The organism is Ulvibacterium sp. (assembly GCF_965248315.1).
Lineage (GTDB): Bacteria > Bacteroidota > Bacteroidia > Flavobacteriales > Flavobacteriaceae > Ulvibacterium.
Map to the genome: position 1 here is coordinate 1,271,275 of NZ_CBDFIX010000002.1, position 57,303 is coordinate 1,328,577.

59 protein-coding genes (2 of these 59 cut by a window edge) are annotated in these 57,303 nt (G+C 42.0%); 10 read left to right on the forward strand and 49 right to left on the reverse strand.

Annotation, left to right across the window (positions count from 1 at the left end; translation table 11 throughout):
- Positions 1-2,574, forward strand: partial view of a WD40/YVTN/BNR-like repeat-containing protein gene (locus tag ACP2AF_RS06885; protein WP_425235499.1) — the 3' portion only. It extends 660 nt beyond the left edge of the window; 2,574 of the gene's 3,234 nt are visible here — the last part of the coding sequence; its start codon lies beyond the left edge, outside the window; the stop codon is at positions 2,572-2,574.
- Positions 2,575-2,606: 32 nt separating this feature from the next.
- Here ACP2AF_RS06885 and ACP2AF_RS06890 read toward each other — a convergent pair whose 3' ends face one another.
- The 4 genes from ACP2AF_RS06890 to ACP2AF_RS06905 all read right to left on the reverse strand — a co-directional run bounded on the left by ACP2AF_RS06890 (position 2,607) and on the right by ACP2AF_RS06905 (position 7,055).
- The gene (locus tag ACP2AF_RS06890) at positions 2,607-3,314 is read right to left on the reverse strand and encodes a hypothetical protein (protein WP_425235500.1); all 708 of its coding nucleotides are present in this window, start codon (positions 3,312-3,314) and stop codon (positions 2,607-2,609) included.
- 157 nt (positions 3,315-3,471) lie between these two features.
- Complete coding sequence (locus ACP2AF_RS06895) at positions 3,472-3,846, reverse strand: hypothetical protein (protein WP_425235501.1); 375 nt, start codon at positions 3,844-3,846, stop codon at positions 3,472-3,474.
- A gap of 121 nt (positions 3,847-3,967) precedes the next feature.
- Positions 3,968-4,777, reverse strand: a complete 810-nt coding sequence (locus tag ACP2AF_RS06900; protein WP_425235502.1) for an SDR family oxidoreductase — start codon at positions 4,775-4,777, stop codon at positions 3,968-3,970.
- Positions 4,770-7,055 carry a M28 family peptidase gene (locus ACP2AF_RS06905; RefSeq protein WP_425235503.1) on the reverse strand — a complete coding sequence of 762 codons (2,286 nt, stop codon included), beginning with the start codon at positions 7,053-7,055 and terminating at the stop codon, positions 4,770-4,772. The genes ACP2AF_RS06900 and ACP2AF_RS06905 overlap by 8 nt, the downstream gene beginning before the upstream one ends.
- 137 nt (positions 7,056-7,192) lie before the next feature.
- Here ACP2AF_RS06905 and ACP2AF_RS06910 point away from each other — a divergent pair, with 137 nt between their 5' ends.
- On the forward strand, positions 7,193-7,657 hold the full coding sequence (locus ACP2AF_RS06910) for a CBS domain-containing protein (protein ID WP_120709623.1): 465 nt from the start codon (positions 7,193-7,195) through the stop codon (positions 7,655-7,657).
- 6 nt (positions 7,658-7,663) lie between these two features.
- Here ACP2AF_RS06910 and ACP2AF_RS06915 read toward each other — a convergent pair whose 3' ends face one another.
- The 7 genes from ACP2AF_RS06915 to ACP2AF_RS06945 all read right to left on the reverse strand — a co-directional run bounded on the left by ACP2AF_RS06915 (position 7,664) and on the right by ACP2AF_RS06945 (position 14,725).
- The gene (locus tag ACP2AF_RS06915) at positions 7,664-8,014 is read right to left on the reverse strand and encodes a hypothetical protein (RefSeq protein ID WP_425235504.1); all 351 of its coding nucleotides are present in this window, start codon (positions 8,012-8,014) and stop codon (positions 7,664-7,666) included.
- 1 nt (position 8,015) lies between these two features.
- Positions 8,016-8,507: a DUF6265 family protein gene (locus ACP2AF_RS06920; protein WP_425235505.1), complete on the reverse strand. Its 492-nt coding sequence runs from the start codon at positions 8,505-8,507 to the stop codon at positions 8,016-8,018.
- 57 nt (positions 8,508-8,564) lie between these two features.
- On the reverse strand, positions 8,565-9,134 hold the full coding sequence (locus tag ACP2AF_RS06925; protein WP_425235506.1) for a pentapeptide repeat-containing protein: 570 nt from the start codon (positions 9,132-9,134) through the stop codon (positions 8,565-8,567).
- Positions 9,135-9,197: 63 nt separating this feature from the next.
- On the reverse strand, positions 9,198-12,347 hold the full coding sequence (locus ACP2AF_RS06930; RefSeq protein ID WP_425235507.1) for a WD40/YVTN/BNR-like repeat-containing protein: 3,150 nt from the start codon (positions 12,345-12,347) through the stop codon (positions 9,198-9,200).
- Between the two features lie 32 nt (positions 12,348-12,379).
- Positions 12,380-13,924, reverse strand: a complete 1,545-nt coding sequence (locus ACP2AF_RS06935) for a serine hydrolase (RefSeq protein WP_425235508.1) — start codon at positions 13,922-13,924, stop codon at positions 12,380-12,382.
- A gap of 19 nt (positions 13,925-13,943) precedes the next feature.
- Complete coding sequence (locus ACP2AF_RS06940) at positions 13,944-14,303, reverse strand: hypothetical protein (protein ID WP_425235509.1); 360 nt, start codon at positions 14,301-14,303, stop codon at positions 13,944-13,946.
- Positions 14,300-14,725 (reverse strand): N-acetyltransferase family protein, encoded by a 426-nt coding sequence (locus tag ACP2AF_RS06945; protein ID WP_425235510.1) that lies wholly within the window; start codon positions 14,723-14,725, stop codon positions 14,300-14,302. The genes ACP2AF_RS06940 and ACP2AF_RS06945 overlap by 4 nt, the downstream gene beginning before the upstream one ends.
- Positions 14,726-14,945: 220 nt before the next feature.
- Between ACP2AF_RS06945 and ACP2AF_RS06950 the strand changes: the two genes are divergently transcribed.
- Positions 14,946-15,881, forward strand: a complete 936-nt coding sequence (locus tag ACP2AF_RS06950) for a hypothetical protein (RefSeq protein WP_425235511.1) — start codon at positions 14,946-14,948, stop codon at positions 15,879-15,881.
- A 42-nt stretch (positions 15,882-15,923) separates the two neighbouring features.
- Here the strand turns inward: ACP2AF_RS06950 and ACP2AF_RS06955 are convergent, their stop codons facing one another.
- The 5 genes from ACP2AF_RS06955 to ACP2AF_RS06975 form a co-directional block, all read right to left on the reverse strand.
- Complete coding sequence (locus tag ACP2AF_RS06955) at positions 15,924-16,667, reverse strand: ankyrin repeat domain-containing protein (protein ID WP_425235512.1); 744 nt, start codon at positions 16,665-16,667, stop codon at positions 15,924-15,926.
- Positions 16,668-16,691: 24 nt separating this feature from the next.
- The gene (locus ACP2AF_RS06960) at positions 16,692-17,639 is read right to left on the reverse strand and encodes an SMP-30/gluconolactonase/LRE family protein (RefSeq protein ID WP_425235513.1); all 948 of its coding nucleotides are present in this window, start codon (positions 17,637-17,639) and stop codon (positions 16,692-16,694) included.
- A gap of 50 nt (positions 17,640-17,689) precedes the next feature.
- Complete coding sequence (locus ACP2AF_RS06965; RefSeq protein WP_425235514.1) at positions 17,690-17,971, reverse strand: hypothetical protein; 282 nt, start codon at positions 17,969-17,971, stop codon at positions 17,690-17,692.
- A 299-nt stretch (positions 17,972-18,270) separates the two neighbouring features.
- On the reverse strand, positions 18,271-18,885 hold the full coding sequence (locus ACP2AF_RS06970; protein ID WP_425235515.1) for a hypothetical protein: 615 nt from the start codon (positions 18,883-18,885) through the stop codon (positions 18,271-18,273).
- A 9-nt stretch (positions 18,886-18,894) separates the two neighbouring features.
- On the reverse strand, positions 18,895-19,641 hold the full coding sequence (locus ACP2AF_RS06975) for a hypothetical protein (RefSeq protein ID WP_425235516.1): 747 nt from the start codon (positions 19,639-19,641) through the stop codon (positions 18,895-18,897).
- A gap of 368 nt (positions 19,642-20,009) precedes the next feature.
- Between ACP2AF_RS06975 and ACP2AF_RS06980 the strand changes: the two genes are divergently transcribed.
- Both ACP2AF_RS06980 and ACP2AF_RS06985 read left to right on the forward strand, forming a co-directional pair.
- Positions 20,010-20,342, forward strand: coding sequence for a single-stranded DNA-binding protein (locus ACP2AF_RS06980; RefSeq protein WP_425235517.1), 333 nt, complete (start codon positions 20,010-20,012; stop codon positions 20,340-20,342).
- A gap of 104 nt (positions 20,343-20,446) precedes the next feature.
- Complete coding sequence (locus ACP2AF_RS06985; RefSeq protein ID WP_425235518.1) at positions 20,447-20,746, forward strand: GIY-YIG nuclease family protein; 300 nt, start codon at positions 20,447-20,449, stop codon at positions 20,744-20,746.
- A 186-nt stretch (positions 20,747-20,932) separates the two neighbouring features.
- Here the strand turns inward: ACP2AF_RS06985 and ACP2AF_RS06990 are convergent, their stop codons facing one another.
- The 32 genes from ACP2AF_RS06990 to ACP2AF_RS07145 all read right to left on the reverse strand — a co-directional run bounded on the left by ACP2AF_RS06990 (position 20,933) and on the right by ACP2AF_RS07145 (position 51,695).
- Entirely contained in the window at positions 20,933-22,222 is a 1,290-nt protein-coding gene (locus tag ACP2AF_RS06990; protein ID WP_425235519.1) for a phenylacetate--CoA ligase family protein, read from the reverse strand.
- Complete coding sequence (locus ACP2AF_RS06995) at positions 22,219-23,898, reverse strand: C45 family autoproteolytic acyltransferase/hydolase (protein ID WP_425235520.1); 1,680 nt, start codon at positions 23,896-23,898, stop codon at positions 22,219-22,221. The genes ACP2AF_RS06990 and ACP2AF_RS06995 overlap by 4 nt, the downstream gene beginning before the upstream one ends.
- Positions 23,898-24,776 carry a cupin-like domain-containing protein gene (locus ACP2AF_RS07000; RefSeq protein ID WP_425235521.1) on the reverse strand — a complete coding sequence of 293 codons (879 nt, stop codon included), beginning with the start codon at positions 24,774-24,776 and terminating at the stop codon, positions 23,898-23,900. The genes ACP2AF_RS06995 and ACP2AF_RS07000 overlap by 1 nt, the downstream gene beginning before the upstream one ends.
- On the reverse strand, positions 24,776-26,323 hold the full coding sequence (locus ACP2AF_RS07005) for a phytoene desaturase family protein (protein ID WP_425235522.1): 1,548 nt from the start codon (positions 26,321-26,323) through the stop codon (positions 24,776-24,778). Before ACP2AF_RS07005 ends, ACP2AF_RS07000 begins: the two co-directional genes overlap by 1 nt.
- Positions 26,324-26,329: 6 nt before the next feature.
- Positions 26,330-30,004, reverse strand: coding sequence for an MMPL family transporter (locus tag ACP2AF_RS07010; protein WP_425235523.1), 3,675 nt, complete (start codon positions 30,002-30,004; stop codon positions 26,330-26,332).
- Positions 29,997-31,166 carry a DUF2062 domain-containing protein gene (locus ACP2AF_RS07015; protein WP_425235524.1) on the reverse strand — a complete coding sequence of 390 codons (1,170 nt, stop codon included), beginning with the start codon at positions 31,164-31,166 and terminating at the stop codon, positions 29,997-29,999. Before ACP2AF_RS07015 ends, ACP2AF_RS07010 begins: the two co-directional genes overlap by 8 nt.
- A gap of 92 nt (positions 31,167-31,258) precedes the next feature.
- On the reverse strand, positions 31,259-31,756 hold the full coding sequence (locus ACP2AF_RS07020; RefSeq protein WP_425235525.1) for a hypothetical protein: 498 nt from the start codon (positions 31,754-31,756) through the stop codon (positions 31,259-31,261).
- Positions 31,757-32,125 carry a 3-hydroxyacyl-ACP dehydratase gene (locus ACP2AF_RS07025; protein ID WP_425235526.1) on the reverse strand — a complete coding sequence of 123 codons (369 nt, stop codon included), beginning with the start codon at positions 32,123-32,125 and terminating at the stop codon, positions 31,757-31,759.
- A gap of 1 nt (position 32,126) precedes the next feature.
- On the reverse strand, positions 32,127-32,726 hold the full coding sequence (locus ACP2AF_RS07030; RefSeq protein ID WP_425235527.1) for a porin family protein: 600 nt from the start codon (positions 32,724-32,726) through the stop codon (positions 32,127-32,129).
- Position 32,727: 1 nt separating this feature from the next.
- Complete coding sequence (locus ACP2AF_RS07035) at positions 32,728-33,333, reverse strand: hypothetical protein (RefSeq protein WP_425235528.1); 606 nt, start codon at positions 33,331-33,333, stop codon at positions 32,728-32,730.
- Complete coding sequence (locus ACP2AF_RS07040; protein WP_425235529.1) at positions 33,314-33,931, reverse strand: LolA family protein; 618 nt, start codon at positions 33,929-33,931, stop codon at positions 33,314-33,316. Before ACP2AF_RS07040 ends, ACP2AF_RS07035 begins: the two co-directional genes overlap by 20 nt.
- Positions 33,924-34,700 (reverse strand): polysaccharide deacetylase family protein, encoded by a 777-nt coding sequence (locus ACP2AF_RS07045; RefSeq protein ID WP_425235530.1) that lies wholly within the window; start codon positions 34,698-34,700, stop codon positions 33,924-33,926. The genes ACP2AF_RS07040 and ACP2AF_RS07045 overlap by 8 nt, the downstream gene beginning before the upstream one ends.
- Positions 34,694-35,758 (reverse strand): beta-ketoacyl synthase N-terminal-like domain-containing protein, encoded by a 1,065-nt coding sequence (locus tag ACP2AF_RS07050; protein ID WP_425235531.1) that lies wholly within the window; start codon positions 35,756-35,758, stop codon positions 34,694-34,696. Before ACP2AF_RS07050 ends, ACP2AF_RS07045 begins: the two co-directional genes overlap by 7 nt.
- Positions 35,759-36,961: a beta-ketoacyl-[acyl-carrier-protein] synthase family protein gene (locus ACP2AF_RS07055; protein ID WP_425235532.1), complete on the reverse strand. Its 1,203-nt coding sequence runs from the start codon at positions 36,959-36,961 to the stop codon at positions 35,759-35,761.
- Positions 36,962-37,024: 63 nt separating this feature from the next.
- Positions 37,025-37,282 (reverse strand): phosphopantetheine-binding protein, encoded by a 258-nt coding sequence (locus tag ACP2AF_RS07060; RefSeq protein ID WP_425235533.1) that lies wholly within the window; start codon positions 37,280-37,282, stop codon positions 37,025-37,027.
- 6 nt (positions 37,283-37,288) lie between these two features.
- Positions 37,289-37,903, reverse strand: coding sequence for a 3-oxoacyl-ACP synthase (locus ACP2AF_RS07065; RefSeq protein WP_425235534.1), 615 nt, complete (start codon positions 37,901-37,903; stop codon positions 37,289-37,291).
- A complete protein-coding gene (locus ACP2AF_RS07070; RefSeq protein WP_425235535.1) occupies positions 37,900-39,048 on the reverse strand; it encodes a beta-ketoacyl-[acyl-carrier-protein] synthase family protein in 1,149 nt (382 codons plus the stop codon). Before ACP2AF_RS07070 ends, ACP2AF_RS07065 begins: the two co-directional genes overlap by 4 nt.
- The gene (locus ACP2AF_RS07075; RefSeq protein WP_425235536.1) at positions 39,041-39,490 is read right to left on the reverse strand and encodes an acyl-CoA thioesterase; all 450 of its coding nucleotides are present in this window, start codon (positions 39,488-39,490) and stop codon (positions 39,041-39,043) included. The genes ACP2AF_RS07070 and ACP2AF_RS07075 overlap by 8 nt, the downstream gene beginning before the upstream one ends.
- Complete coding sequence (locus ACP2AF_RS07080; protein ID WP_425235537.1) at positions 39,468-40,730, reverse strand: ABC transporter permease; 1,263 nt, start codon at positions 40,728-40,730, stop codon at positions 39,468-39,470. The genes ACP2AF_RS07075 and ACP2AF_RS07080 overlap by 23 nt, the downstream gene beginning before the upstream one ends.
- Positions 40,723-41,466 carry an ABC transporter ATP-binding protein gene (locus ACP2AF_RS07085; protein ID WP_425235538.1) on the reverse strand — a complete coding sequence of 248 codons (744 nt, stop codon included), beginning with the start codon at positions 41,464-41,466 and terminating at the stop codon, positions 40,723-40,725. The genes ACP2AF_RS07080 and ACP2AF_RS07085 overlap by 8 nt, the downstream gene beginning before the upstream one ends.
- A 50-nt stretch (positions 41,467-41,516) precedes the next feature.
- Positions 41,517-42,512, reverse strand: coding sequence for a BtrH N-terminal domain-containing protein (locus ACP2AF_RS07090; RefSeq protein ID WP_425235539.1), 996 nt, complete (start codon positions 42,510-42,512; stop codon positions 41,517-41,519).
- A 3-nt stretch (positions 42,513-42,515) separates the two neighbouring features.
- On the reverse strand, positions 42,516-42,917 hold the full coding sequence (locus tag ACP2AF_RS07095) for a hypothetical protein (protein WP_425235540.1): 402 nt from the start codon (positions 42,915-42,917) through the stop codon (positions 42,516-42,518).
- Positions 42,914-43,372, reverse strand: a complete 459-nt coding sequence (locus tag ACP2AF_RS07100; RefSeq protein WP_425235541.1) for an ABC transporter permease — start codon at positions 43,370-43,372, stop codon at positions 42,914-42,916. Before ACP2AF_RS07100 ends, ACP2AF_RS07095 begins: the two co-directional genes overlap by 4 nt.
- Positions 43,369-43,809 carry a hypothetical protein gene (locus ACP2AF_RS07105; RefSeq protein WP_425235542.1) on the reverse strand — a complete coding sequence of 147 codons (441 nt, stop codon included), beginning with the start codon at positions 43,807-43,809 and terminating at the stop codon, positions 43,369-43,371. Before ACP2AF_RS07105 ends, ACP2AF_RS07100 begins: the two co-directional genes overlap by 4 nt.
- Positions 43,810-44,943, reverse strand: coding sequence for a beta-ketoacyl-ACP synthase III (locus ACP2AF_RS07110; protein WP_425235543.1), 1,134 nt, complete (start codon positions 44,941-44,943; stop codon positions 43,810-43,812).
- Positions 44,940-45,869, reverse strand: a complete 930-nt coding sequence (locus ACP2AF_RS07115; RefSeq protein WP_425235544.1) for a dialkylrecorsinol condensing enzyme DarA — start codon at positions 45,867-45,869, stop codon at positions 44,940-44,942. The genes ACP2AF_RS07110 and ACP2AF_RS07115 overlap by 4 nt, the downstream gene beginning before the upstream one ends.
- A complete protein-coding gene (locus ACP2AF_RS07120) occupies positions 45,866-46,753 on the reverse strand; it encodes a lipid A biosynthesis acyltransferase (RefSeq protein ID WP_425235545.1) in 888 nt (295 codons plus the stop codon). Before ACP2AF_RS07120 ends, ACP2AF_RS07115 begins: the two co-directional genes overlap by 4 nt.
- A gap of 19 nt (positions 46,754-46,772) precedes the next feature.
- Positions 46,773-47,015, reverse strand: coding sequence for a phosphopantetheine-binding protein (locus tag ACP2AF_RS07125; RefSeq protein ID WP_120710815.1), 243 nt, complete (start codon positions 47,013-47,015; stop codon positions 46,773-46,775).
- Positions 47,016-47,017: 2 nt separating this feature from the next.
- Positions 47,018-48,238 (reverse strand): beta-ketoacyl-[acyl-carrier-protein] synthase family protein, encoded by a 1,221-nt coding sequence (locus ACP2AF_RS07130; protein ID WP_425235546.1) that lies wholly within the window; start codon positions 48,236-48,238, stop codon positions 47,018-47,020.
- Positions 48,239-48,252: 14 nt separating this feature from the next.
- Positions 48,253-48,996 (reverse strand): 3-oxoacyl-ACP reductase FabG, encoded by a 744-nt coding sequence (gene fabG, locus ACP2AF_RS07135; protein WP_425235547.1) that lies wholly within the window; start codon positions 48,994-48,996, stop codon positions 48,253-48,255.
- Positions 48,997-49,012: 16 nt separating this feature from the next.
- Positions 49,013-50,161 (reverse strand): WG repeat-containing protein, encoded by a 1,149-nt coding sequence (locus ACP2AF_RS07140; protein ID WP_425235548.1) that lies wholly within the window; start codon positions 50,159-50,161, stop codon positions 49,013-49,015.
- A gap of 4 nt (positions 50,162-50,165) precedes the next feature.
- Complete coding sequence (locus ACP2AF_RS07145; RefSeq protein WP_425235549.1) at positions 50,166-51,695, reverse strand: HAL/PAL/TAL family ammonia-lyase; 1,530 nt, start codon at positions 51,693-51,695, stop codon at positions 50,166-50,168.
- A gap of 103 nt (positions 51,696-51,798) precedes the next feature.
- Here ACP2AF_RS07145 and ACP2AF_RS07150 point away from each other — a divergent pair, with 103 nt between their 5' ends.
- Entirely contained in the window at positions 51,799-53,049 is a 1,251-nt protein-coding gene (locus tag ACP2AF_RS07150) for an NAD(P)/FAD-dependent oxidoreductase (RefSeq protein WP_425235550.1), read from the forward strand.
- Positions 53,050-53,078: 29 nt separating this feature from the next.
- Here ACP2AF_RS07150 and ACP2AF_RS07155 read toward each other — a convergent pair whose 3' ends face one another.
- The gene (locus ACP2AF_RS07155) at positions 53,079-53,684 is read right to left on the reverse strand and encodes a hypothetical protein (RefSeq protein WP_425235551.1); all 606 of its coding nucleotides are present in this window, start codon (positions 53,682-53,684) and stop codon (positions 53,079-53,081) included.
- 397 nt (positions 53,685-54,081) lie between these two features.
- On the opposite strand from ACP2AF_RS07155, the gene ACP2AF_RS07160 reads away from it, so the two are divergent.
- The 4 genes from ACP2AF_RS07160 to ACP2AF_RS07175 all read left to right on the forward strand — a co-directional run.
- Positions 54,082-55,209, forward strand: coding sequence for a hypothetical protein (locus ACP2AF_RS07160; RefSeq protein WP_425235552.1), 1,128 nt, complete (start codon positions 54,082-54,084; stop codon positions 55,207-55,209).
- A 154-nt stretch (positions 55,210-55,363) separates the two neighbouring features.
- Positions 55,364-55,756, forward strand: coding sequence for a hypothetical protein (locus ACP2AF_RS07165; protein WP_425235553.1), 393 nt, complete (start codon positions 55,364-55,366; stop codon positions 55,754-55,756).
- A gap of 18 nt (positions 55,757-55,774) precedes the next feature.
- Complete coding sequence (locus tag ACP2AF_RS07170) at positions 55,775-56,635, forward strand: DUF5777 family beta-barrel protein (protein ID WP_425235554.1); 861 nt, start codon at positions 55,775-55,777, stop codon at positions 56,633-56,635.
- A gap of 126 nt (positions 56,636-56,761) precedes the next feature.
- Positions 56,762-57,303, forward strand: the 5' portion of a protein-coding gene (locus tag ACP2AF_RS07175) for a 4Fe-4S dicluster domain-containing protein (protein WP_425235555.1). Its footprint extends 388 nt past the window's final position; only the first 542 of its 930 coding nucleotides appear in the window; it begins with the start codon at positions 56,762-56,764; its stop codon lies beyond the right edge, outside the window.

Sequence of the window (57,303 nt, forward strand, 5' to 3'; positions counted from 1 at the left end):
GCCTATTTGGGAGGTGGCCCGGGTTCAGGGATCCATAAAAGTACGGATGGGGGTAAAACCTGGTCAAAAATGACCGAAGGTATCCCAAAGTCCAATTTGGGTAAAATTGGTTTGGCAATTTCGCCATTCAATTCCGATGTCCTATATGCGGCCATTGAACTCGATCGAAAAAAGGGCAGTGTTTTTATCTCCTCCAACAAAGGACAGTCTTGGGTCAAACAGTCGGACGCCGTATCCGGAGGGACCGGACCTCACTACTATCAGGAACTTTTTGCATCGCCCCATCAGGAAGGAAAACTGTATTTGATGAGTAATTATGTACAGGTATCCGATAATCACGGAAAGACCTTCTACACGATGAACGAGAAGAATAAGCACGTGGATAGTCATGCCGTAGCGTTCAAGAAGTCCGACCCAAACTATGTGTTATTTGGTACCGATGGGGGACTCTATGAGAGTTTTGACCTTACCAAGAGTTGGCGTTTTGTTGGAAATTTGCCTCTTATCCAATACTATAAGGTAGCTGTTGACGATACAGAACCTTTTTATAACATATATGGAGGCACCCAGGACAATGGATCCCATGGAGGCCCCAGTAGAACCAGAAGTGAGGCCGGGATACTCAATGGCGATTGGTGGATAACCCTTGGGGCGGATGGGCATCAATCCGCCGTGGAACCTGGAAACCCCAAGATTACCTATGGAGAGTACCAACAAGGATGGCTATGGCGTATAGACCAAACTACTGGGGAAACTGTTTTTATACAGCCACAACCGGCCGAAGGGGAACCCTACGAACGTTTCAATTGGGATGCCCCCATTTTGGTAAGTCCGCATAAACCCACCAGATTGTATTTTGCATCTCAACGGGTATGGCGTTCCGAAAATAGGGGAGATGAATGGACTGCCATATCCAAGGACCTTACCCGTAATCAGAATAGAATAGCCTTACCTATAATGGGCGGCCAGCAAAGTTGGGACAATGCTTGGGATGTAGACGCTATGTCCAACTACAATACCATTACCTCATTGGCGGAATCCCCCAAACAGGAAGGCCTGCTCTATGCCGGGACGGATGATGGCATCATTCAGCGTACCGAAGATGGCGGGGCAACTTGGAACAAGATTGAAGTGGGCAATATAAAAGGTGTACCTGCAACTGCATTTGTAAATGATATCCGTGCGGACCTGTTCGATGCCAATGTCGTCTATGCCGCTTTGGACAATCACAAATACGGCGATTTTAAGCCATACCTTATTAAAAGTAGGGATAAGGGAAAAACATGGACTTCCATAAATGGAAATTTACCCGAAACACTACTTACCTGGCGGTTGGTCCAAGATCATGTTAAAAAAGATCTTTTATTCGTAGCAACGGAATTTGGGATTTATTTTACTTCGGATGGTGGGGGTAAATGGACGAAACTAAAGGGAGGCCTGCCTACCATTTCGTTTCGGGACATTACCATACAACGGAGGGAAGATGATTTGGTAGCCGCATCATTTGGCCGAGGTTTTTATGTTCTGGATGATTTAAGCCCAATACGAAGTTTCAATACATCCATGTTGAATGATGAAGCGACATTATTTCCTTCCAAACCTGCATATTGGTATATTCAAAAAGATGCAGTCTATGCTCAGGGAGATAACGAGTATAAAGCCAAAAATCCACCTTTTGGAGCGGTATTCACTTATTTTTTACCGGAAAAATTAAAATCCTTAAAGGAACGGCGTCAAGAAAGAGAGAAGAAAGCCACAGAAATTACATTTCCCGGATGGGATGCTTTGGAGGCCGAAAAACGTCAAGATTCACTTGCAATTATTCTTACGATAAAAGATAAGGAAGGTAAGGTTGTAAATCGGGTGAAGGGATCCAATAAACAAGGATTTAATAGGGTAAGCTGGAACTTAAGATACCCCAATAAGGCTGAAGTAAAACTGAAGCCACCCGGAGTTAAGGAGGTATCTTCCAATACGGGTGTCATGGTTACCCCGGGCACATATACGGTGACCTTATCAAAAAGAATAGATGGTAAAATTACCCAATTGGGGGAACCTCAAAGATTAGAGGTAGTTCCATTGGGCAAAGGAGCATTAGAAGGAGCTTCTTATGAAGAGATTATGGCTTTTACACAAGAATATCACGCCTTTCAAAAAGATTTGACCGCCACAAACGCAGTCCTATCAAAGAACCTTATGTTGGTAAATGCCATGCAACGTGCCGCGGATAAATCCGACAAACCTTCAACCGACCTTATAAATAGTATTCATGAGGCAAGGGAGCGTTTGTTGAATATTGAGAAAGAACTAAAAGGAGATCAAACTAAAGGTGAAATTGGAGAGCGTTCCGATCCCACACCTCAAAATGCCAATTCCGTAGCATCCACTGCATTACGGACAACCTACGGTCCTACGCCCAATCATAAGGCTTCCTTTTTACGTGGGAAAAATCAGTTGAAAGAAATTAAATCAAAATTGAAAATTGTAACGGATACCACCTTGCCAGCAATCGAGAGAGACTTAAAGGCCGCTGGCGCTCCATGGATAGAGGGGCAAGGTCTTATCGAAGATTAAATAAAAAGGCGGGCCTTGGGCCCGCCTTTTATCTATTCTTTTTTCTCCGCTGCCTCCGGTGGCGGGTTTTTCCGTGTCTCCAAGGCTTGCTTGCTCAAACTGGCCAAATTAAAATTGGGATCCATGGCCAAGGCCTCGTCGATCAAGGCTAAGGCTTCATCTATATTATTCTTATCATTATTGTATTTTGTAAGGCCCTTTAAGTGGATAAAAGCTGCCTTTAAAGGAACCTCGTAGGGTTGTTGCCTTTCATAAAAAGCATATTTCATATCGTCCTTGGCATTGGCAATGCCATATTCGATATTAACACTGGCTCCGGCGATATCACCGGTTTGTATTTTTAAATCGGCCATTTCGTAGGCCAGATAAGCATTAGGGTTTCTTTTGAATAATTCTTCAAAATGTTCTAGGGCCCGTTTAGGCTGGTTAAGCGCCTTTAGGGAAATTGCCTTTACCTGTACCGCCAAGTCGGAATCGGAATCTACCTTTTCAATTCCTATGGTATTCAGGGCCTGAAGATGTTGATTGTCATTGGCATAGATATAGGCCAAGGTGTCTTTTCTGGCCTTTGAGGGAGACAGGACGTTTAAATGTGTCATGGCATTGATTACACCATCTACATCGCCCTGTAAACGCATTTCCTTATAAAATGCTTCATAGTGTTTTTGCAATTCTGTCGTGGTTTGGGCGGTAGCCATAAACCCAAGGGCAAGTGCCGATACCCATACTATCTTCTTCATCTGTTATTAAATTTTGGTGCGCAAAACTATTAAAATTATTTGTAGAATCCTGTTAATAAATTGCTTAATTCTATGGTTTTGGGCAGGATACGATATCGTGCAAATAAAAAAGGATGCACGATAGGCATCCTTTTTATGTCTTATCCATTCAAAAAATTCAGACAGGGGTAAGCATTACTTCCTTATTGGTGAACGTGCGCAATAGTCCCGCATAAAACCCGAGGCTTTTTGAATCCTTATCAACACATGAACTTAGGAAATCCTTTAGATTTTTAAAGAGCAAATTGGCATGTAGCGTTGGGAGGGATAGATTTACCTTTTTTGGGTCATAAGAGGTATCATCCATAATAATATCCATTTTCACCCGCTTTCTGTGATAGTCTATGGAGACATCCGCAGCGTTATAATACTTTTTAAGTAAGGCAATATGGAGCTTTTCAAATTTATCTGTCGTTTTTTGGTTGGCACAGCTACGGGAAATCAGGTTTTCTACTTCCGTCAAAATCATCCTTTTTAGACTTGAGTTTTCCATGGCAATCTTGTTTTAGATGTACCTAAAGTTATGCATTTCATCGATAAGTATCTAAAAATCAGCAGTGTAATTAACAAAAAGAACCTGTTTTTGTTGTGAAAAACTGCTTTTATGTGGTGTATCAATTATAGATTGAAGTGTTAAAATGATACTTTTTAACAAGAATAAGACTACTGGACATCACTTTTTTACCCTTTTGATCCGAATCTTCAGAATAATCCGGGACTGGAATTCCTCTTTTCCTTGCTTCCATGGAATAGTATTCAGCTTTAGGGGGATGATCTGGATACACGGCATTAAAAACTTCGTTCCACCACCCCTGTGTAACAATACTTTTTAGAATAGCTATACAATCGTCCAAATGAATAAGGTTTATGGGCGCTGCACCATTTACCAATCCCGTCCTTCCGGAAAGCATGGTCACCGGATGTCGATTTGGGCCAATTAAACCACCAAACCTAACTACTGTTGTATGCAGTTGATGGTCGTTTCTGAAAATATCTTCTGTAGCCAAAAGTTGCCTTCCAGATTCCGTGCTGGGATTTGGTAGGGTATCTTCCGTGACCTCCCCATCAATGTCTCCATAGACTGAAGTACTGCTTACAAAGACAATTTTTTGGATAGATGATGCCTTAACGGCATTGTATAAGCCTCGTATTTTTTTGATATAATTTTCCCGGTTTCCTCCCCTAAGTCTGGGGGGGATGTTGATGATAATGGAATCAACATCCTGTAAAAAATGAAGGACAGGCCCTTTAGGCCCTTCTTCCGAAAGCGAAATTAAAAAGGGCTGGACGCCTTCTTTTTCCAATATAGGCAACTTTTCTTCCGAGGTGGTACTACCATGAACCGTGTATCCTTCATCCACAAGGGACTTTGCCAAGGGCAGGCCTAGCCACCCGCAGCCCATAATGGCGATAGACTTACTCAAACCGGATTTTTTTTATAACCAAGATAGCGTCGTTTAATATAAAAGGCATGGGAATGTTGTCCTCCGGTCTTGTGGGAACCGTGAATTGTTCATTTTCTAATAGATCGTTTGAAGCTTCATATAAGGTTAGCTCCAACATGGTATCCTTGGGAAAGGAAAGTGTCAATTCCGTGGCATCGTTATTGGTGATATGATGGGTTGCCAGTCTGCTCCGTTTTCGATTTTTAAGATAGTGATTGGACAGGGCAATACCATTGACCGTAGCCTCGGAAATAGGAATATTATTTGTAAACACCTCCAAACGATGTACATTCCGCTGCGGTGTAATCCGGATGTCCAATACGTGTTTTTCCTCGATAATGGTGTCCCTTAGCGTTTCAATTAGTGGAGGTGAAATGTCCTTCGCTGGTGCACCGGATACATAGGTAAAACCAGAACTGTATTTGCTGTTAATCGTCTGTTGCGCCTTTTTGTCGGTAATCTCTTTATCTGCTCCCAGATACTGGGCCGTCCAATCGGACAGTTGGTTTTCATAGGTTGCCCATTGCGCGGTTCCTTTATCGGCATCCATGACGTACAAAAGGCTGGTAGGTTTCGGGCTATCCTTATCGAACCCTGAATTGAAATGCGCCGTTGTCATAAATCCAAGCGATACTACCAAACTCAGGAAAGCCAGTTGTTTTTTCTTGGGATGTGCTCCAAATAAAGGAAGCAGTAGAAAAAAGGTCAAGGTGGTCAAAATGGTAGCGCTGACCATCATTTTAAGACCTAATCCTACGGGAAACCCTTTTATAAAGGGGGAGTATATCCAAATACCCGGCAGAGCCAATAAAAAGAGTACATAGGAATTGGATTTTTTCCGGTCCAAAGTCACCAGAAGGGATGCCAATACGGCAAATACGGGAACTATAAAGAAAGCCGCTCCCTGGAGATAACGGGATACCCCCCAACAAATGATCAGCCATAGTACGATTGGGGCGATCAGCAGATTGGCCGTGTCCATTTTTTTGAACTTATGATAGACCCAGAAACAGCAGCCGATGGAAAAAAAGACAAACACCGCAATATAAGTATATCCATTATAGGTAAAACCTTGAAGGATATCCTGATAATGCGGATACATCCATTTTAAGGTGGACCAACTATAAAACCCAACGAGACCGTTTATGGCCAGAGTAAGCAGCAGGGGCAAAAAGCCCTTAACAATTTCCACTCCGTTCAGCATCTTTTTTCGAAAACCATAAATCAATAGGATTACAAAAAATAGTACGGCCAGGCCGAACATGAGCCATATCCAATCGAAGGGATAGGACACCAATCCAAAAAGAGGTATATTGAAGTAAACACAATCGTTCAGGCTCTTTAGATCGGTCAGGTCTGCATTTCCGAAATGTTTTAGCAAAGGCATAAGATAACTACCTTGATGTGCCAGGGTATTCCGATTCAGGCGTTCATAACTGTCCCTTGCCGTATGATAATCAAAGTGGTCCCCAATAAAGGCAAAGTTGAAACCTTCAATGTCACCCTTTTCACGGAAAACGGTCAGGTCCGTATCATTGGGCAACATTTTATAGATGCTATAGTACAAGGAATTGGCCATGGGAAACTTAGGATTGGCCTTTATAAATTCTTCTATCAACCTTTGGTTTCCGCGGTTGGTCTCAATAAAGACATAGCTAGGACCGCCACTGCCCCGAGCTTCAAAATTTAGGACCAAACCTACGTCTTTGGCCCATGGATGCTTGTCTACAAAGAGTTCAGCTCCGCTAAGGTCTACTTCTTCACCATCCGAAATTAAAATGATAATATCGTTTTTGGGGTTTTTATTTTCGGATAAAAAAGCCCTTACACCTTCCAGTATGGTAGCCACACCGCTTCCGGCATCGCTCGCGCCCAATGCGGAATGTAGGTCACTGTCATAGTGGGAAAGTAATAGGAGTGATTTACCGGAATTAGTACCCTTTATCCTGGCCAGGATGTTTTTGGCCTTGGAAAGGTTGTTGGCCTTTCCTATGGTATAACCCTCCTGTGTGGATGTTTCCAATCCCATTTTGCGCAATTCGGAAATCAGATATTGTCGTACCTGCTCGTGTCCTGGAAAGCCGACACCATGTGGTATTTTTGAAATCTCCTTAACGTGGGCAAGAGCCCTATCCGTTGAAAAGCTGGTTTCTGGGATATACGCGTCCTTGGTATATGAGGGTATGGATGAGGTGAAGCCCCAATAAATGGCCAAAACCAATAGGAGTAAGGTTATGGTAGAAGCGTATTTTTTCATTGAAAAAACTAAAACTTAAAAGTATAAAATTTTAAGAGGTTGCTGCATTTTGGCGGATTTTTTTAGGTAATTCGCAAAATTTAACTATATTTAAGATTAACCTGGATTGATTCAGAGCAGGTAAAAATCAGATAATTATGGGAATAAAGAGTTTTCAAGGAATACGTAGGTCTTCTAAAAAAGAGTTTGATGCCCCTATCCTAGTAACCGATTATATGTCCAAAAAATTGGTGAACTTCGCTCCGGATCAGTCTATCTTGGAGGTCATGGAGGCGTTTGCCAAACACAAAATCTCCGGGGGACCGGTGTTGGACGATAATGGATTCTTGGTCGGAATCATTTCCGAGGCCGATTGTATGAAACAGATTTCCGAAAGTCGTTATTTTAACCAACCCATATTGGATAAAAGTGTCGAAAAATATATGACCAAAGAGGTAGAGACTATTCCCCATGATATGAGCATCTTTGATGCCGCCGGGGTATTCGACAAACATAACCGCCGTAGGTTACCGGTAATGAAAGACGGAATACTCGTTGGGCAAATTAGCCGAAAGGATATTGTAATTGCCGCACTGAAACTAAGCGGGCAAAATTGGAAGTAGGGCACCCTATTCCCTTTTTACGATCATGTATTGATCATTGTCCAAAGGTAAATAGCCTAAATCATAGACAAAATAATAGGTAGTACCCTTTTTGGTGGTATATAGATTGGTAATAAAGTCAAAATCAAAACCTTTATCCAACAGTCGCGTTCTTGTAGTTCTTGTTTTGCCTTCCCTTAACGGAAAGCTGTCCAAAATCCGATAATTTTTTCGTAGACGATTGTTGATGTTTCGAACGAGGTTCTTACTATCCTTGTTGACTTTGTTATTATAGGCATTACGGCAGTAGTCCGAGCAGTATTTTTTGTCTACCCGTCCCATGATTTCCGCCCCGCATTCCAAACACTTCTTTTTCAAACTACATTCTTTTGTAATTGAATTTTATCTCTTTTTCATTTTTACCATCTTCGGAAATGACCACATAGAGATTGACTTCATCATCACTGATTTTCTCAAAGGTAAAACCGTCAAAAAATACGCGGTTCTCTTCCACCTTTACCAATCTAAAATCCACGGTCTCGTCCTTTTCCTCCCACCCTTTTAGATTACCATGAAAATGTTTAAGTTGAAGAAGTAAGGTCTCCCCGATCTGCTGTATATGGCCTACCTCATAAAAATTGACCTTTCCGTCCGACACCAGTTTAAAGACAAACATCATGGAACCACCCAAAGGAGGACTCCATATTTCCTCTGTTATACCCCCGAAGGCTTCTCCCTTCCAATAGCCTTCCATCCAAGAAACATTTTGTAAGCTGGCTTTGGGAGAAGTACCATTTTCAGGAAATGATAAGGTGTTTTGTCCAGTGCAGAACAACGTAGAAAAAAGAAGGATAATTATATAGTCTCTCATTGGAAAATGATTTAGGATTAAGGTACAAATTATCCGTTTACAAATGGAGATTATATTCTATTCCACGATTATCTCATGTTTTCGGAGTAATCCAACGACTCCTTCTTTGGAGAACTTGGCCTTCTTAAGACGATTTCTTTCGGGGTCGATGCTAAAATTACGTGCAGTTCTAAAATCAGCATTTTCCAAAACGGTAGTAGTGAAGATAGCCCCTTTTAGATCGCATTCAGCGAATTGGGCCTGGGCGAGATCTGCTTCAGTGAAATCAACTCCCTCTAATTTGCAATCCATAAACTTTTGGCTTTTAAGCTTCAATCCATAGAAAGAACTGAAATTTAAAATGCAATCTTGAAAGCTAAAGTCCATCAAAAAATCATTGCAATCCTCAAATTTGAGTCCCATCAACTTGCAATGGGAAAAGATGACCTCTTTAAAAATGGTATGGGCTATGTTGGCATTGCTTAGGTTACAATCCAAGAATTCACACTCCATGAAATTTTGGTTGTCCAAATAGCCGTTGGAAAAATCACAGCCTTCAAAAATACAGTTTTCATAATCGGCTTTAGGTAGGCGGTTTTGAGTATAATCTTTTCCCTTAAAGGTTTGGTCCGCAATAAAATCGTTCATTATAGTCTTTGCGAGGAGCAGTCCTCATTTTTTATCTTTTAATTGAGCATCTTATCGGGGCCGTCATTGTTTGGACAATATAAGGGCGGGCAACCCCAACTCAGCATAGGTTTTGTTATAATCCTCCATTTCGTCCCTGACGATGGCATCCCGCTCATTTTCGAAAATGCTCCACTCCGCCATCAAATCTTTTAAACGCTCTTGGGCACCTTGGGTAACCTTGGGCTCCGCTGTATCTACGTAGCTCTTTAAGTGCATTAATTGGGCACTGAGTTTGTTGTTAAAGTTGATGACATCCTGAAAGGTTTTTTGTTTGGGCTGGATGAGGTTCTCTTCCCAAGTATCAATGCGCTTAATAAGTGAATCCCCTTTTGTTATCAGTATATTGGCCTCTTCCCGGCCTTTCAGTAATTCGTCATACCCCTTTAATTGTAATCTTGCCGATCGCATTTGGTTAACGGATTCGTGGATGTTTTTTATGGTACTTTCAATTTGATTCAAGACGCTTTGCTGCTCTGTAAAATCCGCCAGGGTAGCTTCTACTTTTGGATTGGCAAGGATGGTCGCCACGGTCTCGGACGTCAGTGCGTCCAAGGTCAACTTTAAGGTGTATTTTCCTGGGCCTACCCTAGATCCCCCATAATTTCCATAGACAAAAACCTTGTCTATGGAAGGAAGGTTGTCTTTTCTAAAATCCCACGTAAACCGATTATATCCCTTTTTTGAAGGAAGTACCCGGGGTTTCGATGGGCCTCCGGGCCAGGATTTAAAATCTTTTGTTTTTTTGTTGGTGATAGTACGTATGATTTTTCCATTATATGATACCTCCAATTTCAAATCCAGGCTATCCGCTTCCTTATCCAAATAATAGTCGAAAGTCACGCCACTCTTTGGATTGTCTCCAAGGCCAGGAACAGACTTTTCACTGCTTTCACCGAACAGTAAATAGGTGTCCTTGGGTGTAAAGATTTTGATGGGTTGTTTTGGTCCAGTGGCGTTCTGGATAGCAGCCAGATCATCCAATATCCAGAAGGAACGCCCCGCTGTGGCGGCCACGAGATCATTATTCTGAATAATGAGATCATTAATAGGAACTACGGGAAGATTCAGTTGAAAGGATTGCCAATTCTCACCATCGTCCCAAGAGACAAAGAGTCCGGTTTCGGTGCCTGCATATAGGAGTCCCTTATGTTTGGGATCCTCACGCACCACCCGTACAAAGGTATGCTCGCCAACAATCCCATGGGTAATCTTGGTCCAGTTTTTTCCGTAGTCGGAAGTTTTAAAAATATAAGGTGCCAGATCCATCCACTTGTAACGCATTACAGTGATGTACGCCGTCGCCGGGTCATGTGGAGAAACTTCAATACTATTGATGATTCCCTCTCCCAAATCAGGTGGTGTTACATTGGCCCAGTTTAGACCTCCATCTTGGGTCAAATGCACCAGCCCATCATCACTTCCGGCCCAAAGCAATCCTTTCTCATGGGGCGATTCTACCAAGTAGGAAAGGGTATTGTAATTTTCACCACCGGCGGCCTCATTGGTGTAGGGACCACCACCGGGACCTTGCTTACCCTTATCATTTCGGGTGAGATCCGGACTTACAACTTCCCAGCTATTTCCCTGATCAATGGTCTTAAAAACTACATTTCCGGCGTGATAAATGGTATTTCTGTCGTGAGGCGAACTTATAATAGGCGCGTTCCAATTGTATCGATACCTGAAGTCCTTTGGCGCAATACTTAGCCCAAGCTCAGGATATTCCTTTATGGATTTTCCCTCACGCGACGTACGGATCCATTTCTCTATAATACCTTGATAGCACCCTCCAAAAACATGCTCCGGATTGTCCGGATCAAAAGCTAGGAAGGCACTTTCACATCCGGCTACGGAATACCAATCCTTCCAATCGATTCCTTCGTCATTGGTACGGCTGGCAATTGCGATTGCCGAGTTATCTTGCTGGCCCCCATAAACATTATAGGGAACAAGATTATCCGTAATCACGCGATAAAACTGGGCTGTAGGTTGGTTTTGTTGTGTGCTCCAGCTTTTGCCCCCATTATTGGAGACATTGGCTCCTCCGTCATTGGAATTGATCATACGCTGATTGTTATGTGGATCTATCCATAAATGATGGTTGTCGCCATGTGGGGTCGGGAGGGATGTAAAGGTCTTTCCCCCATCAATGGATTTGGTCACAGGAGCATTGAGCACGTATACCACATTTTCATTTTGTGGATCGGCCAGGATTTCCATGTAATACCATGATCGGGCAATATTGATTCGGTCCTTATTGACCTGCTTCCATTTTTTTCCGGCATCGTCGGAGCGATAGACACCACCTTTCTCATCCTCGGCCTCGATGACAGCAAAAACAAGTTCGTTATTGGCCCGTGAAACTGAGATACCCGCTTTTCCAAATGCTTCCGGGAGACCCTCATTTAGTTGTTCCCAAGTACTGCCCCCATCGGTTGATTTATAGAGTCCCGAACGCTCCCCACCGGATTCCATCGTCCAGGGAAATCTTCTGTGTTCCCACATTGCAGCGTAAAGGATCAAAGGATTAGTCATATCCATTGATAAGGAAGAAGCTCCGGTTTTGGTGCTCACAAAAAGCACTTTCTCCCAGGATAACCCTCCATCCGTAGTACGATAAATGCCACGTTCGGGAGTTTCACCGTATTGGGCACCTTGGGCCGCCACGAAAATAATATCGGCATCGGTGGGGTGAATAATAACGTCGGAAATATGCCGTGTCCCCTCCAAACCGATATGTTTCCAGGTTTTGCCGGCATCCGTGGATTTGTAGACCCCATCGCCCATGGAGGTCATGACCCCGCGAGCCGCATGTTCGCCCATACCGGCAACGACAATATTGGGATTGCTTTCGGAAACGGCCAAGGCACCCACCGTTCCTGTTTTAAGAAAGCCGTCGGAAATGTTTTTCCAAGTAATGCCATCATCCACCGTTTTCCATATACCGCCCCCGGTACCGCCCATATAGTAGGTCATAGGTTGGCCTACCACCCCGGAGCAGGCGACGCTACGGCCACCTCGAAAGGGACCTATATTGCGCCATTTAAGTCCATGGAAAAGGGAATCCTGAACAACAACTTTGGGAGGTACGGTTTTTTTGCCCCGTCTTTGTGCCTCAACCGCGGATGGTAATATAAATAGGGAAATCAATAAAAAAGAAATAATCCTCATAGTGTTTTTTAAGTTGAGATTGAAAAAGCCTTCTATTCAGAAAGGTTCTTAATTTTATAAGGTTTCAGTTCCTCAAAGAAAATGTCATCGTTCGGCACTTCAAAATCCAGTCCTTTTACATTCAGGTTATTATCGGTCTTGAACCGCACCGTACCAAAATTGAACCAAGCATGCTTTTTGTCCCACTTAATTTCCCAAACATCATAATGCCAATGATTCAGAGTGGCCGAAAGGTCCGGGGTGTATTCAAATTGCATCCGTAGTTTTCCGTTTACCTGATCGATTTTGATTTCCCCATAAATATCGGATTTGTAAATCCCTTCGTAGTTTTTTATAGGTACTGTAGGTTTGGTATTTAAAATTCGTTTCGCCTTGATATTGGCCACACGCGAATCCTCCTTTTGGTTTTTGTCAACCCTTTCCAGATATTCGGCGGACCAGTCTTTTCCTTCGATTCCTAAAAATAGGTTCAGGGCATGGTAGGTAGCGGCGTGGATGGGACTTTTCATCCCGTTGGTCAGCACCACGACACCCAAGTTTTCATCCGGAATCAAGGTTACAGCGGTAATCATCCCATCATAGCCACCAGTATGGGCAACGCGCAATCGGCCATGGTAATCGCTCAATCCCCACCCCAATCCGTAGGCACTAAAATGCCGTTCCATCTCATTTTTTTTGGTATGGTCCACGATGAAGTTATTGTGGGGCGTCCAGACCATATTCCGGGTTTGGCGCGTAAGCAGGGTATCGTTGCCAAGGATGCCGTGGTTCAAATTGAAAATCATCCATTTGGAAATGTCCTTTACACTGGAGATTATACCCCCGGTGGCCCCAATCTCCTCCCAATCCTCCCAGGCAATGGGAATATTGATATCATTTTCACGGCCATGTGGGGTGACATAGTTGCCTTTTGCCTCTAATGCCTTAGGGGAGGTAATGGTCCTATCCATTCCTAGGGGTTGGAAAATCCGTTCCTTTACATTTTGACTCCAACTTTTTCCAGTTATTTTTTTGATAAGTTCCCCGGCGGTGATGTACATAAGATTGGAATAGCCAAAACCGGCCCTAAAATCAAAAGCCTTGGGCAAATATTTGAACCTTCTAATAATTTCTTCTGAAGTGAGGGCGGATTTATACCAGATAACATCCCCGCTAAAGGTACCTAACCCGACCCTGTGACATAATAAATCTCGTACCGTAACCTCATTACTGACCCAAGGGTCGTACACCTCAAAGTAAGGCAGGTATTTTTTTACCTTATCGTTCCAATCCAATTTACCTTCCTGAACCAACATACCCAAGATGGCGGAGGTAAATGCCTTGGAGTTAGAGGCAATGGCGTACAAGGTGTTTTCATCCGGTTTTTGGGTCTTGCCCACTTCCAGAACGCCATAGTTTCCTGTAAAGACCAATTCCCCATCCTTAACGATTCCTATAGTTGCACTTGGGATCTCCCAATCCTGTACCATTTTCTGGTAATACGTATCCAGTGCCTTAACATCTATTTGCGGTGTCTGGCCCAAAGTCTGTAATAGGGCACAGAATAGGATGGGAATCCATAGAACTACTTTTTTCATTGGGATGGCTTTTGTGGATTTATTTTTTCTTGGAAGTACCGGGTTCCAAAGACATTACATAATCGTAACTTTCGTTGAGATAGTCAGCTACTTTAATTGGGTCTTTGAGGATTACTTCCGGAATCAAGATATAGCCTCGCATGACGGCGCCATAGGACTTATAGATAGTAGTGTTCAACTCGGCCATGTACTTTTCCTGGACATCTTTTGAAAAGCGGATACCGATTTCCCCGGCCTTGTTCAATAACGAAAACATATGGCCATTGGCCGAAGTATAGGGCATGGTCTTACCCTTTCGTTCAAAACGTGGACATTGGGCTATGAAGGCATCGTACAAATCCAGTCGTTGCTGCCAGGTTTCCTTGGAGATCTTGCTCATAATTTTAACGTATAGATTTGACTTTCCTTTTTCTGAAATCCCAAGTTTTGGTAAAGTTGGTGGGCCGGTTTTCTATGATATGCCGTAAAGAGCAGGATTTCTGAAATTCCTTTTTGCCTACCCTCGTTCATGAGGAATTCCATCAGTTTACGTCCTATACCCTTGCCCCGATGCACCTCATCTACCACCACATCCTCGATCCAACCCTTACGACCTGAAATTACGGAATATTCCGCCATAACCGCAACCCCCACAATTTGATTTTCCAAGGTGCAGCAGGCTATGATTACTGGATTCTTTGGGTCTAAAATGGTCTTGGGCGAAAGCGGTACCCTAACCGCATTCAACTGTTTAAAAAGCGCATGGATCCGATTTTCGGTTTCTGGATCGATATCAGCTAGTGTGAGTAGGGATAGTTCCATTGCGGTAATTTATTAAGTGGGTTATAGCTTATATAAAATTATGCATTTCTAAATAGATTCCATATATCTTTCCCAAGTCTACTTCAATGTGATGTGAAACAGGTTTTTGAAAGAGGAGCATGTCCCAAACCTTGTAGTTCATCGAATACTTTCTATAAGTATTTGAAATTTTGAAGTATATTCCTACATTTGCTTTTTAACCTACAAAACCCCCGACAAAATGAAAACGTCCCAAATCTTTCTTTTTGCCCTGATGAGCTGTACCTCATTCGTTTTTTCACAATCCTACTCAGGCGTACTAACACATACAAATAGTTACTTTACTATGGAGCCTTTCAACGGTTCATACGATGATGGCTCCGCCGCTAGAATATTCTATGATGGCAATAACAAAAGAATCCGATTTTGGAATACCGATTCCGGAACCAGTTTTACCCATATCGACGTCGGCAATGTATATGCAACAGGAAACATAATCGCCACTGGAAATTTGGGAATAGGCACTACCACCCCAGGAGCTAAATTACATGTTAACAATGGAGATAACTCATACGGGACCATTTTGGCCAATGCTGATGAAAGCAGTTTTTCACTTTATGCCAAAACCTTGACGACTTCGCCCAATTTTGTTGAGTCCTTTCGATTGGGACTTAAATATGCTAGCCATGAAGATAATGGATATATCTCGTTTTATCGTGGAGGTGGAACAGGCGGCGGTTTTCTGGGACTATCCACCAGTGGATTAGAAAGGATAAGGATAGCATCCAACGGTGATGTGGGTATAGGCACCAGTGCTCCGGACGACAAGCTTACTGTAAAGGGCCGTATCCATGCCGAGGAGGTAAAGGTAGATCTTTCCGTTCCCGGACCGGACTATGTCTTTAAGGAGGGCTATGACTTGAAGTCCTTAAAAGAAGTACAGGAACACATCCGTGAAAATGGACATCTGCCCAACATTCCTTCCGCAGCGGAAATGGAGGAAAACGGAGTGGAATTGGGTATTATGAACATGAAGCTCTTGGAGAAGATAGAGGAACTCACCCTATACACCATTGCCCAGGAGAAAAGGATTCAACATCTTGAAAAAGAAAACGAAACCCTAAAGTCGATTACCAAAAGAATGGAAAAAATCGAGGAGTTGTTAAAAACCAAATAGTCCAGGGTCAAGACTAGCTTCTATTATTCTACCCTATCGATTTTAGGCCTGCAGATACTTATTCGGAATGTTTTGAGAGGTATAGTCAATGCCAAAGGCATGCCGTAGCAATTTGGATACGGTCCCCGAAATAACAGCTTCGCTCCGGTGCATTTGGGGCAACAGTCCCATCATCGCGTAGCTGATTGGATTGACGGCGGGAATCAAGGTTTCCCAATCATAATCCTGGCCCCAAATAAGCCCTTTGACGGTTATTCTTAAGTCGGCAGATTGGGACAGTAGAAAGTCCAACATCTCGGCAGACTGGTTAAGGTTCTGGTTTACCGTATGAAAAATTGGCGTTTGCCCTCCGAAACCATTGGTGTCAATTCCAGCTTGCGCGTTGACATCCGCCCCATTTTTTACCAAGATTTCCGCACAGGCCACATGATTGAATTCGGCGCAGATGTGCAACAAAGTCACTTCAAATAACGGGGTGTAAGCACACTTTAGGGTATGTCTTTTATGTACGATTTTGGGATGGTCCGTAATAAGTGCCTGAAGTGTATCCGGGTCGTCTAAAAGAATGGACAACAAAGCTTTATCCTCAAATTCGAGTCCGAATTCCACGAATACCCGTACACATTCCTTAAATTTTGGACCGCGCAGATATTCACTGGTCAATTCATTAATCAAGAGCTCTCCTTTGTAGGTATCGTTGGGGCTTATTCCATTAAGGAAACAATTCCGTATTCCATCAACGGAATGAAGCTCTATTTGATACACGATTTCCTGTAAATAGTCCATTGGATTAAAAATACAAAAAGCTAGTTATTCAATAGGATACACCAATAATTTTGTATTTGGAATCGTATCCGATTCAACAAAATGGAACGTTTCCTGATTTAAATATTGAAGATTGGAATTTGCAATGACCACCGCATCATTTCCCACAAGGCAAAACGTGAGGGGCACATCCAATTTTGGTGTATGGGCATCCAAGACTTCAACATCTACAACTTTTTCCCGAGTTTGATCAAGAATTAATTTTCTAAAGTTAAAGGTGTTGGCCCTAACCCCATTTTGGATGGCATAGAGGTGACCTTTGTAAAATTCCAAGCCGTCTATTCCTTGGGACATACCCAAGGTGTCCGGTTCGTTCAATATTCTTTTTGTGGCAATATCGAGTGTCCTGACACCCTTTGAAAACGACGCGATATACAATTTAGTATTGTCCTCCGAAACGGTAATTCCATTGGGAAATTCAATTTCGGATGATCGGTAAAAGAGTTCTAAAGAATCGCTTTCATGTTTTAGTAGATAAATGGATGAATCCTTGGAGTCCGTGAGGTATAGATTTCCTTTGGCATCTTGGATGAGGTCATTCAGGAAATGTTCTCCCTTATCGGTTATATCATATCTTTTCAAAAGTTTCTTGGTATGGATATCGAAGGTAAACAAGGATGAAAGGGAATCCTTGTACCTATAGTATCCTCCAATGGCGTGTAGCAGATTTCGTCTGTCATCCACATAAATCCCGACTCCCGGGGTATACCCAAATTCATGTTCCCCAATAAAGTCCTTTTGTTTTCCGGATTTTCTATCTACTTCCACTATTTTGGATTTGGCCACGCTCGTGAGGTAAAAGGCATCCTTCTTTTTTGAATAATCGATTCCCTCGGGCACCAAATCCTTTTCATTTAGGACATATTCCGTCAGTGTTCTTGAGTTGCACCCTAGAATTAGGAGTATGAGTATTATGACTATTCTATATTTCATTTTTTAGATCAATGGAAGTCAACGTTTAAGGAAATTAAAACGGCAAAAGTCTATACCACATAAAGAACAATAGCGACAACGATTAGGATAACCAAGGCAAGGAAAAGGAATTCTTTCCGTCTCTTGGATTTGGCCTCTCTTCTAATGGTATCGACTACCTCCCTTACTTGTGATTCTGGAAATTCTTGAAACGAAGCTTTATTCTCTTCAGGGATTTCAGTGTAAATCGAATCCCTGTTATCTCCCTTGAATTTTTGACGGTTGGATGGCCGCAAAGACCTATTCTGCCGTATTCGCTTTATCATGTCCAATACGTGGCCTGCGGAACTCATATGTCAAATGTTTGCTTATGGAAATGTTTTATCAATAATCTTGATATTGAATACTACTAAGATAGTGGATTCTTGGGTTTTACAAGACGGACACCTATAAACCATATGGGACAAGAGGAGTTAGAAAACCGAAGCAAATCCCCATATCAAAGAAAATAGCCCGTCGAAACTTGGAACTACATAGTTTACGTAAGTAGGGAAATACGTTGTTTTCAAAAATCTTTCACATAGCTGTGCTTTAACAGCTAGCCCTAAAAAGCTGGATAATGTACTAACAGGACCAAGTTGTATTAGCGAAATTATTGTGGATAAAAATAAAAAAATTCAAGGTTGCTGAACAAGATTTCATAATCTTCTCCCCTGAATTTAGCTTCTAGGAATTCATTTTGCGAGTACGGTCCAACATGTAGATAACTATATTCATATGTCAGCCCAGAAACGTCCATATCTGGATACCCGTTCAATATTTCCTCCGGAATGTCCCCTATAACAGAGGACGACGTAAATGATGAAAACACTTTCCATTCAATCCTTCTGTTATTACCGAAGCTACGAGGTTCAAGGTTGCTCCAACGGATTTCTTTTCTCTTATAATCCAAATCTGTAGATATCTCAAATCCCTTGATTTCCGGATTATCTACATTAAAAAGAGGTCGCTGGGGGACGATCAGATTATCGGGCAGTTCAGTTCCGAAATAATTGAATGTGTAGCCAAAGTCCTGTTGTCTATTTGAGAATAACATCCTATAAGCTTCAAATTCATTTCCGGGATGGCCCAATTCAAAGGAACGACTGATATCTTCGCCTGTTTCGCCATAAAATATATAGAGTTCATAGCCAGGTACTGGAATGGCCGGTGTTGTGGAATAACCATTTAGAACTAACGATATTTCAGACGAGCCTAGCAGCTCCACATTGATATGTTATCCGAATTCGGAGAATTCATCATAGCCCAGATCATATTCCTGTGATTGTTGGGCACCTTCAAGGTAATAATATCTGGTATCGCCAAGACCGTTCACTAAAGTGATGTAATAATCATTGTCCTCAAATAACTCGGCCCGTTTTTCGTAGCGCCAGCCCTCCCCGGGAGTTATGGAAGGAAAGTACGCTCCGTTCCCGTTGCCATTTGCTGATTCGTTGGAGACATGAAACATTGATAGAGCTTGCGGTATTCCTGAAACCGAAATTCTAAAATTTCCCGTTGATTCTGGTCTAGGACCACCTTGGTTGGGGGAGGATGGTGGCGCAAAGATCCAACTACTCCCTTTGACCACCTCGGTATGGGAATTAATGAAGTATGGAGAGCTGGAGGTCAATGTGGAAAATCGGATATCCGTAACCGTGAATTCATCCAAATCACTTGTCCTGGGTATCTCAAAACGTATGGTGTCGTTTTTCTCGAAAGATATGTAGTCCAGGATTTTTCCTTCCTTATCATGGGTCAATAGCCAATTGTCCGCATTATCCGTGGGGTAAAAATCGCTTATCACGGCCTCAAAATAAACCTCCATCTCAGGCTCCTGTGTTTCATCGGGATCAGGAGTTTCATCAGGATTAGGATTCCCTGTTTCTTGGGCATCGGATTCCGGAGTCGGATTTTCGTCTTTTGAACAATTGAAGAGAAACAGGCATAGTAGAAGGGCAATGCCCAATTGGGGAACTTTCATGGGAGAATAGTTAGTCATTAATCGAAAACAAAGGTAATATTAAAGAGCATTTGCATATCTGAATATTGGTCAAAATCCCTTAAAACCGGGATAAAAAGAAGAGTTAGGCTCTGAAATAACTTCCGACTTATTGATTGAACTAGATTCAGGAACTGGCACCTATATACATTGTCTTCAAAAAACATTTTTAATAATTAATGTAAATCCATGATTTAAAGCAATATAAAAGTTTGCAAACGACTACAAACGTTTACAAACGAAAGTAATTATTTCCCAACCGAATCTTTTTTCAATACGGTTCTAAGTTTGCTTTGTCGAATCAGGGAGGTTCGATGGCATTAACTGTTTCATCTTAAAAATTAGTAATTATGAACGCATTGAAAAACAAAGTACAGTTGATTGGAAACTTGGGACAAGATCCCGAAATCGTAAACTTGGAAAATGGGAGCAAACTGGCCAAATTTTCCATTGCCACCAGCGAAAACTATAAAAACGCACAGGGCGAAAAAGTAGAGGACACCCAATGGCATAATATTGTGGCCTGGGGCAAGACCGCCGAGATTGTGGGGAACTACCTTACCAAAGGAAAGCAAGTGGCCGTGGAGGGAAAATTGGTACATCGCTCATATGAGACCAAGGAAGGGGAGAAGCGGTACATCACCGAAGTGCGGTGCAACGAGTTGTTAATGTTGGGGAAATAGCGCTCACAAAAACGTATTCGCGAGGAGCATGGCGACGAAGCGATCTGTCAATTTTTAACATGGATTAGGTGGATTGCTTCGCTTTGCTCGCAATAAGGTCCAGCATGAAAATATCACACATTTATATTACATCCAATAAAAACCGAACGGTGCTTTATGTAGGGGTTACCACTAATTTGGTACGAAGGATATATCAACATAAAACAAAATATTATAAAGGATTTACCGCACGATATAATTGTGACAAATTAGTCTATTTTGAAGAGTTCACAGATATTAAAAAGGCGATGGCGAGAGAAAAACAGTTAAAATCAGGAAATAGACAACGAAAGGAAAACTTGATTAATTCGATGAATCCTGAATGGAACGATTTGTCCGATGGATGGTTGTTCTATTTTGATTAGTTTTTACGAGAAACGAGTAGCTAAAGCGATTTGGAAACTCTGGACTTAGGTTGACAGTTTGCTTCGCTCTGCTCGAAAAAACGTATTCGCGAGGAGCGCAGTGACGAAGCGATTTGTCTGTTTAGAACACATGTTGGACGAATTGCTTCTACCGGTAACTATCGGCAGAAGCAATTGCGCTACGCATTACCCCCTTTTGTCAATAACCGAAACAGGCTTCCTTTGTAGTTTGGAGTGCCGCAGTTTTTGGATTTCCTGGGCCTCGCAAAACTCGATTTTGGGAGAAACGCGCAACTTGGACCTAAAATGGTCTTTTATGTCATGCAACAACACATCCGAAGCGTTCCGGGAAGCAATCTTAATTCCTATTTCATCGGTACCAATACTGTTGTGGTAAATCTCAATAACGTAGCTTTCTACCTCCTGGAAATCGTTCAGTAGATTATCCATAGCTGGAGGATACAATGTGGTGCCCTTGTATTTGATCATTTGTTTTTTTCGCCCTACCACAGGCCCCAAACGCAAGGTGTTTCTTCCGCAATCACAAGGTGAATCATGGGCCACCATAATGTCCCCGGTCTTAAACCGTACCAAAGGCATGGCCTCTACACCAAGTGTGGTGATCGTCAGTTCCCCCTCGATTCCGGGAGGTAACGGCCGATTGTTCTCGTCAAGAATTTCCACGATGATCAGTTCCGGATGATGATGCCCGCCCCGTTGTTCGCTACATTCCGTAAATGCCGTACTCATTTCCGTGGAGGCATAGGTAGAATAGAGTTCGATATCCCAAGCCGATTTTATCTTATTGGCCAGGACATTCAATGAAAAATCCTGATTCCGTAGCGATTCCCCGATGCAGATGGCCCCTTTGATTCCGGAGGCATTCACATCAATATCATGCTGATCCGCATATTGGATGAGTTTCAACAAAAATGAGGGTACCACGATCAAATATGTGGGCCTGAATTTTAGTATGGTATCCCATTGCAATTCCGGAATACCGGCACCCACGCGAATAATACCGGCACCTAATTTACGTGCTCCCAAAAAATAGGCCATCCCGGCCATAAAACGACGATCTATAGTCGTGGTCAATTGTAGAATATCATCTTCGGTAACACCCGCACAGGCAAAAGAAATGGCCTCATTGTAGGCCAAACGATCCAAATCGGCATCCGTGAGGCCTATGGTCACCGGTTCACCCAAAGTACCGGAAGTGGTCACAAAATCTACAATCTTGTTTTTAGGGACGCAGATAAAATCATCATTGTGGTTCTGAAGTTGTTCCTTGGTGGTGACGGGAATTTTGGTTAAGTCTTCGAGCGTTCGTATAGATTTGATGTCAATGGAATGCTCCTTGAACAATCGTTGGTAGTAGGGGGATTTTTCCTGAACATAGCTCAGAACTTCTTTCATTTTTTCTTCTTGAAACACCTTAATTTCCTCAAGGGAAGCCTTTTCTATTTCTGCAATCATAAATGCAATCTACGTTTTATTTTTTTTATGTACCGTATTACATTTTCTTTATCCGGAACTGTGGTAATCTCTTTGGTCAAGGCCTGTTCAAAGGCTTTTAGGGCCGCAGTATAATAACCCCGACCATACTGATATCTTCCCACCAAATAATGAGCCTCCCAATACTCAGGGTTATGGTATTGCAATTCTTTGAGCAGGCTTTGTTCCAAATGCCCGTCACTGGTAATAGCCATTACCACCTTATTTTTTAACCTACGATATTCCTGGTAGTTTTGATATGCCCGGGAATATTGAAAAGGATCTTCGGGAATGGTAAGGTTTTTTTCTGCCAAGGTTACTTTTTGGGGATCGTTTACAATAGTTTTAAATACGGTATTTAAATCATAGGCAACAAATTCGCCCAACTGGTAGGGATTGCTACTCACCCAAACCAAAAGTTCTTCCGGTTTAAATACAATACCATGGTGGGCCAATAATTGGTTAAGTGCCTTTTCATTGCCGTACCCGATTTCCTTTCCGTTCAATCCCTGTTTGTCCCTAAGGATATCCACTGCGGACTGAACCGTGGTTTTATCGGTTTGCACCAATAGTTCCTCCATACGGTCATACCGATATTGGGAATGGCTCTCCAGAATGTGCCTTTGGTTTTTCTTATCTGCTGTATAAGCAGCACTCTGAAAATGGTTGGAACAAATAAGCTGATCGGTATTCTGGACCTCGTACACGCCAAAATTTTTAGGCGATACTTCAATGACTGCTGCTTTTTTGTCCTTTGCGCTGCCCACAAAAATAGATTCCGAAACAAAGACTTCGCGTTTCCGGGCTATGGCCACCGCTTCTTCTATGGTAGCAGCATATTGGAGGATTTCCCGGGTTACCAGGGAAATAGGGGTTTTAGCCACTAGAGGAAACTTCGATTTTCCAGCATTGATGGTTACGGTCAGTCCTTGGTCGTTCATTCCGGAGACTACCCCGATCATACCGCCCCAGGTAACGGACATGAATTTATGACCCTCGTCCGGGTTAACAAAGGCAATGATTTTTTCCTCGGCAAAATCATCCCCTGCATAAAAATCGAAATTCCGTCCAATAATAAGCTGACCATCCTCTGTTTGGTCTCCCCATACGGCAAAGGAGGAACAACCTACCAAGGCCAAGTCCTGTAGCGCATGACCGATATCATGGGCCCCGTGTAGGTAAAGTATACGGGGATAGGCATCCGCAATGTGGGCATAGGTATCCGAAGCATATTTGGATATACCATAAATTTCGGTTTTATACTCTTCTTGTATATTGAGGTACATTTTACGATTGAACCATGCCAAAAACTTGCGCAATAGATATTGTTTGGTATTCGATGGCACTAGCTCGTCCACCTTGGTCAATAACGCTTCTTCCTGTTTATGAAATAGCTCTTGGGTAAGGCTACCCGTTGTAAGCCCTAATTCCAGTGGATTTCCCTCAATATATAGTTCCCAAAGGCCATATTCATTTTTGGTCAAATAGCCCTTTTCGGAAAAAAAGGTAGAATCCGACACGTGTATCCGCTCCGGGGCCTTTGCTTCATATTGACCGATATCGGGCAAGTCTTTTAGGGACTTGGAAACGCCACAGGATGTTAATAGGAGTAAAAAGAGTAGGGGATATACGCTCCGTATGTAGCCTCGACCTTGCATTAGACTACTGATTTCCCGTATTTTTTATTAACGCGACGCACCATTTTGTTTTCTTTATAGTCCACCCACTTTTGCCCCATGGTCCTGCGCATGATATTTTCAAAATTTCGCATGAACAATACATTGGAAGCTGTCTTTAGCAAACGTTGGGGTTTGGTGGGCAATGCCCGCAAAGTAATGGAAAACCCCCCAGTGGTATATTTAATATAATGCCAATAACCACTGGGCATATAGAGAGCATCCCCATGTTTCATTTCGGCATGAATACCTTGAACGTTTTGTAGTGCCGGATATTTTTCAAAATCGGGATTGTCCATATCAATGGTCTCTAGATTATGGACCGAATAGGGTACCCGATACAGATATTTGGTCTGTTCCGGGGTAAATAGGGTAACACTTTTGGTACCATGAAAATGTACATGCACCAGGTCTGCAAGATCCATATCATAATGGGCCAGTACCTTTGAACCCTCACCCCCAAAGAACATTACCGGCAAACGTTTAAAAAACTTCAACCCTAAATCTGGATACTCAAAGTCCTTTGCCAACTCGGGCATGCTATCCAGGATGTTATAGAAAAATATTCGAAGATCGGTCGGTTCATTTTTTAATAACTCCAAGTAATCGTACAATTTCATTTCGGTGGCCGGAGCAGCCGAGTTTTGTTTGCCTTTTGTAGGTTTACTGTCGTAAAGTGGTACCACTTGGTCACTGGACCGTTGCTGAATATAGTCCAAGTTCCATTTTTTATAGGCAGGCCAATCTTTTGTTAGGCCCTCTATTAAGACAGGCCGTTGTGGATCATAGTAGTTTTCTAGGAAATCCTTTTTGGAAATATTCTTGACCCTGCTGACCGGGGCTGTCTTAAATTTTCCCATTATATACTTATTTTAGCGGTCGTACTCTCTTTTTCTTGTTCTAAAATCCTATTCAACAAATAGTCCCTTCCCAAAATTTCGGAGCAAGTGACTACCCCACTTATCGTTACTCCCAAAATACCGTGCATGTTAAGACTTTGCCCGGTAAAGAATAGATTCCCGATTTTAGTCCTTGGCGCAATAAAGGATTTTAAAGGATAGTTTACATCTTTAACATACCCGTACATAGCCCCTTGATTACTACCAATATAATCACGATAAGACAGGGGAGTAGAAGTATAAATGGATTGAATACATTCCCGTATGTTGGGAAACTTTTTTTCCAGTTCATTAAGGAATTTTTCGGTTTTGGCTTCCTTAAACTCTGCATACGTCTGTCCGCGGTCATTCTTTTTGGCCACGGTATTGAATGTATTTTCCCAAGATTTCACCTCATCGAATCGCATATAGGTTATTACGGTCATTTGATCCGCCCAACCATCCGTGGCTTTACTGACCCCCATACTTACCATATAGCTTTCAGGCCAACTATCTTCTGAATATTGATGCCCTTCCCAAACTTTTGACGGATCTTTAAAATGATAGTAATTGTAATTCAAATATTTGAATGATTTCGGTTTGAGGACCAAGTGCAGGCTGAACGCGGAGATGGTACTTTCTATTTGTTCTATCCGATTTGAATATGATTTTCTGAACTTGTCCTCACCCACCAGTTTTAAGGTGCGCTTGGGTTCAATATTCGAAATGAAGAGGTCTCCTTTTATTTGTTTGCCGTTGGCAACTTCGGCATAGACCAATTTTTTTCCTTCATGTCCAAATTTTATCACTTCATGGTGCTTATAGGCCTCCCCTCCATTTTCCTTAAGCCGTCTGATCAACAATTTGGTAATCTGGCTACCACCATTTATACAACGATATGAACTTTCTATATAGGAGTTCACGGAAAGCGCATGTACATAAAACGGAGTCTTGTCCGGTTCTCCGGCGTACAGTAGATTGGATCCTGCCAGTACGGCCCTTAATTTCGAATTACCGATCAGGGAATCGATACGGGCTTTGGCCGGAGTTCGGAACATTTCCTCATCATCATAGTAGGGCTTGCCGTGGTTTAAATTGTACAAAGGGAATTTATTGCAGGTTTCCCTCAATTCCTTACAATACGCGGTAATACCTTCGGCCTCATTTGGAAATTGTGCAATCAGGGATTTCTCAAAATCCTGGTATCCCTGGGCATGAGGATATTCTTTGGGGTCATTATCAAAAGTAATGATGTCAAAACCATCATCCAACTTCTTTAGTTTAAGCTCGTCATAGATACCCAGATATTTGAAATAGCGATAGAGGTTTTGTCCTTCGGAAAGTCCTCCAAGGTAGTGTACTCCAGTATCAAAAATGGTTCTTTCGCGAACAAAGGTCTGTAGGTTGCCGCCGTATTGATTGTTCTTCTCCAGGACACAGACACTACGGCCTTCCCGGGCCAGAATATTAGCCGCCACCAATCCACCCATACCACTGCCGATGATCACTACATCATAATGCTCTTTCATCCTATCCTACCTTTTGGCTATGATAAAATTATCATTTTGAACGCTTATAGTAAAGCCGGCTTCCGTAATATTTTTTAAAGGAAGGTTCATCCCGTTCTTCAATAACAGTAAGATACCAATTTCATTTAATTCTTTTTGGATTCTTCCCCAATCCGTTGGATTTTGATCAAGTAGTAACACCTGGGCTTCCTTGGTCATAGCATCGGCAGGGATGGGAGCTACCCGAATATTCCGGCGATTATGGGTGATAAAACTATTTTGGACGATTTGCCGGGTCGTTTTGTCCTCGAGATAGACGTTAACTTTGCGATCTGTAGAATCCAGGGCAAGTAGAAAATCCAATTGACCATGGTCCTCGGAAAGATGAATGATCTTTGCTTTCTTTTCAAGAAGATTCAGAAGCTGCCCATAAACTGATGCACTTTTTTTCAGATCCTCCTGGACCTTTTTATATAGTTTTCTTCCCTTAAATCGGTACTGATCAAGAACGGATCTGTGGAAATAGGTTTCCAGCTCTATTTCCTTTCGAAAGGCAAAAAATTGATTTTTAAAATAGGTGCTTATATTTTTGGTACGTTGGCTATAGTTTACCCCAAAGTTTGAGTCCTTTAATGTGATTCTTGGGAGAATCTTAAGGGTAATACTACCGTCCCTAATGATAAAACTTCCTTTAGGTAGGACTTCGGAATTACCGTGGATGAGTACAGGAAGGATATCCAAACCCAATTTTTCGGCCAGATAGAAGGCCCCTTTATGAAAACGTCTTACTTTATTGGTATGAGATCGGGTGCCTTCGGGAAAGGCTATCAATGAAAATCCTTGGTCAACTTTTTTCCGGAGATAGTCCTCCCCCTTTTCCAATCCACTGGACACAGGATAGGCTCCGACCAGCTTGGCGGCACTTCCAAAAATAGGGGAATTGTAGACCCAATCGTTTACAAGGAATATAATCTTGGGATTCAACATTCCAATGGCCAAAATATCCAGGAATGAGGTGTGATTGGCAATGATCGTAGCTGGTTTCTCAAAAGTTTCATGGTGCGGATCAATTACCTTTTTGCTTACAAAAGGATTGGTGTAGAGCACGGATTTCATCAGCAGGGATACTGCCTTATGGAATCCCAATTGTTTTTTCTCCCTACTTTTTGGAAAGAGTGTCAATACAATAGCGGCATATAGGGAAAATACAAGCCCGCCCAAACCAAAATATCCAAAAGAAAGTGAGGAGTGTATCAGGTATCTTAGGGAGATGGGTCTTTTTTCCCTACTTCCAATAAATAAACGAAAGATCATAGGTTGCACAGTGAAAGCGACCAAAACCGCGGAGAGAATACCGATCAAAGAAACCACGGAAATGGTATACAACGCAGGATGCTTGGCAAAAATAAGTACGCCTACACCTAAAATGGTAGTAACCACGGAAAGGATAATCGAAGTTCTATGGGTAGATAAGGCTTTTTCGCCGGTACGATACTCCGTTAACAGACCATTGGTCATGAAAATGCTATAATCCACGCCCAACCCAAAAATAAAAGTAGAGATGATAATGTTGAAAATATTGAATTCCAGTTGCAATAGCCCCATGATACCGATGGTCAAAAACCAAGTAAGAAAAATGGGAATACTGGTCACCAAGGTAAGCGAGAGGCTTCTAAAGAACAACAACAATAGTAGTAGAATCACCAATACCGAATATCCAATGAGCCTGTTGAAGTCATTTTTGAGATTGCCCAAAAAGGTTTCGTTCATGCCTTGTCGATCGATTAAGACAGTTCGAGGATTTTTAGCAAAGGTTTCACGGACATGTCCAATCTGGGAAGAATCTATCTTAACCAACGAACTTACGGTTGTAAACCCATCTTTTGTGGATAGGTAATCATCTACCGAAAAGGAGTTCACCAAATTATAATCCTTAACTTCCAACGTCTTAAAATCCGATTGTAGCAGCGCATAAAATCGATCAAAAGTTTTGGGTTTAAACCCGTATTCCCTACCTGCATCAATAAGGGAAGTGGTAACAAAGCCGATACTATCCTTCCAAAACTCCTTCCAAAGACCTATTTTTTTTTGCTGCTCACTTTTTGAATGGATGAGGGCGCCTATGGAACTGAACCCTAAAATCCGCTTCTCATCCTTAAGTCGATTTAACAAAGTGTAAACGCTATCACTGGATTGCAGTACTTCCTCCTTGGAATTCCCATAATTGGTAATGTAAAGAGATTTGGCTCCTAGGTCGGTCAAGGTTTCCAGATGTTTTCGGGCATGGATCAATGAGGGAGGTTCGTAGTTCAATTTGGCAATGTCCTTGTTGAAGGTCACCGATGCATAGGTGAAAATACTGATTATGAATAACCCAACCAGTGACCCGATAAGCCACTTGTTTTGTTGAAAGTTATAAGAGGCAATCGTATCCAGGACAGTTGTACTTTTCTGTTCGGTCGATTTCGCACTGTATGCCTGAGGAATAAAAAACAGGGCAAATACAGAAGCACCCAAAACGCTTACTGCGGCAAAAATGCCTAAATCCTGTAAGGCCTGGGATTCCAGAAATAGCAGGCACAAAAAAGCGGAGGCGGTAGTAAGACTACTCATTAAAATGGATGGGGCCACATCCGAATACAGCCTTTTGATGGAACCTTCGTTCCTAATATGCGTAAGGATATGTAGCGAATAGTCCAAAGTTACCCCAAGCAAGACGGCACCTATACCCAGGGAAATGGCAGAAATCTCCTTTCGGATGAAATAAAGCAGGGCCACGGACAGCAACCCACCAAAAATAGTCGGCAAAAAGAGAATAATGGGCAAGGTCAATTTGCGGTAAAAGAAAATCAAAAGGATAAGCAAGAGCGTTAAGGCTATCCCGACCGTAAACTGAATATCCCGTTTAATTTGTTGTGCATTGGCCACAGCAATCAAAGGGGCACCAAAATACTCACTCTTTACCTTAGAATGGAAAGCAAGGTTCAATTCTTCTTGTATTCGATACAATTCCTTGGCAAAGGGTTCATTTTCAGAAGTCTGATTGGAAGTATGGATAGGGGTAATAAATAGCAGGATATTTTGCTGGTCTTCACTCAAAAGAAATCCATCCTTGAGGGTAAATCCATCTGCGATTCCCAGTTGCCGTAACTTTTTGAGGGCCATATAGGACAATCCCAAAGGGTCGCGTAAAATATTCTTTTTGGCCACAATTCCCGATGGGGAAATAAGCATTTTGTAGTTTTCTTTGGTCAGGGCCGCAATACTATCTTTCTTAATTTTTTGTTGGATGGTAGTATAATCGGCTTTATCCAGAAACAGAGGCAGGTTTTCATAAACAAAATCCATGGTCCGTAACACTTCGTCATCAGCTACCTTCCCTTGGATATTTTTTATGTATCCTTGGGCATTATTCTGAAGACTGTCCAGAAATTGGGAAGCATATTGGGTGAGATCGTCAACGGAACCTTCACTATCCAGCTTTACATTTACGATAACCTTATCCGTAAATTGTAACGTTTTCAAAACCCTTTGGTAAGCCTCGTTCTCTGAATTTACAGGAATAAGCTTGGTGATATCCTCCTCAAATTTTATTTTGGCCACTATAGCCGACAGTCCTAGAAGAAACAGCAATACCACAATAAGTCCCAACCACTTTCGCCCCAAAAAGAATTGATATGTACGGTAGAAAAAACTATCCATTGTGAATGGCAATTTTTTTCCGGTCAAAAATGGACAAAAAGATATAGGCCAATAATCCTAAGGTCACGGCGGAGAGGGTAGATAACGTTAAACTACCTATGATGTAGGTCTGGAGGTTTTTGATGATTTCAAAATTTTCATCAACCTCATTAATGGAAAAGCTCAATTCCCTGCCGGTAACCCAAGCTCCGGTTTGGAGACTTAAATACAGTACAAAAGGAATAAAAGGGGGTAAACTGATATTGGAAAAAGCAAAAGCGATAACCTTGTTCAGTTTAAACAACAGGGCCAAAAAAATAACAATGACCGTATGAAAACCCCATAAAGGGCTAAGCCCTATAAAAATCCCCAACGCTATGGAAAATGCCTTTTTTCTTGGTGAATCCTGATTGTGCAAAAAGTCCTCGTAAAAAAAACGTTTAAACCCTTTTTTTTTAAGTCTTTGAAATAAATCGCGAGGTTTAATATAGACCAAGGCAACCAATACCAACCAAGTGTTCAGTACACTAATACGGGCAAAATCGATAATTGGTCTAAAATGGGAGACCCGTTCCGGGTCATCATATAGAATATTGACCGGGATATTTTTCACCGTTATCCCATTCCAAGCGGCCCTGACAATGACCTCTATCTCGAACTCGAATTTTGGGGTATAGAATTTCATATCCTTTATCGCTTCCAAAGGATAGAGGCGAAAGCCACACTGGGTATCCTTTAACCATGTACCGGTCTCCACCCAAAACCAAAAATTGGAAAACCGGTTTCCAAAACTGCTACGGCCTGGAACGTCTGATTGTTGCATATTTCTGGAACCTATAAACAAAACCTTTTTTGAGGGCTCTTGTTCAAGGGCCTTAATGAAAGCTGGAATATCCTCTGGAAAATGTTGGCCATCTGAATCTATGGTCAATGCAAAATTATACCCCAATGCCAGTGCTTTTTTGAATCCAGTTCTAAGCGCATGACCTTTCCCTTGGTTTTTGCCCAAATGTAGCTGTACTAACTGCGGATATGCCCTTAGTATTTCTTCGGTGGCATCCGTGGACCCATCATTAATAACTATGATATTTGGGGTATGGCACAATATGCCATCCAACACTTTTTTTAGGGTCTTACCATTATTATATGTGGGAACAACTACGCAACATTTTAGTTGCTGCATGGTCTCCGTTATAGATAGGATGGAAGCTGGCAAGGTAAATCCATTGAAAGCTTTCTGGCTTCAAAAAGCTAAATTCTAGGCAAAGATACGGATTACCTACCCGAAAACAATTGCTTTTCCGAAGCGTCAAAAATAGAAGATTGCACGGCGTAGTTTTTAACGAAATCCCGAATTTCCTCAGAGGATACGTTCGGAAAGTTGTGCAATAAAAACCCTTTGTCCTCTTCGATGTTTTCTTTGTATCCAACCACTTTGGGAGAGTTTTCCTGAACACTTAAGCGGATACATCGTATTTCTATGTTTTTGGGCTTTGTGGCTACCGCATATTCAATAAGCTCTGCCCCGGATTTAAAAAAATCCTTCTTATTTCGCAACCCTTGTGCATACTTCGCCTTAAGGGTAGATATTGCACCTTTGTAAGCTACCAGAACAGCGTCGTCCGTTTTGGATATGGGTGAAAGCTTTGTAAATAGCTCATTGGTAACCTGTTCACTTGCATTGGCTTTGGGATACGTCTTCCGGAGCTCGGAAATGTCAGTGGATGCTCCCCAAAGGGTCAAGGAACATATTAGGCCTACTACGAATTTCATTTAGTCTTGTATTTGGAAGGTAGCGCTCAGCTTCAATGCTAAGGTATCCTGAAATGTAGTCGTATTTTTTACCTTAACCTCTCTTTCGTTTATGGAAATATTTAAAATTAGTTGGAGTGTGTCATTTTCTTCCGGGTTTATAATCGCCATAAATTTGATATTGGAAGAAACCTTCAGAAAAAGCTGCTCCCCTGTAGCCTTTTCTGTAAGCTCTTTTATGATCTGTATCATACAAACCCCGGGCATCACGGGATTCCCTGGAAAATGACCCTTAAAGATCGGATGCTCCTTGTTTAAGTGTATGGTAACATTAGCCGTACCTTGGTCGTATTTATAATTCTTTATTACGTAAAGTCCTTCTATCAACATACTATCGCAAATCAAATTTGTACGCCACCCCAAACTGAAATACATTGTTCAGCGTATTTCCCTCTCCCCTGTAAAAATCGGACTCAAAATCTTCGTCAAATAAATCAATGTCCAGCAATCCTTGCTTATACCGGGCTTCCAAGATCAGCCCAAAATCAAACTCATACCCTATCCCAAAAAAGAAGGAGAGATCCAAAGGAGTAACATCTGAGTCATTAGTTTCATTGATAACATTGATAAGATTATTTTCAAAATCGAAATCCAAGCTAGGGCCCAAAATTAGATGAAGGCCCTGATTAGGTGCAACAAAAAACTTATTGACCACACCAAATGATAAATAATCGATATCCAAATCTTCGTTTGTACGGATGTTGGATTTGCCACCTTGTCTGGAATACATAATTTCTGGCTGTAGCGAATAATGCCTGGAAAAACGGAAATCGACAAAAACGGCAGCGTTGGGTCCAATTTTGTTGTCCAAAGTGGTATTGGAAATATTGGCACTATTGAATCCCAAACGAATCCCTGGTCTAATATTGGTTTGGGCAAAGGTTATCCCTGAAAACAAAAAGAGTAGTAACCCAAAGAATACTTTGTTCATCCTAAATAGCTTTTAGTTGTATGGACAGCTTTATATCGTGGTGCAAGATCTGAATATTTTTTGCAACCTCCGCATCAACAGCCGAAAATATAAAAGAGGCCTTTTTCTTTCCGTTCTTGGTTTGAACGATTTTCTTCAATTTCCGGTCTATGGTGTAATAGTAATTTTTCCCCTTGGCCATTTCGGTTTCAAAGATGAATCGGTCCTCGGATGTAAACCTATTTAGAACGGATGGATTCTCAGTAATCAATGTTCTGAAATCTTTCCTAAGCAGGTTGATGACTATTTTTTTGTTTATATCGCGAAGGACATGATTCACAATAAAGTCATCGTCCCTAAACGAAAAGTCAAAAATGGTATTTCCTAATTCCGTAGTAAATACTACCCTGTGGTGTCCTACTCCCAATTTTTTTACAACAAGGATGCCACTGAAATTTTTCTTGTATAAATCAATATCCGCCTTATATATATAATCCTTTTTTGGATTGGAAAAATAGGGACTTGTTATGGACCCATTGGATGTTTCCACAGATTGGAAATTATTGCGTTCCGGATAGGAAGCACAAGCCCAGATCAGAAAAAGGAGACTAATGGGCAAATACCGCATCGGGTAAGGATTGGTTTGTTTTTCGGTCCGTGAAAACGATACGGGTATAGTCATTGGAGGGCTCCAACATTTTTACTTCGGTCACTTCCCCATTCCCGTTAAATGTAATATGAAAGGCCTTGATAAATGAAGCAAAATCTTCGTCCTTGGGGGTAAAATGAACTTCACTATCACTTCCTTTTTTGAAGTAGTCGATATGAAATTCATCCGTATTGAATAAATCCCCTTTAATGCTGTTTGTAATTAGTTGATTGAGCCGTTTAAAGAGCTTGTTGGAACCGATGTCAACATTGCTTTTATTGCCTTCGTTGTTGATATAAAGGGTCTCCTCCTCAAAAATGACCGAATAGGCAAAGGGTTCCGTATATTCCCATTTAACCAAACTTGGGGCCTTAAAGGAGAGCTTGCCCAAAGATTCAATATCATTGGAAAGAAAGTCCATATGTTTGTACTGCCTAAAACTACTGGTAATGGTCTCGGTAGTATTGGCGGTCTTCTTTACCCTGGCCTCCAACGCTTGGGCATCCACGGCACTCATTTCGGACTGTGCGTATACGCTACATACGGTAAACCATAATAGGAAAATAAGGTTACGCATAAGCTTTGATGTTCAACAATTGGTCCACGGTGACCGATTGCAAATTTTTCTCCTGCAAAATTAGCAATAACCGTTCCAAAACAATAATAGTTTTAGGACTGGTATCATGGAACAGTAGGATGTCCCCTTTGGCAAGTTTATGGGTTGTCCGATGTAGTATAGTGTCATCGGAAAGAGGGGTAGTATCCAGGGAGCGGATGCTCCACCCAATGGATTGTAACCCCATGGCCTTAATGGACTTTTTAATATTGGGATTGGTTACGCCAAAAGCCGGACGGTACATTTGTATTTGCTTTCCCGTTATCTTGGCAAAGATGCCATTTGTTTTTTGAAGCTCTGCGATTACCTTTTTCGCACCAAAGAATCCGAACACTCGAGAATGTGAATAGGTATGGTTACCAATGGTATGTCCTTCCGTAAGAATTCTTTTGATTAATCCACTATGCCCCTCCATATGTTTTCCAATACAGAAAAAGGTGGCTTTGGCATTAAATTGTTTTAGGAGTTGGAGCACTTGGGGGGTGTATTCCGGATGTGGGCCATCATCAAAGGTGAGGGCTATTTGATTTTCAACAATACTTGGGTTGGAATTGTGAGATTTAAAGTGAAAATTCCATTGGATCAAAAAAGAACCCAATACGGTAAGGGTAAGAAAGATGCCTATAAGAATCCAATAGTAGAACGTAGGGATGTTATACATCCAGTCGCCTACCAAAAGAACGATTAAGGCAATCAGGAAAAACCGTTTTATGGATACAAATGTCAGCATCCCCGCAGTAAAACAAAACTGTGGTTCTCCCCACGGTATTGGTTGTAAAGGAACACGGTCCCAATTTTGGAGGGCTCCATTCCGTTCAACTTAATAGCTTCCGGAATGTGTTGGGTCCTTATCATTTTTGCGGCCATCCATGCGCCAAAGGAAGAGGCTGTATTGAACTCGCCGCATAAATGTTTGTAATAGGTCTGAGCCGTATTTTTAAAAAGTCCGTGGCCTAATGCCTCATAGTATTCATCGTAGTCAACATCGCCATTATTACCTAATATAACCACATCGATATCCGAAATTTCCAGACTATTTTCTTGTAGAAAAGACTCAAGGACATTCTGCAATTCCTGCTTGGAAAGACTATTGTAGGTGGCCACATCCAAGACCTGTGCAGAGGTATGGTCACTTTTTTCGCTTGAGAGTACAAAGAAACTGGCTCCTTCCCCAAAAACTGCCCCCTCGGTATTGGATTCCAAAAGTTCCTTTGAATTGATCGCATCAGCTTTAATATGGTTGACCAACTTATGTATTTTAATGTGATGATCGGCTAGTTCATCTACCCCACCCACCAGAATGTTTTGGGCCTCATCGTATTCCAATTGCAATTTGGCATCAAGTAGAGCAGATTCAAAGGAGATACTGGAATGTACATAGGTAAAATTATAGCCCTTACAACCCATACCTAGGGCTATCTGTCCCGCCACGGTATTATGGGTAGATTGGATAAACGAGGTAGGGGTTAGATATTCCTCGTTATCATCTATGATTTTGCTGACGAATTTTTCCGAATCCGCAATACAACCCAGTCCGGTACCTGTGATAATGGCATCTACATTTTCAAGACCGGCTTCCTGTAAGGCAATTTTTGAGGCGGCCACTCCCATTTTTATTCCTTTGGCCATTCTCCTTGCAGCAGCTGGGGGAATGAATTCCTTGTAGTTAGGGTCTATTGCTCGAATAACATTATCCGTATACTCAGTGATTTCATCCAGAAAGACCGAATTATCAAAAGTCCTTTGGGCCGATATGGAAGCAACGCTATTGATATAAACCGGTTTCATCTAGGCTTCTTTCGAAAATATAAGGGTTGAACAATTGCCGCCAAAGCCCAATGAATTGGATAGTACGGTATGCAGTTTCTTTTTCTTAAGCTCCGTCTGTGGCGTAAGGTGAAACTCTTGCATTTGATTTTTGAAATTGAGGTTAGGGAAAATCACATTATGCTGTAAGGCCAAAACGGAAAAGACCGCTTCCACGCCTCCTGCTGCTGCCAGCGTATGCCCGGTATAGGCCTTGGTAGAACTAAAGTCCGGTACAGTATCGCCAAAAACACGTAGTAAGGCCCTTCCTTCCGAAAGATCATTGTTGGGGGTGGCCGTCCCATGCGCATTGACATAATCAATTTCATTACTATTTGATCCTGCAACCTTCAATGCTTTTTGCATGGCCAAGGTAGCCCCATCCCCATGATCCGAGGAAGCGGTTTGGTGAAAGGCGTCGTTGGCATTTCCCCATCCTTTCACATAGGCCAGGACTTCCTTATTTTCCTTTCGTACCACCTCATCGGATTCCAGGACTAAATAAGCCGCTGCCTCACCCAGATTTAAACCCTTCCGGTTTTCATCAAAAGGGGTGTTGTACGTATCGGATTGTATCATTAGGGTCTTAAAGCCGTTCAAGGTGAATTTAGAAAGTCCGTCCGTCCCACCTACGATTACCCGGTCCAATTTCCCCGCTTTTAGCAAACGTGCCCCAAACAGTATGGCGTTCGCAGCTGAGGAACAGGCCGTACTGATGGTGGTCACCAAGCTACCATGGAGACCCAATTGCTCCGCTATTTTTTGAGTGGAATCCCCGGCATGATGACCCTCAATATATTTTTGTACCTCCTTATTTTCGAAGTACTCATAATAGTATTGCTCGGTCTTATCCATACCACCCACGGTAGTGGCGGATACCAAGCCCGTTTTATATGAATTTATCTGGGTAATGTTCGCGTTTGAAACGGCTTGTTTGGCCGCAAATGCTCCCAATAAGGCACTCCGGGAATAGTTGTGGGTTGCGTTAAGCTCCAGAAATTGCTCCAACTCTTTATTGGTGAAATCAATTTCACCCACCATTAAGGCATCCTTGTGGACTGTATCGATTTTTGAAATTCTTGAGATTCCCTTATTGCCCTCAATTAAGGATCTGTAATTTTCCTCCACATTGTTCCCAATGGCAGAAATGATTCCCATACCAGTTATGGCGATGCCCTTGCCCATATTCTTTAACTGAAAACGCTTTGTTACGAATGTACAAAAAACGAAAGGTGAAGTGGGTAAATATTATTTGGTCTTGTGCTGTGTGATATAATCTGCCATGGTCCCGACGGATTCGAAGATTTTTTTCCCCTCCTTGGGGTCGGCCAATTTTATTCCGTAGTCTTTATCGAGCATTACAATAAGCTCCAATGCATCTATGGAGTCCAATCCCAGTCCATCCCCGAAAAGGGGATCGTTGTCCGCGATTTCATCCACAGAAACATCTTCTAGGTTTAGCTGCTCTATGATTTTTGACTTCAATTCTTCTTTCAATGCCTCCATATGGGTTTAAAATAATCGGGTTATTTCCTCAATACTATGCTCAATGGCCCCCTTTTTGTTCACTAGGTATAAAAAAGCCTCATAATCGGGGCCATCAAAATCTACCCAACCACATAGTACCTTTTCTGCTTTTTGCATATCCAATAAGCCGTTCGCATATGAGAACAGGTGGCTTGGATTAAATTCGTCAAAGATAAAAAAACTATTTTCAGAATAAAGTTTGTGCCGGATACTAATTTCCCCGATACAGATATTGGGAAGCGTGTATACAAAAATAGCCGGACTGGGATAATAAGTATCAGGGTCGCGAATGGATTCCCAATGCTTTCTGTCCGTATCCAGACTTGAGGCTCTATTGCTGAGTACAATGGCGATGTTCTCTTCGTTTTCGGGGAGAACACCTTCGTTTTTTAAGAGGATATCCGCCGCCAAAAACCCCAATTTGCTTAGATTGTCCATTTTGAAAAACTTGGAATAGTCCGTTTGGAAATATCGGTAGGCCGATTTTGCCAAGGATTTGAAATCTGGATGTTGCTCTTGATAAAGCGTAGTCCCGTTTAGTGAAATGGTATTATTCCGGATATGGCAATAGGAGGATATAAAATATTCTTTTTCCATCATTCCGATATCTTTTTAAAAACGATGGCCGTATTGGAACCTCCAAACCCTGATGATGTCTTTAGGAAGGTATCCATTGGTTTGGGCTCCGTTTTTTTAATGACGTTAATGGGTTGGGATACGCCTATTTCCTCAAATCCCTGGGAGGCAAAGAGCGTATTTTGGTGTAGGGAATGTATGCCTACAATTGTTTCCAGAAGACCCGAAGCACCCAAGGTGTGGCCAAAATAACCCTTAAGACTATTCAACGGAGTGTTTTGAAGGTTTAGCCGGTTGAAGGCGATGGCCTCCATTTCGTCGTTGAACAAGGTGGCCGTGCCATGTGCAGAAATAAAATCAATATCTTGAGTTTGCAATTTTGCTTCCTTCAAAGCAAGTTTTACACTACGATATAGACCTTCACCAGTCCTTGAGGGGCCGGAGATATGATTGGCGTCATTGCATGAGGCGTCTCCTAAGATGACTACGGATTCCTCGGCAAGGGCCGTATTGTCCTTTGTTATTAGCGCACTTGCTGCTACTTCGCCAATATTGATACCCGAACGGTTTTTATCATAGGGTCTACAAGGTTTGGCGCTTAAGGCCTGAAAGGCGTTAAAACCTGAAAGAGTAAACTTTGAGACCAAATCACCACCGGTAATAAACACATGATCAAAACAATCCTGTGCAATCATTTTTTTGGCGGTGGCAATGGCCAATAGACCTGAGACACATGCGTTGGAAAGGATTATAGGGCTGGTCTTAAAACCAAAAAAATCCTTTAGGACCTTCCCCAATTTGGCTAAATAAGCCCGTTCCTCGGGGAACGGGTTATCGTGGTCCAAAACATCTATATTGCCCTTTGTAGTGGAAACAATAAGCCCTACCCTGTCCGTTAATTCAATTTTGGATGCCTGGATTACATTTCCCAAGGAAACCAATAACATTTGCTCTAGGCGCGTATATTTTTCTTCTAGATTTGGTTCCTTAGCTATATTTGGTAATTTTCTGGTATCAACTATGGATGCGCAGATGGGTTGGTCTAATAGTTTTGGGTCACTTACCGTTTGAAGTCCTGAATAGCCATCCCTTATTTTCCGGACCACGGAGGGGCTGTCATAACCTAAGGAAGAAACAATAGTGTTATGTGATACATATACCTTACTCATCCAGCAACCCAACTTTTTTCTTCCATTCCAAAAAGAAGTCCGGGATGGTCAAGGACATTTCCCCGCCAAGCTCAACAAATACCTGAACCGTTTCCCCTGTACAGACCAGTTCATCCTCCGGATTATAAATTTCATATCGGAACATCATCTTGGCTGCCGGGGAATCTACATAGATAGTTTTGATCGTGGCGACGTCCCCGTAACTTAGAGGTAGTTTGTGTTCACTATTCGATTTCACTATGGGAGTGGAAAAATTATGCTCTTTCTGATCTAAATAGGATATCCCATGATGCCTTCCAAAAGCTTCTCTACCATCCTCAAAATATTGGATATAATTGCCATGCCAAACGATACCCAGAGGGTCGGTTTCAACAAACCGTACACGTATCCGGCTTGTGTAGCTGATTTCCTTCTTGGGTTTAGACCGCATTTTTTTGCTCATAATACACGATTGCGATTAGGGTACTCAAAATAAAAAATCCGAACAATAATGAAATCTCCGGAATTATTTCCGAGACCCCTACATTGCGCAAAAATACATCATAGAAGGCATTTAGTCCCCAATTCATAGGTGAGATGTTGGAAAGCAACTGCATAGTTGGGGGCATTACGAAAACCGGTACCCAAACGCCCCCCAATGCCGCCAATATGACCACCAAAGTGGCTCCAAAGGGTGCCGATTGTTCTTGGGATTTGGCAACGGTGCCTACCAACAACCCTAACCCAATAGCTGCCAGACCGGCAAAGAAGGCGGTAAGATACAATAAGGGCAACTTGCCAGAGACATCTAGTTGTGGTAGCCGAAGGAACGGAAATAAAAAAATGCCTATTAACAACATTAAGGAAAACTGAATCAGGCAAACCAATAAAAACACCAAGGTCTTGCCTCCCAAAACGGTTGCATAGGAAACCGGTTGGGTACGTAGACGTATAAAGGTACCCTGGTTTTTTTCCTTCACCATATTGATGGAAAGGGGAAGGATAATAAAAAAGATAGCAAAAAGAGTCCAAGCGGGAACATTATGTTGGGTAGAGTTTGGAATGGGATTCTTATTCCCTCCCGGGGCAATTTCGGCAAAAGTGATAAAACTTTCGGTATCAAAAATAATTTCCGAGTCATCCTCCGACAACTGTTCCCGAAATGCTTCATAAATGGTCTTAGTCTCAATTTTTGAAACCATTTTATCGATTCCATTTTTTATGGAACTTTTAAAGGACAATTGGGTGGCAGGGTCAAAATAAAGCCGGATTTCCTTGGGCTCAAATTTTAGGATCGTAGAGACCGAATCCTCTTCTAATCCAAATCTGGCCATGATACCATTTACATTGGCCGTCACCTTTTTATCCATGTCACTGGACAACCCTTTTGGGATGATTATGGCCAGTTGATAATCTCCTTTTTGTACAAGCTCAAGGGCCTCTGTTTCCGAGGATTTTTTGATGATTTCAAGGGAATTGCTTTTCGATAGGCTTTCGTGGATGCTTTTGGACACCGTTCCATTATCCTGGTCTACCATTAGAATAGGAATCTTAGTCTCCTTAACGGTCTTAAAGGTGCTGTCTTGTACCAAGGTAATAACCACTAACAGAATCAAAGGCATCAGGAAGAGAATGGCCAATCCGCCTAAATCCCGGATCAATAGCAAAAATTCCTTATATGTGGATGCCCAAAGCCTATGCATAGTCTCGTAATGCTTTTCCGGTTCGGGCCAGAAATACCTCTTCGAGATTATTGGCCTCCTCCTGTTCAACAACTAGATCTTGTGGTACTCCTTTACACACAACTTTCCCATGATCTATAATCGCCACCCGTGTACAGAAATGCTCGGCTTCATTAAGATGGTGTGAGGTATATATGATGGTTGTGCCTTGATCATTCAAATTTTTTAAATGCTCCAGAATAACACTTTTGGATTGTACATCTACCCCCACGGTAGGTTCGTCTAAAAATAATACTTTGGGATTATGTAGAATGCTGGCGATAAGATTAATGCGCCTTTTCATTCCTCCGGAAAAGGTACGTATCCTCTTATGGGCAAATTCATAAAGCCCCAGTGTTTTTAGATTAGATATAATATTTTTCTGGAGTGAATCGCCCTTTAGCCCATACATACTTCCAAAATAACGCAAGTTCTCAAAGGCGGTCAAAGAAGGATAGAGCGCATACTCTTGGGGAACGATGCCGATATGTTGTTTTAATTCATTTTTACTTTCTTGGAAATCCAGTCCGTTTATGGAAAAGGATCCGGAAGTTGGTTTTAGCAGCGAACTCAACATGGAAATCAAAGTGGTCTTGCCCGCGCCGTTTGGGCCCAATAAACCAAAAATTTCCTTTTCATGGATCGTAAGGCTTAAATCCTTGACCGCAAAAAAATCGGAGCCTTTATATTTTTTGGATAGTTGGTCGATTTGAATCATGGGCTATCATATTTCCAAAGGATCGGATGTGTTTCAGAAATTAAAAATCTTTAAACTACCTTGCGCAAGGCCTGAAAAAAAGCTTCCTCTCTTTTGGCCAAATCCAGTAATTGGTCCGCCACCTTGTTATAGGCATCTGTCTGTACACTACGATTTTTATACACGCGGGAGGCTTCCAGGGCAAAATCACGCCATTGATCTCCAATTTCGGTCATTTCCTTTGAAAAATCCTTGAGCTTTTCGTTTCTCAGCACTTTACCGGCTTCCTGCAGAAATGCAGCATAAATATATCGAAATCCTCCACCACCCGTACCGATTTCCTCTTGCATACGTACAATTTGACCTAGATAATGATTGGCTTTCTTGGTTCCCAATTTTTGAGGCCATTTACGAATGTTTTTGGCTACCCAGCGCATGGCCCTTACCCCTACAATGGGCACCGGAGCGGTCATATCCCTACAGGTATGTTTTATCCCCTTTACGATCGCCTTTTCCAGATTAAGGGTTTTTGGGAAGGTGATAGGGTAGTACATATGTCCTTTGGGTGCAAAGGCCCCTTTGGCAAACCGGACCTTTTCCAGTTCTTTGTCCGTTAATGTGGTCACGTCCTCCATTACGGGATCGCTGATGAGGTAAGTATCCCCTTGCTTTCCATATACTACCATATTATGTGCATTAAAGTGAAAGCGATACTCCTCAGGGAAATAGGGGAGTTGAAACACCCCTACCTGAAGCCCTACTGGATTGTTGTTTGCCAAATTTGCATCCAATCTTGCCTGGGCGTCCTCCGTTTTTTTGAATTTTTCCCTTTTCACTTTTATGCCCACACGTTTGGCAAACCGGTTAAAAATAAGTCCGGGCATTACCCTATAGGTGAAAACCGGAGCATAATTGACCTTTAAGAAAGGAAGATAGCTGAAGAGAAGTCCTGATCCTATTCCGAATACCATGGGCTCGCTCACCTCAAATCCGTTGTGCCGCATGAGGTTGGATACCACCCCGTTTTCACAATGGGCGGATTGTTTATGTGTAAAATCTATTTGCATTTTTCAAGAGTGTATATGCACTAGTTCTTCAATGGTAATGTTAAAGACATCGGCATATTTTTGTAGTGTTCCAGGGCTTAATCTTTTAAAGACCGAGGGTTTAAAATGTCGTTTTACGCGCCATTTCCAAAGCCCTACATAACTCGCTAGGATACCCAAGTCCATTTTATGGAGCTCCATGTAATATACAATGGGACTGGCTTCATTGGCAAGTACACTTTGCTTTGCGGCTTCCACGCGTTCCTCAATTTCCCTTAATGCATTTTCCAGGGCAATGGTCTTGGGATCCCAGCCAGTGCTTAGTGCAGTGATGTATTCGCCGTTTTCATCTACGGCATAGCACATTTCCCTGAGATTGGCGGATTCAAGTATGCTTTTGTGCTGAGGCACTTCGCCCTTTTTCATTGGACTTCGTGGATTAGAAAATTCAGGGTACAATCTACGATTAAATCGTCTTTTCTAAAAATGGAGCCTGTAATGGTACAGATACTTAGCTCTTCCGTATCGTAGCGGGAAATTAATTTTGCTTTTGTTACCAAAGTCTCGTTGACCGTTGGCAGTTGAAAGATTTCAACTTTTTTTATGGCGCTGATGTATCCTATGACTTTGTTGCCCTTTCCCTCCAAGTCATCCGTTTCAAAATAGCTCTGTCCTACAATAGCCGAACAGGCCTGGGCTGCATTTTCAATGAGTCCTGTTTCCGAAAGCCTGCCCTTGTCCACAAAAATGCAGTTCTCGGTTATATGGAATTCGGTCACTACCGACTCGGCATCAAGATAGGGCATGGTATTTACCATGAGCATAGGCTCCCTATGCGGAAGGAATTTTTTAATATCGATATGTAAGCGTGCATTCTTCACCTATTGGCCAATACGGTTTTCATTTTACCGGTTGCTATTAGGGCTCCCTCACATTCAATCTGTGACTCTACTAAGGTAACTCCCATAATGTCATGAAGGATATGGACCGTTGTTCTAAGTTCCTGTCCTAGGCACGGAAGCGAATCGATTTCCACCTTGGCAATGGCACCGATATACCCCATTGGGGCATCTTGGCTTTTTAAAAAATAATGGTATCCGGTATGTAAGGCCACAGTTTGTGCCATGTTTTCGATAAGTCCGGGTTCTTTGAACATTTCGTTACTCGTAAATAGATTTTCCTTCGTTATGTTAAATCCAGATACTATTTTTTCAGGGGAAAAGTAAAATAATTTATCCACCATTACAAAAGGATGTTTCTGGGGAATTAGCCCGAGCAGGAAGTCTTGATCGGTTATGGGGTCTTTGAGAAGGTTCATTTAACTCACGGTCAAATAAGCGTAGGTATAGGAAAAGCGTGCACTTTCCGGGACGTGTAGCAATATTTTATCCCCTTTCTTAAGTTTTCCCGATTGTACCAATTCCTCTAACATCATATAGATAGACGCCGCCCCCACGTTGCCTACATTTTCGAGATTAAGAAACCATTTGTTCAAAGGCATCTCTATCCCTTGACGCTTCATTTCATTGTACAGTCCATCCTTAAAATAGTAAGATGAAATATGAGGCAAATAATAATCCACATCATCTGGCCCAATACCGTATTTTTCGTAGGTCAATTTTAGACTGTTTACGCCTTTCTCCAAAATATATTCTCCCAACAATCGGGTATCTTGCTTTACAGCGAATACCGATTTTTTGCTCCATTCACTGGCGTGAAACTCGGTCCAAGGTCTTAGGTGCCCATTTTCTTCTTTATCACCTCCGGCGTACATACAGGCCTCAAGCTCAAAAGCATAGGAATAGCCCTCCATCCATTCAATTTTTAGCGGTATTTTGCCTTTAGGGTCGGGTTCCAACAAAACTGCTCCAGAGCCATCGGATAACATCCAACGCAAAAATTCTTTGTTAAAGGACAACATGGGGTTTTCCTTCAATTCCTTCAAATGTTCTATTTCATCCTCGTAAACCTCAGACTTCAACCAAGTAGAACTTCGTTCTGAGCCTGCACAGACTGCTCTTTCTATTTGTCCGGCCTTAACTGAAAGATACCCGTATTTCAATGCATTCATTCCTGAGCAACAAGCACCGGAGACGGAGTTGATCTCCATATTGCCATTCTTTAGAAAACCATGGACCATAGCGGCATGGGATGGTAATATTTGATCAGGGCTGGAGGTGCCACAAGACAGCAATTGGATGTCCTGAATCGCGAAATCGTCATCGCACAAGCGTTCAATGGCTTCTTTGGTCAACTGGGCATTATTATGAGTGACCTTACCATTGTCGTCTAAGGCGTAATACCGTGTTTTTATCTTGTTGTTGCGTAATACTATTCGTCTGGCCTTTGAAGTCTTACCGTCTAAAATCCCTAGCTTTTCCTCCATTCCGTCATTATCCACCGGATCATTCGGTAAAAACTTGGCTATTCGTGTTATATAAACGTCCTTCATCTATTTTCCTTTAGCGCTACCGAGGAATAATAGGCTTTATCTTCTTTCCTCCTCTGGTACCGGGGCAAATAAGTGAGCAAAAATACAATAAAAACTATTGGTGCTATGACCCAGATCGCAAATAACAAATAATAATTGAATATTCTAATCCATTTAAGTCGAGCTGGTTCTCCAGGCCCTCCTTTTTTGATAATGTGGTTGGCCCATTTGGAGAACAGTACATTGCCTCTCTTGTCTGTAAGTACGAGGTATGGGTTTATGTGAACCGCACCCAGCTTTAGAAGATTTTCTTGCAAATTTGAAAAGTCCTCAACAAGAAGGGCCTCTTTGATAGGTGCCCCAAATTTGCTAGCTTCCTTGATGTCTTTATCAGAAATCCCTGGTTTTGGGAAAATACCCAGATACCTGTCTTTTTTTCCGGATAGCATCCAATGTGAAATGGTTATGACGCTTATATGATTGATGTGGCGATCCACGAGTGCAATATGCCCCACAAGTTTGGCCTCTGCTTGGGCCAGGAGTCTTTTCATCTTTTCCTGTGCTTGTATCCACATATTCCTACAGGCAACAACGGTCATTACCGGTCTATCCCTTAAAAGCGATTTCCCAATATCGGATATTAAAAAAGAATTGATAGGAATGGAAGGGGTCAGGTACCATACCTGATAGCCTAAAATGACCAAATCATATTTTTTCCTTAGAATTTCTTTTTCAGGGGGGTGAAACCTAGAGGGTATCTGTAAAAAGGATTCTGGGAAGCAATCGAAAAATTTTTCCTTATCCCATGGAAATTTATAGGGTTCCTCTGGTATGATTCTATAATAGGAAACAGCAATGTTCTCCTGTTTTAAGGGGGAGACCATATTTTCCAGAATATCCAACAATTGCCCGGTTTGGGAATAATAGACGACCAGTACTTCCTTCATGTATTTTCTTTTCTTTTCCAAAAGTCAAAATAATTGAACCATTGTAAAGGATATTTCCTTAAAATCCATTCTACGCTTTTGGTGTATTCTTTCAATAAGCCTTGGGCATCCCTGTTTTTTACCTCTGCTTTTCTTGCAAAAAGGTGATAATGCTTGGCCGTCTCCTTCATAACGTATACGAACAAAACGGGAACCTTAAGTCGAGAACCCAATAGGAACGGACCGGCGGGAAATTCGGCCTTCTCGTCCAAAAGTGTCTCCACCAAAGTCTTTTGTCCTATAAAATAGCGGTCACCTGTAAAACAGACCAACTCTCCGTTGTCCAAGGCTACATTAATTTCAAAAATATGCGAAAGGTCGTCCCGAACAACTATAAATTTGATTTTTGATTTTGAGGTAACACTTTCAAGATATTCCTTTATATGCTCATGCTCGGCATCCGTGGTCACCAAATTGATCTGGGAATGTGTATCTATATCCTCAAAAAAGAATTCGGCTATCTCGAAATTTCCAACATGGGCACTGATCAGAATACCGCCCTCGCCGCTGGCTAGTAGGTTTTTAATGTTCTCGATACCGTCAAATTCATAGGTAAACCTATCCCGAAGACCCGATCCTATTGCCGTCTTATCTATCAAGGTCCGGCCAAAGGAATAGTAGCTCTTATATATTCCAAAAAAACTTTTTAGATGTGAATATCCCAGTCTTTGGTTGAGATAGTAATAGATTGCTTTTGTGTTTTTCCAGGAAAAAAGACAGAAATATGGAATAACAAAATACAGTAGGAAATACGAGGCGCGGATTCCTAAACTTTTAATGAAAAAGATAAAAATTTTATAGCCTAGGACGGTACCTCTGGATTTTCCTTCCCATTCCGCTGCCATGGATAAGTTTTGAGAACCATCAGTCCAATTTCCGTTCGATGAGATCGTAGAAATCCTGAAGTGTTATTATGTTAACGAAATCCTCTCCGACCAGTTTAACGCCAAAGTTGCTTTCTACTGCCACCACCAAATCCACAAAGTCCAGGCTATCCAGTTCCAAGGTCTCCTTAAGATTGGCCTCCGGTGCAATATCCTCTTCCTCTACCTCAAATTCGTCTATAAGGAAGTCATCGATTTTTCCAATAATAACCTCTTTAGTCATTTTCAATAGCATTTTTTAACAATCAATGCGGAATTGGTACCACCAAAACCGAATGAATTGGACAAAAATACGTCAATTTTTTTATTTAAGGTTTTCTTAACGATGTTTAATTTGGAAGAATCCTCATCGGTTTCCTGCAGATTAATATTGGGGGCAATAAAGGAATGTTTCATCATAAGTGTAGCGTATATCACCTCACTTGCACCTGCCATCCAGCACTCATGGCCTGTCATGGATTTTGTAGAGCTTACATATGGGTACTCCGCTCCGAAAACTTCAAATAATGCCTTGGCCTCATTGGCATCGCCAACAGGGGTTGAGGTTGCGTGGGCATTTATATAATCCACGGCCGAGGCATCCATATTGGCATCCTTCAGGGCTTTTTTCATAGCTGAGGAAGGCCCATCCACGTTGGGAGTTGAAATATGCGCTCCATTTGAGGAAAAACCATAGCCCACAACTTCGCCAAGAATGGGAGCACCTCGTTCCTGGGCGGATTCATAGCTTTCCAATACAAGTGTGGCCGCCCCGCCACTGGGAACCAATCCGTCCCTACTTTTGTCAAAGGGGCGAGAGGCTTTTTCGGGATTTTTTGTATTTACGGCAAACACCCCAAGCCCGTCAAAACTGGCCATGGCCAAATGATTAATTTCCTGTGCACCACCACAAATAATACAATCCTGAAGCCCGCTCTTGATTAATTGATACGCCATACCAATGGAATGTGACCCACTGGCACAGGCAGCGCTGAGCGTAAGGTTAATACCTTTTAGTTTAAGAATAGTGGAAAGGTTCATGGTTACCGTGGAGTTCATCGCCTTAAAAATAGCTCCCGAACCTACTAGGGTGGTATCTTTTTTTTCACGGATGATATCTATGGATTCAATTACCGATTTTGCGGTACTGTCATTGCCGTAAATAATACCCACCTCGTTGGTATCCATATATTCCAAGGGGATATTGGCATTTTTCAAAGCCTCTATAGTGGCTACATAAGCATAGGCTGCTTCTTCGCCCATACTAACACGTTGTCTTCTGGAAAGCTGACTCTTGAGGTTTGGTAATTCTACATACCCCGTTAAAGGGGACCTATAGCCAAAAGCTTCCCTTTGTTCGTCATAAACAATCCCGGATTTTCCTTCGTATAATGAGGTCTTTACTTCATCCAAGTTCTTGCCTATGCAGGAATAAATACCCATACCCGTGATTACCACTCGTTGCATCGCCAATAAATATTTTAAGAATAAATACCGCCATTAATGCCAATTACCTCACCGGTAATATAAGATGCCTTTTTAGAAATCAAAAACGAAACAAGATGAGCTACTTCTTCCGCTTCCCCAAATCGATTGACGGGAATCATTTTTTTCAATTCCTTTTCATCCATCTCGTTTGTCATATCCGTTTTGATAAATCCTGGCGCTATTGCATTTACAGTAACGTTTCTTTTGGCTACTTCTTGTGCAAGGGCCTTAGTGGCAGAAATAAGTCCTCCTTTTGCTGCGGAATAGTTGACCTGGCCTGAAGTTCCTTTGAGTCCTGAAACGGAAACCATATTAATAATTCTACCATATCTGTTGACCAGGAGCTTTTGAATCAAATGGTTGGTTACATTAAAAAATCCTTTAAGGCTTGTGTTCAGCACGGAGGACCAATCCTCGGGTTTCATCCACATGAAGAGTCCATCTTTGGTAATGCCGGCATTGTTAACGATTACTTCAATAATGGCTTCCTTGTTGTTTTCCTGCCAAGTATCCAAGGTGGCTTTTACGGCATCGGCATCCACTACATTGAATGGTAGAAGTTCGCCAGTACTCCCAACTTCCTTTACTTGAGCCAAGGTTTCCTGGGCGGCCTCAACGTTGCTATTATAATTGATCAGTATATGGTAATCGGCATCTTTGGCCAATTGAATGCAAATGGCGCGGCCTATTCCCCTAGAACCCCCTGTTACAAGAGCGCACTTTTTAGTTTCTCCCATTCACGGTAAATATAAATTACTTGCTGGTATCAACAAAAAGTTCGGCATTTTTGTACCATTTGTTGCCCAGAAGTTTTCCATCCTTATCCAAATAGCCCCATCCTTTTTTGGTCTTTACCCGGGAAACACCACCAATGAAACCCTTATCTTCCCCACTCTGAAAAAAAGCAAGACCCACGGAGATATCATAATCCATAGGAATTATCAAATTTCCAGAAGTATCTATAAATCCCCAGTCTTTATCTTTTACAGGTGCCAGGCCATCATTGGAGAAAACTTCGGCATCCCTATATTGAAAATCGATTACCGTCTCACCTTTTTCGTTAATATAGCCCCATTTTTTACTTTGGGCCGCAGGAGCCAAACCATTTTTAAAGGCTCTGGCCTTATCAAACTTTGGTTCTATTACCCATTCCCCTTGATTGTTAACATACCCCAATTTTTTGTTCTTTCGGGCATAAGTATAATTGGATCCATCATGAAAATTCCAGATTCTGTCCACACCGGGAATCACTTTTAGTTGACCGTTTACCACAATTCCGAAATCATCACCTTTTCTGCCCCAAACTCCGCTAGGATGATTAAATCCCAACTCCTTGTATTCGATAGGAATAATAAGCTCTCCTTTTTGGTCTATCATTCCCCAAAGATCACCGTTCCGAACTTTGGCCCCGCCATGATGGAAATTTTTTATTTCGTCGAACTTCGGTTCCAAAATAAACTTTCCATCTGTTCCTAATAGACCAACTTTATCATCCCTTTTAATTATTGCGACCCCGTCATTGAAATCATAGTACTTTTCGGCTGCGGGGACATTAAGCGGATTTCCTGATCCATCTATATAGCCCCAAGCATCATTTGTATAGACCATGGCACGACCTGAGTTGAATTTTTTCGCTTTATCGTATTTTGGTTCAATGGCCCATTCCCCAGAGGTATTGATGTACCCCCAATTGCCATCCTTTTCCGCCATGGCATATGAACCCGAAAAACTCTTGGCTTTTTCAAACTTTGGTTGGATTACGTAGGCCCCTGACTTGTCTATATAACCAAACTTACCGTCTTCCCGGACCAAAGCCAGTTCTTGTGCCGACAAATTTACCATCCCCAAGAACATACCAAGGACTAGTGTCAATGTAATTTTCATAACTCTTTTTGTTTTCATGATGCTAACTGTTTTTATGGTTAGTGATAAAATCCTTTACTTGATTTACATAGGGGTACATTACCAAATCTTCCTGGAATGGCGGGACTATGGCGCGTATGGCATCGTACATTTTCTTTGTCTTAGAAGAGACTTGGCCCTGCACCTTTAAATATTCAATGGCCTGTACTACGGTTATGAGCTCGATGGCAATGACCTCAAAGGCATTTTCAATGACTTTCTTGGTAATCATTGCGGCATTGGTGCCCATACTTACAATATCTTGGTTATCATTATTATTAGGGATGCTGTGCACGTACATGGGGTTTGAAAGCATCTGGTTCTCCGCCGTAGTGCTGGTTGCAGTAAATTGCACACCTTGCATCCCAAAATTCAATCCTAATTTTCCGAGATTCACAAATGGAGGAAGTATGTCATTTAGCTTTGAATTCATTAAATAGTTTAATTGTCGCTCGGCCAGCATACTCATTTTGGTAACCACAATTTTTAGTTTGTCCATTTCCAAGGAAACGTAATCCCCGTGAAAATTCCCCCCGTGATAAACATGCTCTTTTTCCACGTTTACTATGGGATTATCATTTGCCGAATTCACCTCTTCGATCATAATCCGTTCCACATCGTTCAACGTATCCAGGACTGGACCCAATATTTGGGGAACGCATCGTAGTGAGTAGTATTCTTGTACTTTTTCCTCAAAGATGGTAATCCCATTGTTATCCGTATATAAATGATGTTCCCTTTTTCTCGTCAGTGTGCTATCCTTCAAATGGCTGCGCATAGCACGGGCTATTTCACGTTGGCCCTGATGTTTCTTGGTCTCATTCAAGTCATGGGACAAGTGATCGTCATAAGCTTGTACTATTTCATTTATGGCAGAGGAGCAGGCAATCATCCATTCCAATAACCTCCGAGTATAAATGGTATTTACGACACCAATACCCGTCATAACGGACGTACCGTTTATCAAGGCCAATCCTTCCCGTATTTCTACCGATATAGGCTGTAGTCCTTCAATTTCAAATACTTCTTGAGTAGATCTTAAGCCCCCATTATAATATACTTCCCCTTCCCCGATCAGTACCAATGCCAGATGTGCCAATTGTACCAAGTCACCACTTGCCCCTACGCCACCGTGCTCATATATTAAGGGAACAATATCTTTGTTGATCAAGGAGATCATTAGCTCTATGACGGACGTATGCACTCCGGAATTTCCTAAGCTCAACGTATTGAGCCTTGCCAACATAGCGGCCTTTACATACTTCGCCGGAATCGGATTCCCGGTACCGGAGGCGTGGCTTCGAATGAGATTATATTGCAGTTGGGTCCGCTCGGAATCCTTGATCTTGTACTGAGCCATTGGGCCAAATCCTGTATTTACGCCATATATGATTTTATTTTTTGAAAACTCCTTGAGAAAATCAAAGCTTTTTTGAACAGTGGCGAGAACAGTTTGGTCCATACTAATTGACTCCCCATTAAAGATTACGCTATAAAATTCCTCTATTCCTAACTTTCCCTTAATTTTCGGCATCTATGGTTGGATCAGACTTGATTAATGGCTATATACTAAATAAAAATAGTTAATTTGGTTTGCAAATTTATAATAATTAGCGAATCTATATTTTATTCGAGCTATGAAGAAGGAAATGGTAGATGTTTTGATTATTGGAGCGGGACCATCGGGTAGTGTTGCAGCCTCTTATCTCAACGGTAAAGGATTTACCATTAAAGTAGTTGAAAAGAACAAATTTCCAAGATTTGTTATCGGGGAAAGCCTATTGCCCCGATGTATGGACCATTTTAAGGAGACCGACCTCTTCGACTGTCTGGATACCTATGGATTTGAAATTAAGTCGGGAGCTCGCTTTATGAAGGGGCCGGAGGTGTGCAATTTTGATTTCAGTAAAAAGCATACCCAAGGATGGGATTGGACTTGGCAGGTGCCTCGCGCCGATTTTGACAAGGCTATGACCGATACCCTTCAGGAAAGAGGTGTTGATATCTGTTTTCAGCAAGAAGTTGTAGCCGTTGATTTCAATGATATGGGATCTACAACTACCCTTAAGGATGCACAAGGCGGACTATCCTACATAACTGCAAAATTCATTATTGATGCCAGTGGTTTTGGTCGGGTGTTGCCCAGATTGTTGAATTTGGACAAACCCTCCGAGATACCCAAGCATTCCTCAATTTTCACCCATGTAAAAGATGTAAGACGCCCAGAAGGAAAGGAAGGTACTTTAATTACGTTCGATGTAGTGAGTACCGAAACTTGGTTGTGGGTCATCCCTTTCTCCAATGGATATACCAGTATTGGTTATGTAGGACCGACGGATTATATAAATTCCTTTGAAGGGGATGCTACGCAGAAGTTGATGGAAATGATGAAGCTTTCGGATTATTACTATGATCGTTTCAAGAATTTGGAGTATGCGTTTGAGCCAAAAATAATAAGGAATTTCTCCAAGTCGGTTAAACAATTATACGGCAAAGGCTATGCCCTTACTGGGAACAGTGCAGAGTTTTTGGACCCGGTTTTTTCGTCGGGGGTCACTTTTGCCACGGAATCGGCCCTATTGGCGGCCAAACTTATTGCAAAAGAACTGAAAGGTCAGGATGTAGATTGGGAAACGGATTATTCCAATTACATCCGAAAAGGCGTCGCCGTGTTTACTACCTATGTAAAGGAATGGTATACCGGCAGCTTGCAAAAGATTTTCTTTCATAAACCTGAAAACCCTGATATAAAAAGACAAATCTGTGCAGTCCTTGCCGGATACGTCTGGGACCAGACCAATCCTTTTGTGAAAAATCACCATCGGCTGGTAAAGGCTGTAGCCCATATAACAGATCTTGAAAAGGAGATGCGTTTGTCCGAAAAGTAGTTGCCGGATTTTGTTTGGCCTTTTTTTCTTTAAAAGGCCTTCTTCAAAATTAGTTTTGCAAAGGATTTTCCCGTCTTGGCATAGCCTTCCCCAATGCGGTCCTCATTATTAAAACTGCTCCCCCATTGATTGCCGGGTGCATGCTTGCTGTTTACTTCTGCGAGAATACGACCTTTGTTCGCCGTTTCTACAAAGCGCAAGACCGTAGAAACTTTAGCGGGTTGTTTCATTACGCCGGCATCCCATCCTGGGTATACCCATACCGTATCCACGATAAGCGTGTACTTGGCATCTGCAAGATCTTGATCAAAATAGATACCATGGTCTTTATGAAAATACCGGTTCATCAATTCCAGAAATTTTGGAGCATAAATAAGCTCCCGGCTGGCGTACCAACTTTTTTCCCATGATTTGCCCTTGCCCCTAGTGTCTTCCTCCAATTTGGCGGTGTGGTTTTTTACATACTCATCGTTAGTGAGATTGTCTTTAAGGAGTTTTACATTATCATATATGAACTCTACATTAATTTCAGTTTGCTCTTTAAGGAACTCGAAGTCGCCCTCAATTATTTTCATTTTTTGGGCGGAAAGAACGGTAACACATAGCGAGATAAAAAATGGTAGGTACTTTTTCATGATTTCGGATTGGGTTGTTTATTTATCTCTATCTAAACTCAAAAGTACCCGGTAAATTGTGTAGTTGTATTGAGAAATCTTCTAAATATGTCTCTATGTAACAGGTTAGAATTAGAGGTGGTTACTTATGTCTTAATGGTCCAAATGGGAGTGCAGTATAGTTATATATTATTCCCTTTTTGTAAATGCCGGGTCACATTTCTTCAAATACGGCCTTTTTAGTTTTTTGGCTAAAATGCTTGATTTATTGAATTATTCTCTTTTTTCGCTATTTATATTGATTATATATTAATAAATATGGCTTTTACTGATGAATATCATTTTTTGTAGTATTTCCCTCCCATATTTTTACGCCTATTTAATCGCAAAATCGTGTAACCGCTAAATATTCGATCGTATGAAAAATTCTAAGTTAGTAGGCTTCTTGGTATTGGTCATATCAAGTTTACTATTTATTCAATGTACCAGTGACCCAATTCCCGGACCACCTGGAGCCGATGGAATTGACGGAGTTGATGGAATGGATGGTCAGGACGGAATTGACGGAACGGCTTCCTGTATAAGCTGCCATTCCAATGCCGCCCGCGATATAGTTGAAAGTTCCTTTGCTCTATCGGCGCATGGAGCCGGTGGCGTATTTAGTTTCACCGGTGCAAGGATAGATTGTGCCTCGTGCCACTCTACAAAAGGGCATTTAGATTTCTTGGCCTTTGGTGAGGTAGATTCCGTCAGTTTGTCAAATACTTCTCCGATTACCTGTGCTACATGTCATGATAAGCATGCGACTTTCGATTTCGAAAACGATGGGGAGGATTTTGCCTTGAGAAGTATAGATCCGGTGACCTTAGTAATTGATGAAACCACCGTTGTGGACTTTGGTGGTACAAGTAATAACTGTGCTACATGCCACCAACCGAGAAACAGTTATGTAATTCCCGCGGAAAATGGAACAGGCCAATATGTAGTGGCAACCACACGTTTTGGGCCGCACCATGGACCACAAACCACAATGTTGGAAGGTATAATGGGAGCCAATATACCCGGTTCTGAGGGCTATCCCGGTGTTGCCTCGGCGGCACATAGAACAGGTGCATCCTGCGTAAGCTGTCATATGGGAGAATCTACAGATGTAAATGAGGGCTTGCATTCATGGAATCCAACGGAAGCTGTCTGTATTGCGTGCCATACCAATGGAGTACCAGAGGAAATGGCCGGATTTACCGAAGGTATGGCTACCTTAAAACAGTTGTTGACCGAAGTTGTCGGGGAGGAATATGCGGTAGATGCGGAGGGCAACCCTGTTTTTGATGTCGATGGCAATCCGGTAGGTACAGGTGTACCGGTTACCGGGCTCATAGTGGATGCTCCTTCACCCAATAGGTCCAATGAGGGCATTTTTACAACTGCACAGGCACAGGCCGCATGGAACTATATGACCTTATTGGAAGATCAAAGTAATGGGATTCATAATCCTGGTTATTCCAGGGCATTGTTGACCAATTCAATTGAAGCATTACAGAACTGATTTCGGATCTTTTTCCAAAAAGTTCCAAGCAGGTCATATGGTACTGCCATAGTATCGACAGGAATTTACAGTTTCATCAAGCTGTTGCTATATCCAAAGGATGACTAAAGTGCTTTGAAATTGGAGCAAGTGATGATCTTATAATACAAACAAAATGAAAAAACGATTAAGGATAATCTTGATGGGCGGTCTAGGTCTATTGTGCTTTTCTTCTTGTTATTATGACCAATTGGTAGAGGAAGAAATTCCGGATATACCTATAGATGAACCTATTTCCTTTAGGGATGACATCCAGCCTTTGTTCATTAGAAGTGATGGGGATTGTACTACTTGTCATAATGGGAATGTTGCCAACCCGGATCTAACCGAGGGAAATGCATATGATGCTATCGTTCCAGAATATGTGGTTATCGGAGATAGTGAGAACAGCCAGTTTTTTAGGGAGTTACCGGGCAATAACCATCCTGTTGATGCAGGGTTTGTACTCACCGTAGATGAAATTGCTTTGATAAAAGGTTGGATAGATCGTGGTGCCGAGAATAACTAAATAGTAAGACATCAAAATATGAAAAACACAATAGGAATATATTTTGGATTAGCTTTATTGTTCCCCATCCTACTCCTTTCACAAAAAAGAGAGAAGGATTCCGTAGTGGATAAACCTGAACGCCCGGCCTTTGAAAGCTCTTTTATTATTGATAACCCTAATAATGTGCTCTTTTCAAAGAACACCTTGGAGGTTCAGATGTCGCACAGGTTCGGGTTGATCAACGAGGGAACCAATGATATGCTTGGATTTTGGGGGCCTTCCAATATCCGAATGGGGGTGGCCTATTCCATACATGAAAGATTGACCCTGGGATTTGGGACTACCAAATTTAATCGCCTCCAAGATTTTAACTGGAAAGTGGGAATCTTAAATCAAACACGATCCGGCAGGATTCCGGTGAGCGTATCCTATTACGGTAATTTCACTATCGATGCGAGGAAAAAAGAGAATTTTAGCCTCGATCAACATAGGTACTCCTATTTTAACCAATTGATCATTGCACGAAGGTTCAGTCCTAAGCTTTCCATACAATTGGCTCCTAGTATTTCCCATTTTAACCTCGTGGAAAGCAGGATGCGGAACGATGTGATAGGGATTGCGTTCGGTGGGCGCTATAAAATAAGTGATCAAACTTCCATACTATGGGATTACAGCCAACCCTTTACGCATCATTTAAATGGGGAACGATTGGATATTGATCCAGAACCCGGAATAAGTTTGGGGTTCGAGTTCGCTACATCCGCACATGCCTTCCAATTGTTTATAACCAATATGAACGGTATTGTACCGCAGCAGAACTATATGAAAAACACAAACGATTTTTTTAGAGGTCAGATTCTGTTCGGATTCAATATCACGAGGAACTATAACTTTTAAACCTATCCTTTGGGAAACGACAGGGTAAATTAAAAGGGAAACCAAGGATGGTTTGCGCTACAAAGATCGATTATGAAGAAAGACAACATAAAAAAGAATAGTACGAACAGACGTAAATTTCTGAAAATGGGTTTACTGTCAGGCGCCACAACCGTGGCCGGTGCTACTTTGTTGGCCAATTTGGCTTCCGAAGAGGAACTACAGGCATCAGGAGAAAAAGTCAGGGTGCTAACCCCGGATGGCAAAATGGTTGAGGTAGATGCTGAGAGCATTAACAATTATCCCGAGGCCCATATTACACCGGCTGAATCAAGAAAAGGAATTCCTGATCGAAAATTTGTTATGGTAATCGATTTGGCCAAATGCAAAAACGCTAGAAATTGTGTTGAAAGTTGTCAAAAAGCGCACAACCTGGATTACAATGAAGAGTTTATGAAAGTTCAGCTAATTCAAGACCATGAAGAAGCAGAGCCCTATTGGTTCCCAAAACCTTGCTATCATTGTGATGAACCCCCCTGCGTTACGGTCTGCCCAACGGGTGCCACCTTTAAGCGGGATGATGGTATTGTTTTGATAGACAATGACCGATGCATTGGATGTAAGTTTTGTATCACGAGTTGTCCCTATTCTGCCCGCCAGTTTAACTGGAGCCATAAACCGAAATTTGA

Excerpts from the sequence above, each read along its gene's own strand:
- ACP2AF_RS07065 (WP_425235534.1), bottom strand. The coding sequence starts at position 37,903 with ATGATGGAAAAAGAATATTTTATATCCTCCTATTGCCATATCCGGAAT.
- ACP2AF_RS06930 (WP_425235507.1), bottom strand. The coding sequence starts at position 12,347 with ATGAGGATTATTTCTTTTTTATTGATTTCCCTATTTATATTACCATCC.
- ACP2AF_RS06895 (WP_425235501.1), bottom strand. The coding sequence starts at position 3,846 with ATGGAAAACTCAAGTCTAAAAAGGATGATTTTGACGGAAGTAGAAAAC.
- ACP2AF_RS06990 (WP_425235519.1), bottom strand. The coding sequence starts at position 22,222 with ATGATTGCAGAAATAGAAAAGGCTTCCCTTGAGGAAATTAAGGTGTTT.
- ACP2AF_RS06935 (WP_425235508.1), bottom strand. The coding sequence starts at position 13,924 with ATGAAAAAAGTAGTTCTATGGATTCCCATCCTATTCTGTGCCCTATTA.
- ACP2AF_RS07075 (WP_425235536.1), bottom strand. The coding sequence starts at position 39,490 with ATGAGCAAAAAAATGCGGTCTAAACCCAAGAAGGAAATCAGCTACACA.
- ACP2AF_RS07120 (WP_425235545.1), bottom strand. The coding sequence starts at position 46,753 with ATGGCAGCGGAATGGGAAGGAAAATCCAGAGGTACCGTCCTAGGCTAT.
- ACP2AF_RS07140 (WP_425235548.1), bottom strand. The coding sequence starts at position 50,161 with ATGAAAACAAAAAGAGTTATGAAAATTACATTGACACTAGTCCTTGGT.
- ACP2AF_RS06925 (WP_425235506.1), bottom strand. The coding sequence starts at position 9,134 with ATGAACGATTTTATTGCGGACCAAACCTTTAAGGGAAAAGATTATACT.
- ACP2AF_RS07105 (WP_425235542.1), bottom strand. The coding sequence starts at position 43,809 with ATGAACCTTCTCAAAGACCCCATAACCGATCAAGACTTCCTGCTCGGG.
- ACP2AF_RS06995 (WP_425235520.1), bottom strand. The coding sequence starts at position 23,898 with ATGCAAGGTCGAGGCTACATACGGAGCGTATATCCCCTACTCTTTTTA.
- ACP2AF_RS06965 (WP_425235514.1), bottom strand. The coding sequence starts at position 17,971 with ATGAGTTCCGCAGGCCACGTATTGGACATGATAAAGCGAATACGGCAG.
- ACP2AF_RS07085 (WP_425235538.1), bottom strand. The coding sequence starts at position 41,466 with ATGATTCAAATCGACCAACTATCCAAAAAATATAAAGGCTCCGATTTT.
- ACP2AF_RS07050 (WP_425235531.1), bottom strand. The coding sequence starts at position 35,758 with ATGAAACCGGTTTATATCAATAGCGTTGCTTCCATATCGGCCCAAAGG.
- ACP2AF_RS07030 (WP_425235527.1), bottom strand. The coding sequence starts at position 32,726 with ATGAACAAAGTATTCTTTGGGTTACTACTCTTTTTGTTTTCAGGGATA.
- ACP2AF_RS07090 (WP_425235539.1), bottom strand. The coding sequence starts at position 42,512 with ATGCAAATAGATTTTACACATAAACAATCCGCCCATTGTGAAAACGGG.
- ACP2AF_RS07045 (WP_425235530.1), bottom strand. The coding sequence starts at position 34,700 with ATGCTGACATTTGTATCCATAAAACGGTTTTTCCTGATTGCCTTAATC.
- ACP2AF_RS07110 (WP_425235543.1), bottom strand. The coding sequence starts at position 44,943 with ATGAAGGACGTTTATATAACACGAATAGCCAAGTTTTTACCGAATGAT.
- ACP2AF_RS07020 (WP_425235525.1), bottom strand. The coding sequence starts at position 31,756 with ATGAAATTCGTAGTAGGCCTAATATGTTCCTTGACCCTTTGGGGAGCA.
- ACP2AF_RS06985 (WP_425235518.1), top strand. The coding sequence starts at position 20,447 with ATGAAAATATCACACATTTATATTACATCCAATAAAAACCGAACGGTG.
- ACP2AF_RS07095 (WP_425235540.1), bottom strand. The coding sequence starts at position 42,917 with ATGAAAAAGGGCGAAGTGCCTCAGCACAAAAGCATACTTGAATCCGCC.
- ACP2AF_RS06945 (WP_425235510.1), bottom strand. The coding sequence starts at position 14,725 with ATGGAACTATCCCTACTCACACTAGCTGATATCGATCCAGAAACCGAA.
- ACP2AF_RS06905 (WP_425235503.1), bottom strand. The coding sequence starts at position 7,055 with ATGAAAAAATACGCTTCTACCATAACCTTACTCCTATTGGTTTTGGCC.
- ACP2AF_RS06910 (WP_120709623.1), top strand. The coding sequence starts at position 7,193 with ATGGGAATAAAGAGTTTTCAAGGAATACGTAGGTCTTCTAAAAAAGAG.
- ACP2AF_RS07035 (WP_425235528.1), bottom strand. The coding sequence starts at position 33,333 with ATGCGGTATTTGCCCATTAGTCTCCTTTTTCTGATCTGGGCTTGTGCT.
- ACP2AF_RS06950 (WP_425235511.1), top strand. The coding sequence starts at position 14,946 with ATGAAAACGTCCCAAATCTTTCTTTTTGCCCTGATGAGCTGTACCTCA.
- ACP2AF_RS07010 (WP_425235523.1), bottom strand. The coding sequence starts at position 30,004 with ATGGATAGTTTTTTCTACCGTACATATCAATTCTTTTTGGGGCGAAAG.
- ACP2AF_RS06980 (WP_425235517.1), top strand. The coding sequence starts at position 20,010 with ATGAACGCATTGAAAAACAAAGTACAGTTGATTGGAAACTTGGGACAA.
- ACP2AF_RS06890 (WP_425235500.1), bottom strand. The coding sequence starts at position 3,314 with ATGAAGAAGATAGTATGGGTATCGGCACTTGCCCTTGGGTTTATGGCT.
- ACP2AF_RS07000 (WP_425235521.1), bottom strand. The coding sequence starts at position 24,776 with ATGGGAAAATTTAAGACAGCCCCGGTCAGCAGGGTCAAGAATATTTCC.
- ACP2AF_RS07165 (WP_425235553.1), top strand. The coding sequence starts at position 55,364 with ATGAAAAAACGATTAAGGATAATCTTGATGGGCGGTCTAGGTCTATTG.
- ACP2AF_RS07080 (WP_425235537.1), bottom strand. The coding sequence starts at position 40,730 with ATGCATAGGCTTTGGGCATCCACATATAAGGAATTTTTGCTATTGATC.
- ACP2AF_RS07145 (WP_425235549.1), bottom strand. The coding sequence starts at position 51,695 with ATGCCGAAAATTAAGGGAAAGTTAGGAATAGAGGAATTTTATAGCGTA.
- ACP2AF_RS06955 (WP_425235512.1), bottom strand. The coding sequence starts at position 16,667 with ATGGACTATTTACAGGAAATCGTGTATCAAATAGAGCTTCATTCCGTT.
- ACP2AF_RS07155 (WP_425235551.1), bottom strand. The coding sequence starts at position 53,684 with ATGAAAAAGTACCTACCATTTTTTATCTCGCTATGTGTTACCGTTCTT.
- ACP2AF_RS07160 (WP_425235552.1), top strand. The coding sequence starts at position 54,082 with ATGAAAAATTCTAAGTTAGTAGGCTTCTTGGTATTGGTCATATCAAGT.
- ACP2AF_RS06975 (WP_425235516.1), bottom strand. The coding sequence starts at position 19,641 with ATGAAAGTTCCCCAATTGGGCATTGCCCTTCTACTATGCCTGTTTCTC.
- ACP2AF_RS07070 (WP_425235535.1), bottom strand. The coding sequence starts at position 39,048 with ATGAGTAAGGTATATGTATCACATAACACTATTGTTTCTTCCTTAGGT.
- ACP2AF_RS07060 (WP_425235533.1), bottom strand. The coding sequence starts at position 37,282 with ATGGAGGCATTGAAAGAAGAATTGAAGTCAAAAATCATAGAGCAGCTA.
- ACP2AF_RS07005 (WP_425235522.1), bottom strand. The coding sequence starts at position 26,323 with ATGAAAGAGCATTATGATGTAGTGATCATCGGCAGTGGTATGGGTGGA.
- ACP2AF_RS07040 (WP_425235529.1), bottom strand. The coding sequence starts at position 33,931 with ATGCGTAACCTTATTTTCCTATTATGGTTTACCGTATGTAGCGTATAC.
- ACP2AF_RS07130 (WP_425235546.1), bottom strand. The coding sequence starts at position 48,238 with ATGCAACGAGTGGTAATCACGGGTATGGGTATTTATTCCTGCATAGGC.
- ACP2AF_RS06920 (WP_425235505.1), bottom strand. The coding sequence starts at position 8,507 with ATGAGAGACTATATAATTATCCTTCTTTTTTCTACGTTGTTCTGCACT.
- ACP2AF_RS07170 (WP_425235554.1), top strand. The coding sequence starts at position 55,775 with ATGAAAAACACAATAGGAATATATTTTGGATTAGCTTTATTGTTCCCC.
- ACP2AF_RS06960 (WP_425235513.1), bottom strand. The coding sequence starts at position 17,639 with ATGAAATATAGAATAGTCATAATACTCATACTCCTAATTCTAGGGTGC.
- ACP2AF_RS07055 (WP_425235532.1), bottom strand. The coding sequence starts at position 36,961 with ATGGGCAAGGGCATCGCCATAACTGGTATGGGAATCATTTCTGCCATT.
- ACP2AF_RS07125 (WP_120710815.1), bottom strand. The coding sequence starts at position 47,015 with ATGACTAAAGAGGTTATTATTGGAAAAATCGATGACTTCCTTATAGAC.
- ACP2AF_RS07150 (WP_425235550.1), top strand. The coding sequence starts at position 51,799 with ATGAAGAAGGAAATGGTAGATGTTTTGATTATTGGAGCGGGACCATCG.
- ACP2AF_RS07115 (WP_425235544.1), bottom strand. The coding sequence starts at position 45,869 with ATGAAGGAAGTACTGGTCGTCTATTATTCCCAAACCGGGCAATTGTTG.
- fabG (WP_425235547.1), bottom strand. The coding sequence starts at position 48,996 with ATGGGAGAAACTAAAAAGTGCGCTCTTGTAACAGGGGGTTCTAGGGGA.
- ACP2AF_RS07025 (WP_425235526.1), bottom strand. The coding sequence starts at position 32,125 with ATGTTGATAGAAGGACTTTACGTAATAAAGAATTATAAATACGACCAA.
- ACP2AF_RS06940 (WP_425235509.1), bottom strand. The coding sequence starts at position 14,303 with ATGAGCAAGATCTCCAAGGAAACCTGGCAGCAACGACTGGATTTGTAC.
- ACP2AF_RS07015 (WP_425235524.1), bottom strand. The coding sequence starts at position 31,166 with ATGCAGCAACTAAAATGTTGCGTAGTTGTTCCCACATATAATAATGGT.